Here is a 56,886-nt window from a genome sequence, read left to right as displayed (position 1 = left end):
CCCACGATTTTAAGGGAATTCTAACTGCATGAGCACCAGAGACCTCGTTCTTGTCGCCCTTTTTGCCGCCATCATCGTGGCGCTGGGCCTGATCCCGCCTGTCAGCCTCGGCTTCATTCCGGTGCCGGTGCATGCGCAGTCGCTCGGCGTCATGTTGGCCGGCGTGGTGCTGGGCGCCAAGCGCGGCACACTGACGGTCGCGCTGTTCATGCTGCTGGCCGCCATTGGCCTGCCGGTGCTGTCCGGTGGTCGTGGTGGTCTCGGCGTGTTCATGGCGCCGCCTTCCGGTTACCTCTATGGTTATCTGGCGGCGGCGTTCGTTACCGGTTACATGTCCGAGCGTTTCGTCAACGCTCGCCAGACCGGCCTTGTGCAGGGCACATATTTCTTTGTCGCAGCGCTGGCTGGTGGTGTGTTCCTCTGCCACCTTCTGGGTGTCTTGTGGCTGGCGTTTGTCACCGGCCTTGGCCTGCCGGCTGCGTTCATGGGCACGCTGGCCTTTGTTCCGGGTGATGCGCTGAAGGCCCTGATCGCCGCCTTTGCCGGCCGCGCCGTGATGGTGGGGTATCCGCTTCTGCCGCAGCGGGCTTGATGGGTTGCCGGAACGATTTAGAGGGCGCGGCAGTCTCCAATTATCTTCTCCCTTGAGGGGGTCCGAAGGACGGGCGAGACCAGTGGCTCGCCCCGGCGGTGGCCCGAAGGGTCGGATGAGGGGGAGCGAAGCCACATCGCAAAGTCTTGCCGTGTCGCCCGCCTCATCGCCTCGCTTTCGCTCCGGCACTTCTCCCCGCTGGGGAGAAGATAGTCGTGGCATCCTTGCCAACCCATTGAATATGCCACCGCTTGCGAGGAGCATCCGAGCGGGTATTTTCCACCGCTTGAAAAGCATTCGACCTGCGCCATTTCGCGATTGCCCATCCGGGCGCCAAGGAGAACGAGGCCCGCCATGACCACGCGCCTTTACGAACACGAGATCTTTCTCGAGCACAACACGCCGCCCGGCCACCCGGAGCGCGCCGACCGGCTGCGCTCGCTGGCGATCGCGCTCGAGCATCCCAACTTCGCCGAACTGGACCGCAAGCCCGCCCCACAGGCGAATGAAGACGCGGTGCTGCTGGCCCACCCGGAAGAGCATCTCTTCTCCGTCATGCGGCAGGTGCCGGAGGAAGACGGCGCCATCCACCAGCTGGAAGCCGACACCTATCTCAGCCCCAAAAGTCTGCAGGCTGCACTCACCGGCATCGGCGGTGCGATGGCGGCGGTGGACGACGTGATGACGGGCAAGGTGGACAACGCCTTTGTCGCCGCCCGCCCGCCCGGCCACCATGCGGAAAAATCAAAGGCCATGGGGTTCTGCCTGTTCAACAACGTGGCGATCGCCGCCCGCCATGCGCAGCAGGTTTACGGTGTCGAACGCGTCGCCATCGTCGATTGGGACGTGCATCACGGCAACGGCACCCAGGACATCTTTTGGGACGATCCGTCCGTGTTGTTCTGCTCGACGCACCAGATGCCGCTTTACCCCTATACGGGCGCGCGCGACGAAACGGGCACCAAGAACAACATCGTCAACGCGCCTCTGGCCACCAATGATGGCAGCGACCATTTTCGCGATGCCTTCAAGAGCCGCGTGCTGCCGGCGCTCGAAAACTTTCGCCCGGACTTCGTTTTGATATCCGCCGGCTTCGATGCGCATCACCGCGATCCGCTGGCGCAGATCAACCTTGTCGGCGACGATTTCGACTGGGCGACCGGGCGGCTGATGGAAATCGCCGGCAAATATGCCGGCAACCGGGTCGTCAGCCTGCTGGAAGGTGGCTATGATCTGGAAGGCCTGGCCGAATCGGCGGGCCTGCATATCTGCAGATTGATGAGAGGCTGAGAATGTCGGAACAGGTCGAACTCAACGAAGTCAGCGCGTATTCGTTCGAGAAGGCTGTCGCCGAACTCGAAAGCATCGTTGCCCGGCTGGAACGCGGCGACGTGGCGCTGGACGAATCCATCGCCATTTACGAACGCGGCGAAGCGTTGAAGAAGCACTGCGAAAAGCTGCTGGCTGCCGCCGAAAACCGCATCGAAAAAATTCGCCTCGACCGCGCCGGCAAGCCGCAGGGTGTGGAGCCGCTGGACGGCGAATAACGGTCTTGTGACCTTTTACCTGACCCGCAAAAGGTCAGACCGCTCAAATGCCATCCATTATCTTGAACGGGTTTTCATCGCCTCCCCCTATCCATTCCCTTGAAAATTGATGGTTTTATGCGCCGGGGGCGTGGCAATTTCATGGGTCAGATACGTGCCTTGGCGGCGGCGGATATTCCGGCAGTGGCCCGGCTTTTTCAAAAAGCATTCAGGCGAACAGATGCCGCCCCTTCGGCTGCCTTTGTCGATTGCCTGCGCAATATTTATATCGATCATCCGCTCGTACATGAAAACCTGCCGAGCCTGGTGCATGAAAGCCGGAGCGGCATTTCCGGCTTTATCGGACGGCACCACCTGGCGATGGGCATCGGCCACAGGCAGGTCAGCGGTGCGCTGTTCGGCACGATCATGGCCGACAACCGCGCCGGACACTCGCTGATCGGCCCCAAACTGCTCAAAGCCGCACTGGCCGGACCACAGGACTTTTCCTTCGCCGACACGACCAGCGACATTTCCCGCACGCTCGGCCAGCGGCTGGGCTGCACGCCGCTTCCGACCCACAGCCTCAACTGGCTGCGCATCATCCGCCCGACACAGTGGCTGATGGATCAGGTGGCGCAGCGTTTCCGTCCACTCGGCCTTTTGGCGCCCGTTGCCGGCGCCGCCGACGACATGCTGCGCAAGCGCATTCGCCCCAACCGGCAGCGCTGGTTTGTGCATGGCGCCGGCAGCACGGCCAAGGGCGCGACCGCAGAGCATATCGATGCCGACAGGTTTGCCGCGCTTTTCACCGAACTTTCCGGCCGCTTTGCGCTGCGCCCGCGCTGGCACCTTCAGGATGTTGCCGCGCTTTCCCGGCAGGCTATCGAAAAGCAGCAGTTCGGTTCACCATTTTTCGGCGCGGTGACCGATCACCACGGAAAGCCGGTCGGCTGTTTTCTCTACCACCTGAAAAAGAGATCCACGGCGCGGGTGCTGCAGGTCGTGGCCGCTGCGGGCGCCGAGGGCGCCGTCATCGACGCGCTGATTGCGCATGCGGCGGACAATGGTGCGAGCGCCGTGATCGGCCGCACCGAAGCCTATCTGATGGAAGCCATGCTGGGCCGCCGCATCGGCTTCACCAATACCGCCTCCAGCATGATCCATAGCCGCGACCCCGAAATTCTTGGCGCCATCACACGTGGCGATGTGCTTTTGAACGGGCTGGTGGGCGAACAGTGGAGCCCGATGATCGGCAACCGGTTCGCGTGATATGAAGCGGTGCGCTTCGGGGAACAGTGTGTTGCGTGAGGTGGGACTGTTGGTGAACTAAGGTGCGCGCTAGGTTGTGTATATCATCAGATCAGAGCGATCGCTTTGGAGAAAGTCCCCCTCTGGCCTGCCGGCCATCTCCCCCACAAGGGGGGAGAAAACTTGTGGCAACCCGCTGTCTCAATCAAGCAGCAGCGGATCGGCTGGGTTAAGCCCCTCCCCCTTGTGGGGAGGGGTTTGGGGCGGGGCCTTTTTTCAGGCAACAGATCACAACAAGGAGACCGGCCCCATGTCCTTTTTCCCCGGCACCGATCCCGCCCCCGGCGATGCCTTTGCCTGTGATGCGATCGAGAACCTGATCATTCCGCGCTCCAGCGATATCGGCGGTTTTGCCGTGCGCCGCGCTCTGCCCACCCGCCAGCGCCGCCTTGTCGGGCCCTTCATCTTTTTCGACCGCATGGGACCGGCGGTTCTGCGCGCCGACGAAGCGCTCGATGTCAAGCCGCACCCGCATATCGGGCTTTCCACCGTCACCTATCTGTTCGATGGCGAAATCAAACACCGCGACAGCCTCGGCACCGAACTCGTCATCAAGCCCGGCGACATCAACCTGATGACGGCAGGGCGCGGCATCGTGCATTCCGAACGCACGCCCGAAAATCTGCGCGGCCACCCGCTCGCCATGTCCGGCCTGCAGACTTGGCTGGCGCTGCCGGACAACATGGAGGAAATCGATCCCGCCTTTGCCCACACGGCGCGGGAAATGATGCCGATCATCGACTGGCAGGGTGCTTCCGGACGCGTGGTGATCGGCGCGTTGGACGGGTTGTCTTCGCCAGTCCCGACCTTTTCCGATACGCTCTATGTCGACCTGACACTGGAGCCGGGCAGAAAATTCCCCTTCTCCGCCGCCCATGAAGAGCGAGCGATCTACATTCTCTCCGGCGAACTCGTCATTTCCGGCGACCGTTTTGCCGCCGACCAGCTGCTGGCCTTTCGCCCCGGCGACGAGATCACGCTGGAGGCAGGCGCGATGGGCTGTCACATCATGCTGTTCGGCGGTGCGGCGATGACATCGCGCCGCTACGTCTGGTGGAATTTTGTGTCCTCCTCCAAGGAGCGCATCGAACAGGCCAAGGAAGAGTGGCGTACCGGCCGTTTCGACATCGTACCGGGGGATGAGGACGAGTTTGTGCCTTTGCCGTGAGCGCGAATTCCGATAGAAGCTTCAGGCAATCGACTTGAAAAAGGCGAATGCCAGCGCATCTTTGCTGGATTGCACAACCGACAGACTGCGTGAAAGAAGGCCGGATTCCTTGACAGCAAAACCAGAGACACCCTTGCTCGACAAGATCAATCTGCCGGCCGACCTGCGCTCTGTCGAGGATCGCGACCTGCCGCAGGTGGCGCGCGAGTTGCGCGACGAGATGATCGATGCCGTGTCGAAGACCGGTGGTCATCTGGGCGCCGGCCTCGGCGTCGTGGAACTGACGATCGCCATCCACAAGGTGTTCAACACGCCCGACGACCGGCTGATCTTCGATGTCGGCCACCAGTGTTACCCGCACAAGATTTTGACCGGCCGCCGCGACCGCATCCGCACCCTGCGCCAGGAAGACGGGCTTTCCGGCTTTACCCGCCGGGCAGAGAGCGAATACGATCCGTTTGGCGCCGCCCATTCCTCCACCTCGATTTCCGCCGGCCTCGGCATGGCCGTCGCCTCCGAGCTGGCCGGCTCGAAGCGCAATGTCATCTCGATCATCGGCGATGGCTCGATGTCGGCAGGCATGGCCTATGAGGCGCTCAACAATGCCGGCGCGCTGGATGCCCGCCTGATCGTCATCCTCAACGACAACGACATGTCGATCGCGCCGCCGACCGGCGCGATGAGTGCCTATCTCGCCCGCCTCGCCTCCGGCCGCACCTATATGGGCATGCGCGAAGTGGGCAAGAAGCTGACCAGCTATCTCGGCAAATCGATCGACCGGGCGATTACCCGCGCCGTCGAACATGCACGCGGTTACGTGACCGGCGGCACCATGTTCGAGGAACTCGGTTTCTACCATATCGGCCCGATCGACGGCCATTCCTTCGAACACCTGCTGCCGGTGCTGCGCAATGTGCGCGACAACGCGCACGGCCCGGTGCTGATCCATGTGGTGACGCAGAAGGGCAAGGGTTATCCGCCGGCAGAAGCGGCCGCCGACAAATATCACGGTGTAGCCAAATTCGACGTCATCACCGGCGCGCAGGCCAAGGCCAAGCCGAATGCGCCGAGCTATACGAGCGTGTTCGGTGAAGCGCTGGTTCAGGAAGCCGGTTTCGACGACAAGATTGTCGGCATCACCGCCGCCATGCCTGACGGCACGGGGCTGGGCAAGATGCTGGAAGCTTATCCCACCCGCACATTCGATGTCGGCATTGCCGAACAGCATGCGGTGACGTTCGCGGCCGGTCTTGCCACGGAAGGGTTCAAGCCTTTCTGCGCGATCTATTCGACCTTCCTGCAGCGCGGTTACGACCAGGTCGTGCATGACGTGGCGATCCAGGGACTGCCGGTGCGTTTCCCGATCGACCGCGCCGGTTTTGTCGGTGCCGATGGGCCGACCCATGCCGGTTCGTTCGACACGACATTCCTTGCCACTCTGCCGGGCATGGTGGTGATGGCCGCTTCCGACGAGGCGGAACTGAAGCACATGGTGCGCACCGCCGCCGCCTATGACGACGGCCCGATTTCCTTCCGTTACCCGCGCGGCGAAGGCGTGGGCGTGGAAATGCCGGCACGCGGCGAAATCCTGCAGATCGGCAAGGGCCGCATCGTCAAGGAAGGTGCGAAAGTCGCCCTCCTCTCCTTCGGAACGCGTCTGAAAGACTGTCTGCTGGCGGCAGAAGACCTCGATGCGAGCGGCCTTTCGACGACGGTTGCCGACGCCCGTTTCGCAAAGCCTCTGGACCACGACCTGATCCGCCAGCTGGCCCGCCACCACGAGGTGCTGATCACCATCGAGGAAGGCGCCGTCGGCGGTTTCGGCAGCCATGTGCTGCAGTTCCTCTCCGGCGAAGGCCTGCTCGACAACGGCCTGAAAATCCGCTCGCTGGTTCTGCCGGACATCTGGATGGAACAGGCAAGCCCGGATGCGATGTATGCCAAGGCGGGACTGGACCGTGCGGGGATCGTCGGCACGGTGTTTCGGGCGCTGGGCAAGACGGTTGTGGGGGTTGGCGCTGCGGGGTGAGGTTTACCTCACTCCCCCGCCACCAAAAACAGCACATCCATCTTCCGCTCCGGCTATCTCGGCAAAAAATACCCAATCACCCTGCGCGGGTTCACCACGGCGATCTGGGTGTGGGTCTTGCGGAAAAAGCCGCCACCGGGATAAGCCGGTTCACCTTCAGTAAACAGGCCGCGCACCGTGTCGAAACGCTCGACAGGTGAGGACGTGCCCATCCTTTCGATCTGCATATCGACCACCGCATGAAGGTGCCGGATGACCGCGCAATCGAGAAAACGCAACAACTTGTCCTTGTTCCTGTCGATGCCGATATCCTGGTTTTCGGGAATGGGCAGACCGGCCATTGTCTGAGTTTCACAGAAAGTCTCATAGGCAACCCGCAGGATGTCGAGATTTTCTCTCATCAGCAGATCGAGGCAATTGCCGAGATCGATCACTGCACCGAGCACGAATGCCTCGCGGTATCGACCACGCGCAACCTTCCACTCGGCCCATTCCCGCGCGCGTTTGGGATCGTTTTCCCAGAAATAGATACCTGGGCCGAGCCAGTCGAAATCCTCGGTGCTTGGATGAAGCTCGTCATCACCTCGCAAAACCCGCATCCCGACCTCTCTATCACAACCGTGATAGCCAAGGACGAAAGAGGTCGCCAGCCGGGTCAATCAGGTCAGCGAAGGTTGAGCGCCCTCGGCGGTCTTGCCGCCGAATTCAGGCGCCAGTTCGCCATCCTGCGTATAGATGCCTTCATCGATCAACGATTGGCGAGCGGTTTCGCGATCCACGGCGCTGCGGCGCGCATGATCGCGCAGAAGCAGCTTCAACGCCTCTCTCTGCTTGTCGGTCATGACGCTTTCTCCTTGGACAGGTCGGGACGATATCCCGCTCTTCATAAATACATTGCGACCCGCACAAGTTCAACAGACCGTTGGAATGCAGAACGTGGTTCGCGCTCTTGGCCATTGCCCCGCGCAGCACGCTCCCACCATTGCCCCCTCTCCTCCGTCATTCCTGTGCTTGTCACAGGAATCCAGCGACCGTGCGTCCGCACGGTCAGAGGACTCTTTCGCCGCGCAGACTCGCGTCGGCTGGATCCCGGCTCAGGGCCGGGATGACGGAAGTGGGGGTGCATGCTCACCCCGCTCAACACCCCCAAACACAAAAAAGGGCGGAACCCACCGGCCCCGCCCTCTCATCATCTCATCAACCCAACCGCCTCAGAATTCTTCCCAATTGTCCTTCGATGCCGAAGTCACCGGCGCCGGTTCAAACGCCCGCGCCAGCTGGTTGTGCAGGGCCATGGCCGGTGAGCGGCGCGGTTTCTCCTCGGCCGCCACGCGCACCATCGGTGCCTTGGCCGGACGGCTTATCGGTGCGAATTGCGGGGCGGCAGCGGTCGGCACCGGCGGGATGACAAAACCTGAGCGTCTGGGCGCGGCATAACCGGCGTCCTTGCCGAGGTTGAACTGTTTCAGGAGTTCGTTCAGCGTGTTGGCTTCGCTGGCCAGCGTGTGGCTGGTTTTCGTCTGCTGATCCACCATGGCGGCGTTCTGCTGGGTGTTGCGGTCCATCGTGCCGACCGCGTTGTTGATTTCCTGCAGGCCGGTCGCCTGTTCACGGGTGGAGACCACGATGGCGCGGACATGCTCGTTGATCTCGCGCACCTCTTCCACGATCGCTTCCAGCGCCTTGCCGGTTTCGCCCACCAGGGCCACGCCGGCATCCACCTGGGTGGTGGAGGTGGTGATCAGCGTCTTGATGTCCTTGGCCGCATTGGCGGAACGCTGCGCCAGTTCGCGCACTTCCTGCGCCACCACCGCAAACCCCTTGCCTGCCTCGCCGGCGCGGGCCGCTTCGACACCTGCGTTCAGCGCCAGAAGATTGGTCTGGAAGGCGATCTCGTCGATCACGCCGATGATGTTGCTGATCTCGTGGCTGGAATGCGAAATGCCTTCCATGGCCGACACGGCGCGGCGCACCACCTCGCCGGATTTTTCGGCGCCGGCGCGGGTGCGCTCGACGCGCTGGCCGACATCTTCGGCACGGGCGGCAGCGTCCTTGACGGTGGTCGTCACCTGCTCGACGGCAGCGGCGGTCTGTTCGACGGCGGCGGCCTGCTGTTCGGTGCGCTTGGCCAGATCGTCGGTGGCGGCGCGGATCTCATCGGCATTGGCGTGGATGGCCGACGCATTGTCACCGACCGAGGTCAGTGTCGACTGCAGCGTGGCGACGGCACTGTTGAAATCGGTGCGCAACCGGTCGAGACGGCCGGCAAAGGCGTGGTTCAGGCGATGGGCGACATCACCTTCGGCCAGCTTCGACAGACCTGTCGCAAGGCCATCGATGGCGAATTCGAGATCGGCGGCATCATGCGCCTTCTGCTCATCGTTCACCCGGCGTTCGGTTTCCGCGCGGGCGCGGGTCAGATCGCTGTCGCGTTCCAGGCGGGCCTTTTCGATCGCCGCATGCTTGAACACGGCAACGGCCTGCGCCATGCGGCCGACTTCGTCGCCACGGTCGAGTGCGGGCACTTCGATATCATTGTTGCCGCCGGCCAGCGCCGTCATGGTGCGCGTCATGCCGACGATCGGGTTGACGATGGCGTTGCACAGCGCCCAGATCAGGCCGAGCGCCAGCACGCCGGCAATGCCGCCGGCAATCACCAGCGTCCAGAGAATGGCGGCGCTGGCGTCATGCTGCGCGGCCGTCAGGCTGGCCGACAGCGTCATTGCCTGCTGCTTGAGCGTGGTGGCGGCTGCGCGAAAACCGTCGAGCGATTTTTCGCCCTCGCCGCGCGCGAATGGCTGGCCAGCCTTGGCGGCAGCCAGTTGCGGGTCGATGAGCTGGCGGTTAACAGTGCTTGCCGCCGCCGAAAGCGTGTCGATGGAGGCGAGAAGATCGGCGCGACCTCTGGCGGCGCTGCGGGCATCGTCGAGCGCCTTGGTCACCTCGGCGCGATTGGCGAGCACAGCTGCGGCAGATGCTTCCGCACCACCGAGCAGATAATCCCGCTGGTAGACGACCTGTTCGAGCATGGCTTCGACGGCGCTATCGAGACCGACGACGATCGCCTGCGCGGAAACCTGCTCGTCAGCCGCGGCATTCGACTTCAGCACCTGCCAGTAAACCCCGGCGGTGGCGAAAAAACAGGCGGACATCACCGCCATGAAAGTGACGATGATCTTCTTGCTGATGGACAGGTTTTTCAACATGGGGTCGCGCTCGTAAAAAGTGCACAAAAAAGAATCTCTATGGCCACTGAGAAAGCACATCCTTGTTTAAGATAGTGTTTCACATTGCCAGATCGTCGCGGTTAGAGCTGATCATTGTTAAATGGAAGCGGTTCTGCCGGAGCAGGTTTTCGTCGGGGCAGTGGCGATTGGCGAAGTGCATACCACCGGGTACGTGCGAGCCGATCGCCGCTGATCCTGGCGGAAAGATGCCCGGCCCTTACGGGTTGGCTGAAACGGGCCGTCTGATCGCATGGCCGGCTTGGCCGTATGCTTTGGCTACGACACGCGCCAGCCATGCGACCATCCGGAACCGTTTGAGCCAACAGAACCGATTCCATTTAACAATGAGCAGCTCTGAACATTTGTCATGGCCGTGTTGCTATCTATGACTTGCGCAAATGCCCGACAAACGTCATTGACAGGCGATGTCCAAATCCACCGAACCCCAACGTCTCGACCAGCTTCTGGTCTCGCTCAACCTCGTGGCCAGCCGCGCCCGCGCGCGCGATGCGATCAGCCGTGGCACCGTGACCGTCAACGGCCGCACCGTCACCAAGCCGAGCCTGACCTTCAAGCCCGACGTCACCGTCACCATCAATGACCCGGCGCAGGATTACGTGTCCCGCGCGGCGCTGAAACTTGTGGCGGCACTCGATCATTTCCAGCTCGATCCGACCGGCCATGACTGCCTCGATATCGGCGCCTCCACCGGCGGCTTTACCGAAGTGCTGGTGATGCGCGGCGCAGAACATGTGACCTCCATCGATGTCGGCCACGGGCAGATGCACCAGCGTCTTCTGGATGACGAGCGCGTCACCAATATCGAAGGCCTCAACGCCCGTTATCTCGAGCCGGACGATTACGAAGACCGGCCGATCACCTTCATCGTGTCCGATGTCTCGTTCATCTCGCTGAAACTGGCTTTGGCGCCGGCGCTGGAACAGGCCGAACCCGGTGCGCTCTGCGTGCTGCTGGTCAAGCCGCAGTTCGAGGCGGGCCGCGAGGCGATCAGCAAGGCGGGCCTTTTGAAGGAGCCGGAAACGGCACCGGATGTGGCCGCCGAACTGCAGCGCTGGCTGGTGGAAGACATGGGTTGGGAAAGCCTCGGCCTCATCCCCTCGCCCATCGATGGCGGCGACGGCAACAAGGAATTTCTGCTGGCCGGCAAGAAGCCCGAAGATGCCGAGCCGTATCAGCGTAGCGAAAAGGACGACGAAGACCGCGACGCCGACGATATGGATGATGAGGACAGTGACGAATGAGCACGGTCACCGTCACCATCAATCGCCTCGGCGCTCAAGGCCACGGCATCGCCAATGGCGAGGACGGTCCGGTCTATGTGCCCTATGCGCTGCCGGGTGAGACGCTGGCGATCGCCCGCAATGGCGACCACGGCACCGTCATGTCCACCGGCGCGCCCTCGCCGGACCGTATCGAGCCGGTCTGCCGCCATTTCGGCCCGGACAGCGATGCCTGCGGCGGCTGTTCGCTGCAGCATCTGGCGGAAACGCCCTATCTCGCCTTCAAGCGCCAGCTGGTGGTCGATGCGCTGAAATCCAAGGGCTTGACGCCCGAGGTGGCGGATACCATTCCGGCCAAGCCCGGTGAGCGTCGCCGCACGGTGTTTTCCGCCCGCAATACGGAAAAGGAATTTCTGCTCGGCTTCAACCGCGAAGAGACGCATCACATCGTCTCGATTGTCGAATGTCCCATCGCCGCGCCCGGCATCGTGGCGCGGCTGGAGACGATCCGCACAATCGGCCGCGCGCTTGCCATCGGCGCCGAGACGTTTCGCATCTCCGTTCTCGAAACCCTGATGGGGCTGGATATCGCCGCCGAGGGTTTGAAGAAGATGGAAGACAAGCAGCGCCGCGCGGTGATCGAAACCGTGCTGACGCTGAAGGGCATTGCCCGCGTTTCCGTCAATGGCGAAATCCTCATCGAGCCGATCAAGCCGATCATCGAATTTGCCGGCGTGCGCGTTTCACCGCCGCCGGGCGCTTTCGTGCAGGCCACCAAGACCGCCGAAGAGGTGATGTCGGAGATCGTTGCCAAACATGTCGGCAAGTCGAAAAAGGTGCTCGACCTGTTTGCCGGGGCCGGCACGTTTACCTTCCGGATCGCAAAGACCACCAAGGTGCATGCGGTCGAAGGTGACGAAAAGGCGGTCAAGGCGCTGGATCTGGCAGCGCGGCAGACTCAAGGGCTGAAGCCGGTGACGGTGGAACGGCGCGACCTGTTCCGCCGGCCGATGATCCCGTTCGAACTGAAGCATTATGATGCCGTCGTGTTCGACCCGCCGCGCGCGGGGGCGGAAGCCCAGATGAAGGAACTGGTGCGCGCCAATGTAAAGACGATTGCCGCCGTCAGCTGCAATCCGCTGACACTGGCCCGTGATCTGCGCATTCTGGTGGATGCCGGTTACCGCATCAAGTCGGTGACGCCGATCGACCAGTTTTTGTGGTCGACGCATGTGGAGACGGTGGCGCTGCTGGTGAAGTAACGCTGGCTGTTGCATTTTGGCGACGAGACGGCGCGGCTTGCTCCCTTCGATCTCCCCCCTTGTGGGGGAGATGTCACCGAAGGTGACAGAGGGGGGTGTACAACGGTTCGGAAAATGGATCGAAAGCGGTATTTGCGGCAGATACCCCCCTCTGTCCTGCCGGACATCTCCCCCACATGGGGGGAGATCGGCTGGGCGCGCCGTCTTATAATCCTTATGCGACAATCTCACCGCTTCATGAAAGCCTCAAACGCCGCGCGCGCCTCGGGGCTTTTCAATTGCGCGGTGAAATGCACGAGCTCCTCGTCGATCCTTGCCAGCACCTCGTCACGCGGCCCACGCACCAGCTCGCGGGCAATTTTCAGCGCCTGCGGTGGTTTTGCGGCCAGCGATGTGGCGAGCTTCAACGTTTCGGCCTCCACCGCACCCGGCACGACCACTTTCCACACCAGACCGGCGGCAAGCGCGGCATCGGCACCAAAACCTTCACCGGCGGCGAGCATGGCAAAGGCGCGTTGATGGCCCATGATTTTGGGCGCCAGCAGACTGGAAGCGGCTTCCGGCACCAGCGCCAGATCGACGAACGGCGTCTTGAACAGGCTGCGATCGGAGGCGATGGTCAGGTCGCAATGCAGGTTGAGCGTGGTGCCGATGCCGATCGCCAGGCCATCGACGCCCGAGACCATCGGCTTTTCGCAAAGTGCGAGCGCCTTGATGAAAATGGCGGCGGCCGGTGGCTCCCTGGAGCAGGACATGGCGTAGCTGAGAAAATCACCCATGTCGTTGCCGGCGGAAAAACAATTTTCGCTACCGAGAAAGGCGATGGCACGGATATTGGGGTCGGCGTTTGCTTCGGTGAGCGCCGCCGTCATCGTCTGGTACATGGCTGAGGTGATGGCGTTTTTCTTGTCCGGCCGGTTGAAGCGGATGACGAGGACACCGGGAGCCGTTTGCGGCCGTTCGATCAGGATATGGTCTGTCATGGGCGGTTCCTCCTCCGGGTTGTTTTGTGTTGTGGCATGAATGGAGCAGCTGGCTCCCACTATCTTCTCCCCTCGGGGAGAAGGTGGCCCGAAGGGTCGGATGAGGGGGAGCGAAGCCAGATTGCAAAGCCTTGCCGTGTCGCCCCCTCATCGCCTCGCTGACGCTCCGGCACTTCTCCCCGCTGGGGAGAAGATGATGTGGCAAGCCCCCTACCCCAGAACCACCCTCGCCGCCTGCAAGCTCGCTGCCCCCGACACCACGGCATCCTTTAACGCCGCCGTCTCGGCCAAAAGGTTTTCCGCCGCAAACCGGCAAAGCGCCACACGTTTTTCCCCGTCGCCATCACCGGCCACCGCCAGCGCGCCGGTGGCGAGATAGGCGCCGGTCAATGTCAGGCCAAACAGCCGCTGATAGGGTGTCGCACCGGCCAGCGCCTCGGCCTGCTGACCACCGGCCAGCGCCTCCAGCAGCCAGTCGGTCGCGGCCTCGAGATCGGCGATCGCCGCCGACAGACGATCCGCTGACGTGCCGAAAGCCGCATCATTGGACGCCGCCAGTTTGTCTGCCACCGCTTTCAGTTCCGCGATCAACCTGCGCACCGCACCACCTTCGGACAAGGGCAGTTTGCGGGTGACGAGGTCGATCGCCTGAATGCCGTTGGTGCCCTCGTAGATCGGCGCAATGCGGGCATCGCGCAGGTAACGGGCCGCCCCCGTCTCCTCGATGAAACCCATGCCGCCATGCACCTGAATGCCCATCGAGGCGACATCGACACCGGCATCGGTGGAGAAGGATTTGGCGATCGGCGTCAGAAGTGCTGCGCGTTCCGCCCAGTGTTTCGCTTCCTCACCCTCGGTTGCGTGCGAAAAATCGATGGCGTGGGCGCAGGCGTAACATATGGCGCGCGACCCTTGGGTCAGCGCCTTCATGGTCAGCAGCGTGCGGGCGATATCGGGATGTTCGATGATGGGCGACATGCCCGAACCCGTCCAGCCCGGCGCTTTCCCTTGGCCGCGCTCCTTCGCATAGGCCACCGCCTTCTGGGTGGCGGCTTCGGCGATCGCCACGCCCTGGATGCCGACGGCAAGGCGGGCATTGTTCATCATCGTGAACATGCAGGCCAGGCCCTTGTTCTCCTCGCCGACCAGATAACCGAGCGCGCCCTTTTCGGCGCCAAACTTGCCATCGCCAAAAATCATCGTGCAGGTGGGCGAGCCGTGAATGCCGAGCTTGTGCTCAATCGAATGGCAGAACACATCATTACGTTCACCCGGCGCACCATCCGCACCCACCAGAAATTTTGGCACCAGAAACAGCGAGATGCCACGCGTGCCGGCCGGCGCATCCGGCAGGCGGGCGAGCACGAGATGAATGATATTGTCGGCGGCGTCGTGTTCGCCCCAGGTGATAAAGATCTTCTGGCCAAAAATACGGTAAGCACCGTCACCCGCCCGCTCCGCCCGGCTTTTGAGCACGCCGAGGTCTGAGCCGGCATGCGGCTCGGTGAGGTTCATCGTGCCGGTCCACTCGCCTGACACCATCTTTTCCAGAAATTTTTGCTTCAGCTCATCGCTGCCATGTTTCGACACGGCCTCGATGGCGCCCATGGTGAGCGTCGGCGCGAGCGCAAACGCCATGGAAGCGGCGTTCCACATTTCGAGTGCGGCGACATTGAGCATATGCGGCAGCGCCTGTCCGCCAAACGCTTCCGGCCCGGTCAGGCCGTTCCAGCCGCCTTCGCACCAGGCCTTGTAAAGCGCCGGCCAGCCTTTGGGCGTGATGACGGCGCCATCGACAAACCGCGCGCCTTCGCGGTCACCACTCTCGCCCAGCGGTGCGATCTCCTCACCGGCAAAACGGCCTGCCTCGGAAAGGATCGCCTCGACGAGATCGCCGCTCAGATCTCCCAGCCTGCCCTCTTCCACGGCGGCCCCAAGGCCGGCGACATGATTGAGCGTGAAGGCGATCTCTTCGACCGGTGCCTTGTACATGCAAATATCTCCTCTGTCGGACACGCCCGCAGCCGAAGCCGTCGCGCATCCACTCCCGACATGCATTTTACGTAAACGTCAAAGCGGATGTCAATGTGGGGATGGTGCGGAAAACCGGCGGAAGGTTAGCTTGTGGAAGAGATGTGGCGGCGCATTGCGGCATTAGGCAATTCTCCTGCCCCGTGACTAATGCACCTCGGCAAGTGGTACGCTTATCCGGCAGCCTCTGGAGAGGGCGATTTTGGCGCTGCTTTTCTAAACACGGACAACTTCAATATAAAAGCGGCAAAATAGACGGAGACCAACTTTTTCGCCTCGGCGACGAGGAAGCAGACGACGACCGTAATGATGACGATCGGAAAAAATGACCATACATTGAGCATGCCCAATTTCGCGAAGTAATAGGCCGCGATGATGATGATCGTCTGGTGCATGACGTAATAGGTCATGATTGACTTGTTGAGATAGGTCACAATGCGGTTGGGGCCGCGAACCATTCTGCCGGTGAATGCCAGCAAGGCAAGAATGGCAGTCCATTGCATGATCGACCTGACGACACGGGCAGCAACGACAAGCAGTTCCGGCCATTGTCCTCGCGGCAAGGTCATGGCGAGGATTGCGATGGCCAGAAAAGAGATGACGGAAAGCCAGAGGCTGACCCACCGTCTCCGATCGATCTCCTGCCAGAAGCGCGATTCGTTGCAAAGGAGCACACCGGCCATGAACATCGAGAAATACATGACATGCGCGTAAACATCGCTGGTGATGACCAGGGTCTCTCCAAAGACGGGGTAGAGAAAAACCCTGAGAGCCGAAAGGAATGCGACCGGTACGAGAAACAGCTTTGCGCCTGTCAGTGAAGAGACGAAAGCCGAGGATATTTTTCCCCAATGGCGTTCAAATCGTGAAAATGTGATCGACCAGACAAACACATAGATCCAGAGATACGCCAGAAACCACATGTGTTCGAGTGTTAGTCCGGACTGCATGTAGCTTTTTAGAAACTGCCAGTAGGACAAGTCGGGGTTAGCATACCGATTGGCGAAATAAATCTGTGGCGGTACAATCATGACGACGCCAAACAGAAACGGCGGCAACAATTGTCGCGTGCGCGATCTGCGGATTTCTTCGACAGACTTTTTGGTGAGAAGTGACGCTGTCACCAGGCCGGAAATAAAAAACAGTAGGCTCATCCGCCAGGGATGAGATCCTATGGCAATAAGATCCATCAACCGGCCAAGTTGGTCGGAGGGCTGGCCTATGCCCTTGCTGCCGAACAGCAGGCTCGTATGGTAAATGATGACAGTTCCGAAGCTGAAAACGCGCAACGCATCGATATCGTACCGTCGCCCGGCCGGCCTGTTCGCCATCGTGAACCCCACTCCCAATCCGGTAAAAATACAACCATACCGTCAGTTAAGGATGTATTGAAGCAATCAGGAGGAATAGAGCAATCGATGCAAATCGCCATTTATTGAATTGTGAAAGCGATGCGCGAATAGCGTTTTCGCAAATCTGATCCTGAACAATAAATTCAGGTCGGTGTCTTTGCTTCACCTCTGTCCTTGAGATAGCGGGAAACAGCCATACGAAGCATCTCGGCATCTTCGGGAGAAATACCCACAGGTCTGAAGGTAACGTCCAAAACGTCGCCCCCGGAAAAGTAGGCATAGAACATCAGCGCCGAAAGATAGCTGCCATGGATCGAGGGGTGGTTGCAGTCGTCGTAAAGGGGAAAGCCTATGGGCTGGCTTTGAAGCGCCTCCCAGACCAGACCGACATTGACCAGATCCACGCCGGTCAGGGCGGCAAGCCGGGCGTGCTGCTGCTGGATATTGAGGTGCATACCGGGATAACCGGCTGGTGACAGGCCCGCGGCCGATGGCGGCATGCCCGCATTGGCGGTGCATTGGTCTGTGTAACGCCAGGTCACGAACATGGCCGGTCTGGCGCCATTGGCCTTGATGTCCCGGACAAGGCCGGCGGCGACCTCCCATGCGTCACCGGCGGTCTGCGCACTGTATTGCTCGCTGCTGAGAACCTGTAACACGACGTCATCCCAGCGCTGGGCGATCAGGGCGCGGGTCTGCGGATTTTTCAGATGATCACCCAGACTGATGCCGGGCTTTGCCTCCATTTCGATATGCAGATTTTTCGGATAACCGGCTGATTCGGCAATCAGGCGCACCATATGCGGCATGTCGTGATAAAAGGTCCGGCTGTTGCCGAGAAAAAGCACGGTCTGCTCAGGCCTGTCATCGAACAGGTCGACCAGAAACTCCTTGCCCTTGCCCGGCCATCCGTTGAATGGCGGCAAAAAGAAGAGAGAACCGACCAGAATTGCGGCCAGAACGCCCGCCCGTTTGACTTGAAACAACCTGTTACCTCATAAAATTTATCGGCCTGCAATTTGTAAAAGCCAATATGTGAAGGATAGGTTGCCCAAACGGCACGGATTTGTTTCGAGGCCATCTGGCGAACATGGATCATCGGCGGATTTTTTGGCAACGGGCGCTTTCGATGAAACCATATGCGGGCGGTTCGCATCACAAAAGGGGTCGAGGGCAGGCTGGTAACACGACCTGCCCTGAGGCTGGAAAAGTCCCGGCGAACTCGCTCACACGGCTATTTCAACCTCGCCTGCCGGCGTACCTCGCCAGATAGAAGAACTGCGTGACAAGGCCCAGAACAAACATCGCAGCCACTGTTCCCAGAGCAAGTTTCAAAATGGCTGAATCCGGATTGGCTGCAATCGGGTGGCCATCAGGCACGCGTCGCAGGGTTTCCGAAACAGAGGGAACCATGAGCAGAAAGACGGTGAGGCTGAGAAGCAAAGTCTCGATATACTTTTGCAGGCGCCCGAGAAACGTGAACCGATGCACTGTATATCCACCGATGAGACACAGAAGGGTGACAACCGCTATGGCAGGACTGACCGGTGCCTTGGCAACGAGAAAAATCGTGAGGCTGCCGATCAGCATGCAGATGAAATAGATACGACCGGCAAAACTGTCCGGTTTGATGCGTCCGAACCGGAAAATCATGTAGGCCGCAGCAGGTATTGCAGGAAGGCTGCCCAGCGTGTGGAGCCAGCCGAGCGTTGTTATTCCAAACATGTCAGTTCCTTTCGATCTGATTTCGGGGTCTGCGCCATGGCAATTCCGCTGACGTGAATATGTTCGTGCATGTGTCACCATCAGTCACCCACCCTTCTAGTTGGTAGGCTTTTATGGCGCAGTCGTTTTAACTCAGGCCTATTCGCCATGAAGGCCGGTGGTGGCCTGTGGCAGGCCTCAGTGTTTCACTTTCATCTGGTCAAATGCGGCAGAGGTGATCATCGAAAATTTGCTCGCATCTCCATAAGCGCGTGCCGACAGCATGGCTCCGTGGACGGTGGCCATGAACAGTTCCGCCTCGACCTCGGGCGAGCGCGAAAGATGGATGGCACCTTGTCTTGCGGCACTGTCAAATGCTCGCGTCAGCCACGCAGAGAGAAGCTGGAAATACGCCTTGACCTCGAGGCCTATTTCGGGCGGCAAGAGCGGCAGCTCGCTTGCCAACAGTGCGCAGACGCAAAAGGGCCGGCTGCCATCGGTGATGCATTGCGCCCAATGGTTGGTAAAGGTGTGCAGTTGCTCCAGCGGATCGGCCATATTCTGCTCGATGCCGGCAATGCCGGTTTCGGCATTCTGGCGGTATCGGCTGACCAGTGTCTGAACCAGATCGACCTTGCTCGGAAAATGGTGGTGAATGCTCGCTTTGCGGATGCCGACGATATCGGAAATATCCGCATAGCTGAAACCGTTATAACCGCCGGACACGATAAGCTTTTGCGCGCAGGCGAGGATATGATCGTAGGTCGACACAAGATTGCTCATACCCAACACCTACCTTCTGGTAGGTAGATTGTCAATATACAGAACTCATGGGTTGGCAGACGCTGGTGTCATGTCATGCTATTGGACCGATTCATGATCATCATGGGCGCAATGCCGATACGCATCCTCCCCCGTCACCAAACCTTCCAGAACGGCTTTTTCTTCGCCTCCCCCGGCACATCGACGCCCTTGGCCCGCGTGGACAGAAACGCCAGATATTTTGGGTCTTCCTCGGCAAAAATCTCCGCACCCTCGGCCATATAGGCGCGCATCAGCTCATCGGCAGCGCGGTCAAGATTGTCGAGTTCGAACTGGCATTGGCCGAGCCGCAGATGCAGGAACGGGTTGCCGATCGCATCCGGGTAATGCATGGCCATGGAGAGGTTTTCGCGGCCGGCAGCGAAATCGCCCTGGAAGAAATTGGCCTCGCCGATCGCCGATAAAAGCCATGTGCCCTGCTGCCACTGTGTTTTCGGCTCGGGCAGAAGTTCGAACGCATCCCAGTATTTGTCGAGTGCGGCCTCGAAATCCTCGGTTTCGGCCAACGCATCAGCCTCGGCCGCCAGCGCTTCGATGCGGGCGTTGATGTCGTCATCGAGCTCTTCGGCCATCTGTCTTCCTTCGGCATGACTGCGTTGCGGGGCGCAAATTATAAACTTTTGGCCTCACCGCCAAGCCTTCGCCTCAGCGCGCGCCTTCCGTCTTTGCCACCGGCTACGCCTGTACCTGTTCCTGGCCATGCGTCATGCGTTTCGGCACGAACAGGCAGACCGGAATGATGATGGCGGTGATGGCGAACATCGTTAGGAAGGTCATGTGCAGCGCCGATTGCAGCGACATGCGCACCGCATCACTGCTGGCCATCGCCGCACCCGTGCCGTCCAGCAGGCCGCGCAGCTCCTCCTGGGTGATGACGCCGCCGCCGGCCGTGTGGGCAAGGCCGTAGCTCAGCACCGCGCCGAGAATGGAGGCGCCGAGCGTGCTGCCGAGATTGCGCGAAAACACGTTGGATGCGGTGGCGCTGCCGCGCTGCGACCAGCCGACGCTTTCCTGAGTAATCACGAGCGCACAAATGTTCAGAAGGCCCATGCCGATACCCATCAGCAGCGAACCGATGCCGGCCTGAATGGCCGTGCTTGCCGGTGTCAGCAGCACCAGAAGGAAGGCGCCGACCGGGATCAGCAGGCTGGCGACCAGCATGATCGGCCGCAGGCCAAAGCGTGGAAACATGCGCGACGCAAACGTGGCGCCGCAGGGCCAGCCGACCAGCAGCATGGTGAGCGCAAAACCGGCCACCAGCGGCGAACGGTTGAGCACCGTCTGCACATACATGGGCAGGAACGTGGTCAGGCCCATGATGGCCATGGCCGCGAAGAACACGGCGAGATTGGAAATGGCGATCGGCCGCTGCAGCCACAGGTCGGGCGCCACCATCGGTGCCTGCGCGCGCTTTTCCTGCCAGAGGAAGGCGACAAGGCTGACGACGAAGACGATGACGGCGATGATTGTATAGGCCGGTGTCGTGCCTTCCATTTCGGTCAGCGCCAGCATCAGCGCCGAGATCGATATGGCAAACAGCACGGCACCCAGCACATCGACGGACACCCGCTGCGTCTGCTTTTCCTCATGCAGGAAGAAAACGAAACCGGCGATCGCGATGATGCCGACCGGAATGTTGATCCAGAACACCCAGGCCCATGGCAGGTTATGGATGATGACGCTGCCGAGCAGCGGACCCACCACGGCCGAAATTGCCCAGACGCTGGCCAGATAGCCCTGCACCTTGCCGCGCTGTTTGCCCGGAAACAGATCGCCGACAATCGTCATTGCCACCGGCTGCACCGCGCCGGCGCCGATGCCCTGCAGCAGGCGAAAGGCGATCATCGACGGCATCGACCATGCGAGACCGCACAGGATGGACGACAGCAGGAACACCACGATGCCGAACAGCAGCACCGGCTTGCGGCCATAGATATCGGAGAGTTTTCCGAACACGACGGTGGTGGCGGTCTGGGTCAGCAGGAAGGATGAAAACACCCAGCTGTAGAGATTGAGCTGGCCGAGCTGGGCTGCAATCTGCGGCATGGCTGTGGAGACGATCGTCGCCTCGATCGAAATCATCGCCATGGAGGCCATGACGGCGGCGACGATGAGCCCGCGATGGGAGCTCTTCTGTGTCATTTTCGGGATCCGGAGCGCGGAAAGAGATGGCGCCAATGGAGTAAAATTCGGCGGTCAGCAGGCCGTCAGTGCGACAGCGATCTAGGAACGGGAAAAGGCAAACGTCAAGTCGGGCAAGCCGCTTATCGGCTCTGCCCGGCAGATTATTTGCATGTCATGTATTGGCGGCGCAACCATTTGGCCGCGCCGCCGCTGTTACCGGTTATTTCCCGGTCAGCCACTTGCGGGTTTCGAGCGTGAAGGATGCCGCCAGTTTCTGGGCCAGCGCATTCTGATCCTTCGTGGCAACGGCATTGATGGCCATGGCCACGAAGAAGCCGACATTGCCGCTGCCCTTCACACCATGGTCGGAACCGACGATGCGCGGGTTCTGGGCGATGATCGATCCATCGGCCACGTTTTCCAGCCGCACGGTGCCGGTGATGAAACTGTCACTGCCACGCAGCACGCGGCCCGGCGAAGACGCGAGATCCGCCTCCTGCAGGGTGATGACCAGACGCGCCGCCTTTGGCCCGCCCGGCAGGCCCTTCAGCTTGGCGCTGGCATCCGCTTCCAGTGCGTGCACGATCATGGCTGCCTGCGCTTCCGGCGTGATGCCGTTCAGCATCGGCAGGCCGGTCCGGACATCCGGCGTCGCCTCGACGCGGACGGACGTGACATTTGCGCCGTTCAGCGCCTCAACGAGACGCGGATCACGCGTCTGGCAACCGGCCAGCAGCGTCAGGCCGGCGACAACGATCGCGACCTTCAGAAAGATGTTGGAAATGCTCAATTGATGCCCCACTCGAAATGCAGATATCCGCAAGGCCGGTTTTTGAACCGGTTGCGGCATGCGAACCAAAGTTTTGCGATGCCCTACCCTCATCGCGGTTCGCGTTAAGCATGGATGGAGAGGCGCGGCAACGAGGCCGCTGATCTTGTGGTTATCAGTCCCTGACTGTCGAACTATCGATTGCGCGGGTTTCGATGGCCGCGCGGCCGGCATCGCTGAGCGCATAGACACCCTTTTCCACCTTGTCGAACCAGCCGTAATAATTGTTGCGTAGGATGGCGCCGGCCGTCGTGGCGGTGTCCTTCAGGTCTCGCGGCCGCAACGGCCCTTCGGCAAGGGCTGCGGCGATGGCGAGCGCCTGCTGGCGATAGGCGGTCATGATCGGCACTTTTGTCGAGCCGCCAAGCGCCGGATCGCCCACCCTTTTGCGGTGTTCCTTTACCAGTTTCGTGCGGCGTTTCGGGTTGGTGCGCGGCATAGGCGACACGGAGGAAACCAGCACGCTGACCTCTCCCTTGTCCGACACACCGAGCATGCCGATGCCAAGCCGGCGGCAGAGGTCGCGGTAACGCTTGTCGCTCTCGCGGCCCCTGCCCTTGGCCGAAACGCGGGCGGCGATCCACACTTCATCCGACACTGCTGCGCGATCCACCGCCTGCAGGATGAGTTCGAGATTGAAGGTGAGTTTCAGCTCGCAGATCACCACCACCGTCGGATCACTGTCGCTCAAGCCTACCAGATCGCAGCCGCCGATCTCGCCCTTCACCGTGTAACCGGCGGCTTCGAGAAAGGTTTTGACGGGGAGGTAGAGCGCGGTTTCCATACGGGCCTGACGAGGTTTTGTCGTTTTGCTCCGCATAACATGATTCTGGCGGGTGGTTGATTTTCGTCGCGCAAGTAGGTAGACCGGTCTGGCTACCTAATGAGAGAGGCGGATGGAATTGGGATGGTGCGACAAGCTCCCTTTGATCTCCCCCCTTGTGGGGGAGATGTCACGATAGTGACAGAGGGGGGTGAGCGACGGCGCGGAAAAGACGGAACAAGCGGTATTTGCGCCAGAGACACCCCCCTCTGCCCTGCCGGGCATCTCCCCCTCAAGGGGGGAGATCGGCTGAACGGCACCCTCACCCCACGAGCACCCCACCAATGGAACCGCCATGCCCTACCCTGCCGAAACGGCCCGCGAAAAACTGCTGAAAGCCGCTGCCGTGCTGTTTTATGAAAACGGCATCGCCGGCACCGGCATAGACGCGATCATCGCCCGCGCCGGCGTGGCCAAAAAAAGCCTCTACAACAATTTCGACTCCAAGGCGGATCTGGTGCACGCCTATCTGACCATACGCCATGCCGAACTGCTGGCGTTTTACGAACGCCGCGTCGCCACCGCCGTCACGCCAAAGGACAAGGTGCTGGCGGTGTTCGATGCCTATCAGGACCATGCCGAGTTCGCTTATGAGCACGGATTTCGCGGCTGCGGGCTGCTGAATGCCGCCGCCGAACTGACGGTTGGCGATATCGGCCGCGATGCCGTGCGTCGTCACAAGGAAGAGGTGGAGGGACTTATCGCCAACCATCTCGGCGAACTTCTGAACGGTGATGCGGAGCGAGCCAAGATGCTGGCCCGCCAGCTGGCCTTTCTTCTCGAAGGAGCCATCACCCGCGCCGGGCTGGAGGGCAATAGCGCTCTCGTTCTCGAAGCCCGCACCATGACCTCCGACATGCTGGACAGACTATGACCACCAAGACACAAGAATTCCGCATCGGCGTCGCCGGCGTGCTGTTTGCCTCGCTCGTGTGGGGCACGACCGGCACGGCGGCGGCCTTTGCACCCGGCGTCAGTGCGGCGGCAATCGGGGCAGCGGCCATGGGCATCGGCGGGCTTTTGCAGGCGGCCATCGCGCTGAAATCCATCGGTCGGGCGATGGCGGACCTCAGACGTTACTGGCTGCTGCTTGTGGCCGGCGGCGTGGCGGTGGCGATCTATCCGCTCGCCTTTTACGGCTCGATGCGGCTGGCCGGCGTCACCATCGGCACGGTGGTCACCATCGGCTCGGCACCGCTCCTCTCGGCGCTGATCGAAAAGGTTTTTGATGGCGCGCAACTGTCGAAACGCTGGCTTGCTGGAGCGCTGATCGGGCTTTTGGGCATGGTGCTTTTGTGTGTCGCGGAAGGCTCGCATGCCGAAACCATCGTCACCGGCAATGCCACCATAATCGGCATCGCGCTCGGCCTCATCGGCGGCCTCACCTATGCGCTGTATTCCTACACGGCGCGTGGACTGATGTTGCGCGTCATCCGGTCCTCGGCGGCGATGGGCGCCACTTTTGGCGTCGGCGGGCTGCTGCTGATGCCGGTTCTGCTCGTCACCGGCAGCGCATTCCTCGACAGCTGGAACAATGCGGCCGTCGGCCTCTACATGGCGACCGTGCCGATGTTTCTGGGCTATATCGCGTTCGGCATGGGCCTTGCCCGCATTCCGGCCAGCATGGCGACGACCATTACGCTTTTGGAACCGGTGGTGGCGGCGATGTTGGCGGTGATCATTCTCGGCGAACGCCTGCCGGCGCTGGGCTGGCTGGGCGTGACGCTGATCATTTTCTGCCTTGTGGTGATCACGGCACCGGTGAAGTTTTCGCGGCTCAGATCAAGGGCAGCGGCTTAGCGGCGGGCACCAATTACCTTCTCCCCATCGGGGAGAAGGTGGCCCGAAGGGTCGGATGAGGGGGACCGAAGCCACATCGCAAAGTGTTACCGTGGAAGCCCCCTCATCGCCTCGCTGACGCTCCGGCACTTCTCCCCAGCGGGGAGAAGATGCTCGTAGTACCCTTCGCATCCTCCAGCACTCTCTGAAACAGCCCTCCACAAAAACCTGTTGCAACAGATGTCACGAACAGCGTCTAACAGGCAGTGCGCCTCCCACAGCCCGGACACTGCCCATGACGCTTCTCAACCCCGCCATTCCCGGCCTCGTCTGGGCCTATCGTTTTCATGCCGACAAGGCGCCCTGCACGCGGCTGCCGACCGAGGCGACGCGCGCTGACCTTGGCGTGGAAGACGGCGGTTTCCTGTGGCTGCATCTCAACCTTGCCGACCAGCGCGTGCCGGCCTTTCTCGACGGGTTTCAAAACCTGCCGCAGGATGTGGTGGCCGCACTCACCACCCATGACACGCATGCCTCGATCACGCTGGACGAGCAGATGGTCTACGGCACGCTAGTGGATTTTCAGCGCGAGTTCGACAGCGAAACCCGCGATATCGGCTGGCTGCATTTCGCCGTCACCGAAAAGCTGATCATCACCACCCGGCTGCAGCCGTTGCGCTCGATCGACCGCGTGCGCGCTGCCGTCGAAAAGAACGCGGGGCGTTACCGCCGGCCGATCGACGTTTTTGAAACCATCGTCGCCGAATTCCAGCGCACGCTGATCACGCTGGTGCTGGAACTGACGGAAGAGCTGAACCAGATCGAGGATTTTGTCTACGACAACGCGCCGCGTGACGAGCGCCGCAGGCTTGCTCCCGTTCGCCGCACCGTCGTGCGTCTGCACCGGCATTTGCGCACCGTTCTCGCCCTGATGCGCCGCGCGGCCGCGGCCGACGATGACGACATGCCGCTCGGTTTCGATGATGTCGCGTCACGGCTGACCGGCCGGCTGGAAGCGGTGGATCACGACGTCTACGCGTTGCAGGATCGCGCCCGGCTGCTGCATGAGGAAATCGATTCCAAACAGTCGTCCGAAACCAACCGCCACCTCTACATCCTGTCGCTGATGACGGCGTTTCTGCTGCCACCTTCGCTGGTGACCGGCTTTTTCGGCATGAACACGTCAGGCATGCCGTTCGAACATGGCGAGACCGGCACCACGTTTGCGGTGATCTTTATCGCGCTGTCGATTGCCATTGCGTGGTGGGTGCTGAGGCGGGCGCGGATCTTGTGAGGAGTGCGCGACGGTCTCCCTAAAATCTCCCCCCTTGAGGGGGAGATGTCACGATAGGTCCGAAGGACGAGGGGGGTGGGCAACGGTGCATCAAATCAATTGCAGAAGGAGCGTGCGGAGCCCCCCCTCTGCCCTGCCGGGCATCTCCCCCTCAAGGGGGAGATCGCAAGAGGCACGCTCAAAAATACGGCGAATAGCACTGCTTGCGCGGGCCGTAGTTCGGCTGAAAAGTGTTGGAGTAGATATCGTAGGAACGATAACGCGCCAGGCACCAGTCGTGATGCTGCGGGTTGATATCACCGGCAGGGGCCGCGTAACGGCGCGGCGGCGGCGCAACGTAACGTGGCGCAGGCTCGTAATATTGCGGGACCGGCTCGACGTAACGCGGCTCTTCATAGGTCGGGGCAGCCAGAGCACCGCCGATGATCGCGCCGGCGCCGAAGGCGGCCAGCGGATACCAGTAGCCGTCGTGATACCGGTGACGCGGGCGGTATTCGCGGTAACCGCGATGGCCGCCATACCAACCGTCGCGATAACCGCCACGGTCGCGCCAGTATTGCACCTGCACCACATTGCCGCTCTCGACGGGCGCGGCTTTCACGGCGGGGGCAGCAGGCATGATCGGCATCGCCGCAGCACCCGGCGCAACCGAGGTGGCCAGCATGGCCGCAGCCACACCGAAAATCGAAACAGTCTTCATCAGCATGGTCATGGGATATCTCCACCGACTGATTGATCGAAAATTCATCGCCGCGGAATTTGTACGTTACCGCCTGAACCGCGCATTAACGAAACGCCTGCCGTGGAACTGCCCGTTCAACGAGACGACCCGGCGGAACATCATGCTCCGGCCGGGCCATGTTTTCACGGCATCATGCCATGGTTTCTACTGACCCGAGGGGGTGATCAGTAGGGGGAATTGCACACCGCGCGAACGCCGGCACGCGGCACATAGGTGTTATCCGAAGCGCGGTAGCTGCGATAACGATCAGCACACCAGCGAACATGCGCCGAAGACGAACTTACGCTCGGCCGGCTGATGGCACCGCCGATGATCGCACCGGCACCGAATGCGGCCAGCGGGAACCAGAAACCATTGTGGTAACGATAACCCGAGCGGCGCTCGCGGAAACCACGGTGGCCGTTGTAATAACCATTACGCTCGAAACGGCGTTCGGCACGGCGATCGAAACGACGGTTGTCGCGGCGGTCCCAGCGACGGTCGTTACGCCGCTCCCATGGACGATACTGGACGTCGGTCACCGGAGCAGCGGTGCTGGTCTGGGCGGCAACCGGGGCCGGCATCTGGAAAGCCTGCGCCGGAACAAGACCGGTAAGCGTGACCGTGAAAGCGACGGCAACGGTCGCGAGGCGTTTGCGGATATTCATCATGGATGTTTCCTCAAAATCTTTTTATCGAATTTATCGGCGGGGAAACGCATGATGCCGCCTTGGGGTTCCAAAGGCGGCATCACGAAAGATGAATGTTGGTAAAGGCTTGGTGAGGATGGGGGCGAGCGGCAGCCGGCGCTGCGTTTCGGAGCTCAGTAATGAGCAGGTAGGATATTTATCATTTTTCCGGTTTATCTGGCCTAACGTGCAAGAACACTTGGCTTGTAGGCGATGTGGCGGAGAAGTCTTGATGTTACGGCGAGTATCGATCTTTCTGACAATGCTTGCGGCAACGGGTGCTCTCGCGAACGAGGTGCCGTACTTCGATCGCAAAACTGTTCCTGACTATATTGCTCGTTTCAAGGTGGTCCACACCTACGGGCGCGACAAGACGAATGAGCGCGTGGTCTTGCAGCACGGTGGCTGGACACGGGTAGAAGAAGGAAACGAGGGAAAATCAGTAATTTCCTACGGAAATTTCTCAAAAAACCTTGTCCTCAGAACCGCTAAAAATGATGAGGACAATGCTTGGATGTCGGTGACGCAAGCCGATCCCGCGAAAGATTTTTTTGGATTTACCGACGCTCGGGAATTGAACCATGTTGAGGCCGTCGACAACGAGCATTGTCGCTGGCTTGAACTTATTCGCGGCGAGCTGGAACAATCAAAGTCAGGACCGATCTGGCGCACCTGCCTGACTGGCGATGGGATAGAAGTTGCAACCACCGTCTTGCTCTCGAACGGCCAGCCGATGTCCCAGACACGTTTGGTCGAACTCGATCGAAAACACCTGTCGACAAGTGCCGTCTTGCCGCCTGCTGATTTATTCGATGCAGAGACATGGCTAAAACCGCTCCACGCCGATGTCAAACGCCCTTCAGAGATCGCTGATTTCGAAGTCGAACTGCAAAATCCGACGGCGAAGTTGAGGCTAATGCGGCATTATCCGTGGTGGTATAGAGAACGCACCGGAAAAGATGGCTCGGTCAGTGCGTTGGTTTGGAATGAACTTGCTGACCAAGGGATCTTATATTCCGCTTCTCCTGGAAAACGCCAACTTGATGCACGGCGTTCGCAACTCGATCCGAAACGCCCGTACCCCAAGCTGGCAGGGTGGAGCGGATTGGTCAGGATGAACGAGCGTGGTCAGTTTCTTGGCGAGACGTGCACTTGGTATGACCGGATGCCCAACGTTGCCGATGCCGGCCTGAGGCATTGCCTGACTGGTGACGGCATTCCGCTTAAAGAAATCCGCACGTCTGGCTGGGGTCGTGGAGAGGTTTTCGAAGTCACAAAGATGGTACGCCGCCCGATCGCTATGAATGAAATTCGGCTGGATCCAGTTCTGCTCGATCCCACGACGTGGGGATATATTCCGGAAAATTGAAATCCAGCCAAACCTGCATATTTCTGAATTTCAGAGATGCAGCGGACCGAGTGTTTTGTTCATCTCGATCCCGCTTCAGTCATTGACAGCATTTCCCGACCAAAGCCTAAATTCCGGACTTTCGCCCACGCAATTGACGTGTGCAGCTCGCTCCCTCAGGCCTCCACCGCCACATCGCCCTTCGGCCGCGAGCAGCAGGCGAGAATATAGCCTTCCTCGATCTCGTCATCGAGAATGCCGCCATTGTGGTTCATGTCCACCTCACCCGACACCAGCAGCACGCGGCAGGTGCCGCAGAGGCCGGATTCGCAGGCTGCCCCGATGCGCACGCCATTGGCGCGTGCCGTCATCAGCACGGTCTGGCCCGGCTGGCAGGGGAATTCCTTGCCCGACATGGTGAAGGCGACATTGGCGAGCACTTCGCCTTCGGCCGCCGTCGAGGGCAGTTCCTCGATGGAGGGAAGTGCCGGTGCGAAACTTTCCTGATGGTAGTTATTCATGTCGAAGCCGAGGCTTTCGAGCAGGCCGCGCACCGCCGTCATGAACGGTTCAGGCCCGCAGCAGAACACCGTGCGCTCGGTAAAGTCCGAGGCGAACATGGTGATCTTGGCGCGGTCGATAATGCCCTGCAACCCGACCCAGGCATCATGGCGCGGCGAGTTTTCGACGATCAGCCCGAGCGTCAGTTTTGGCATGTGGCGCGCCAGATCTTCCAGCTCGCGGCGAAAGATGATGTCGGCGGGGGTGCGCGAGCAGTTGATGAAAACGACATCGCTGGATGGCGCGCGGTCGTTCAGATCTCTGGTCATCGACATCATCGGCGTGATGCCGGAGCCGGCCGAGATGAACAGGTATTTTTGCGCCGGATGTTTGACGTAGGAAAAATCACCGAGCGGACCCAGCGCTCGGATTTTCATGCCGGGCTTGAGGTTATCGAACATCCAGCGGGTGCCGATACTGTCCTTCTGCGCCTTCACCGTGACGGCGACGGTGAAGGGACGTGAGGGGCTGGACGACAGCGTGTAGGTGCGCATCGTCGGTTCCTTCACGCCGTTCGGCCCCACCGGCAGTTCCAGCGTCACGAACTGGCCCGGCACATAGCGGAACCAGCCCGGCTTTTCCGGTTTGAAGATGAAGGTCATCACGTCGGCCGTTTCCGGCGTGACGGAGATGCATTCCAGAAGCTGCAGCCTTGCATTCCATGGCTGCATCTCGTCGAGGTGCGGATAAGCTGCCGCCATGTTCATCTCACGAATTGAAGGTTACGCGCTAAGGATTACGTGGTCTCAGGCAACGGCCGAAAGTTTTGCCTGATCGCCCTGAAGACGGTCGACCATGAACTTGGTGTACCACTCGACGAACTGCATGACGCCGCCCTCGTGCAGTTCGGAATACGGACCCGGTTCATAGGCCGGCGAGCGGATACCAAACGCGTTTTCCTCGACGATCTGGCGGTCCTGGTCGTTGGTCATGTTCCAGACGTGGGTGAGCTGTTCGATATCGTAATCGACGCCTTCCACCGCATCCTTGTGGACCAGCCATTTGGTCGTCACCTGGGTTTCCTCGGCACTGATCGGCAGTACGCGGAAGGAGATCGTGTGATCGACCAGCATGTGGTTCCATGTCGTCGGGTAATGGAACAGAAGCATGGTGCCGATATGCGAGATCGTGACGTCATCCGACAGCGCACGGCGCACGGCGCGCTTGCCGTCCATCGTATAGCTTTCGGCATCCTCGATCAGCGGCATGCGGGCGACGCGGAACTGGCCGTCCGGGTGCATGTCGAACGCGCTCGGCAGGCCGGCGGCTTCGCAGCGCGCCCAGTGTTCGGAAATCACCGGGTCATCGGCGGCACCCTGTACACCGGTGGCGGAAGGCGCTTCCGGATAGGTGCGGCAGAGTTCCGGGTGGTTGGCGGCGCAGTGATAGCACTCGCGGTTGTTTTCCCAGACGAGCTTCCAGTTGCCCTTTTCGACAATGGTGTTCTGGTGCGCGACCTTGGCTTCCGACAGGCGATGCGGCGCCATGTAGGGTTGGATCTTCTGGCGTACCGGCGCAAAATCCGGCGCCTCGTTGGCGAGGCAGATGAAGACGTAACCGGCAACGCTTTCGCAATGCACGCTCTTCATCGAAAACTGCGTCTTGTCGAAGTCCTCGGCCATCTGGCGGGCAAACACCAGCGAACCATCGAGATCGTAGGTCCACTGATGGTAGGGACAGACGAGCTTGGCCGATGCGCCGCGTTCCTGCGTGCAGACGCGGTGGCCGCGGTGACGGCAGGTATTGTGGAAGGCGCGGATCAGCTTGTCCTTGCCGCGCACGATGACGATCGGATAATCGCCGATCTGCAGCGTGAAATAATTGCCGGCCTTGGGGATTTCGCAATCATGGCCGACGAACAGCCAGTCGCGGTACCAGATGGTTTCCATATCGAGCTGGAAATAATCCTTGTCGATGTAGAAAGGCTGTTCCAGGCTGAAACCCGGACGATGATTTTTCAGCTGTCGCAGAACGTCATTGCGAATATCCATGTTCCACTCCTCAGATCGTGGGGTTGGACCGGGTGCGCCATCCGCACCCCAAGCCGGCTTTGTCTAAAGCATGTAACCGTTATAACGCGCCTCTGTTTCCTCGGCAGAGCGACATTGCGACATGATATGCGGCATTGACGACAAAACGAATGAGTGACGCAAAAGCGACATGTTTGTTTTTGCCTTTAGATATCAGTCGCCTACGGCATCATGCGCGGCGCGCCGTAACGGGAATTTGGCGCAAACAGGCTATCAACGGCATGAAAACCACGGAAAGAACCCGTTAACAAACAATTGCTAATCTGCGCGTCGACCAACGGAGTGGCACCGTCGTGGAAGCACAACCGAAGCTGAGATATTACGATGCCAGCGCCTGGCGCCCGATAGCGCCGCGGATGAAACCGGCCGCGCATTCGGAATTTTTGCGCACCGGCAAGATTTCGCGCCATCGTGACGACTGGTTTCCGGCCGAGCGCCGTTACCTCACCTATGAGGAAGTGGCGGAGCGCACCGGTGCCAAGCTGGAAAAGGCCGGCGAAACCACCCATGAGCGGCTGAACGCCTTTCACCACGACATCAATTTCCCCAAAGTGCTGTTTCACCGCACGTTTCCGGAACGTCCACATCTGGGTTATTGCCATGTGACGGCGGCCAGCACGTTTATCGCCCGGCGTTCGGTGAGCTGGTCCTTCTATATCTGCAATTTTTTCGCCCAGATCGGCGAGGAAGCGCAGTTCTTCGAACATATCAATGCCGAACGGCGCCGCATGTACTTTGCCGTCGCCATCGAGGGCGAACCGGGGGCTGAGCGCATGCGCATCAACCGTGGCATCCGCGGCAATGGCGTGCTGTTCCAGACCTCAAATCCGCATGAGGCACTGCGCAACGTGCTGATGCTGGGCGCGCCCGATGATGCGTTTCGGGCGATATTGCAGAAGATGTAAGGCCAAAACGCCACACCTTGCTTGATCGCGACCATCGTCAAAACTGGGCAAGATCGGCCGTCAGATACCGTTTCGAGAGCTTCTTGCCATCGCGCTCGAGATAGTAGTTCGGCACGCCATCCTTGAAATGCCAGATGATGTCGCGGATAACTCCATGGCCTCCAGAAAATTTGACCCTGTCACTAACATGAAGCTGCATCGGTTCGATGAAGGTCAGGCACTCCTCCTTGATGGCAAATTCTTCGTCGCCGAAACGGATACGTGCCCACCCATCGTTACGGGTAACAACGCGGACCACGCGGTGATGCAGGTTAGAATTTGAAAGGCGCGGTGCACCGGCTGGGGCGGCGAAAGCTGGATCGGTTTCGCTGGTCCAGAACAGAATGGCTGATGGTTCTCGGGATTGGATCATGGCGCGCAGCTTGAATCAAACAGCTGGCGCCGACAATGCCTCGGTGCTTTTGTGCAGGCCGCAAAACGCAAAAAATATTGCCCCTCCTCCTGCCGCACGCTACAGCACTGGCATGACAGCTGAGATCATCGACGGCATCGGGCAGAAACAGGCGGCAATCCATGCGGCCGTGACCGTTCTGAAAGACGGCCAGCCGGTCGTCATTCCCACCGAAACCGTTTACGGCCTTGCCGCCGATGCCACCAATCCGACAGCGATCACCCGCATCTACGAGACCAAGGGCCGGCCGCGTTTCAACCCGCTGATCTGCCATATGGCCGATCTTGCCATGGCAGAACGCCATGCCGAATTCGATCCGATCTCGAAAAAGCTGGCGGAAAAATTCTGGCCGGGACCACTGACGCTGATCCTGCCCTTGAAGGAAGAAGGCCGCCAAATCCATCCGCTGGCAACCGCCGGTCTGGATAGCGTCGGTATCCGTGTGCCCAAGGGTTTCACATCCGATCTCATCCGCGCATTCGACCGGCCGCTGGCCGCCCCGAGCGCCAACACATCGGGAAAGATCAGCCCCACCAGCGCGCGCCATGTGGCAGACGATCTGGGTGAAAAACTTGCGTTGATCATCGATGGCGGTTCGGCTCCGGTCGGGGTCGAATCCACCATTCTGCGTGTCGAGGACGGGAAAATCCGGCTGTTGCGGCCGGGCGGGTTGTCCGTCGAGGATATCGAAGCGGCAACGGGCCTGACGGTCGAGCGTCGCGAGGGACCGGCGGCGATCATTGAGGCGCCGGGCATGCTGGCCTCGCATTATGCACCGGGCGCTGCCGTTCGGCTGGACGCAACCCATGTCGAGGCTGGTGAAGTGCTGATCCGGTTTGGCGGCGTTGTGGTCGAGGGCATCGAGCAGGCGAAAGCCGTGTTCGACCTCAGCCCGAGCGGCGATCTGGCTGAGGCCGCCGCCAACCTCTTCGACTATCTGAAAAGAGCCGACGCCACCGGTGCGGAACGCATTGCCGTCACCGCCATTCCGCAGCATGGGTTGGGCGAAGCGATCAACGACCGGCTGGTGCGCGCCGCCGCCCCTCGCGAATAGTTTTTTTCTGGAGATTGCCGATGGATGCGACCGTGATCGATACCGCCCTGCTCGACCGTTTTGCCGCCATTGTCGGCACCGACAATGCGCTGCGCGATGCAGCCGATCTCGCCCCGCGCCTGACGGAAGATCGTGGCCTTTATCGCGGCACCTCGCCGATGCTGCTGAAACCCGGCTCGACGCAGGAAGTTTCGGCGATCATGAAGCTCGCCAGCGAAACCGGCACGGCGATCGTGCCACAGACCGGTAATACCGGCCTGGTCGGCGGACAGACGCCGCGGGCGGGCAAGGCCGATATCATCCTGTCGCTGGAGCGCATGAACCGCATTCGCGATATCGATCCGGTGGCGAACGTGCTGGTCTGCGATGCCGGCGTCATTTTGGCCGAGGTGCAGCGCGCCGCCGAAGAGGTCAACCGGCTGTTTCCGCTGTCGCTCGGGTCGGAAGGCTCGTGCCGCATCGGCGGCAATCTGTCCACCAATGCCGGCGGCACCGCGGTGCTCGCCTATGGCAATATGCGCCAGCTCTGCCTTGGCCTGGAAGTGGTGCTGCCGACCGGCGAAATCTGGGACGGCCTTCGTCGCCTGAAAAAGGACAATACCGGCTACGACCTGCGCGGTCTGTTCATCGGCGCGGAAGGCACGCTCGGCGTCATCACCGGGGCAGTGCTCAAACTGTTTCCGCGTCCGGTCGGCCATCAGGTGGCTTTTGCGGGCCTGAATTCCACGCAGGATGCGCTAAAACTGTTCGAGAAGGCATCGAGCCTGTGCGGACCGGCGCTGACCGGTTTCGAACTGATGCCGCGCATCGGCGTCGAGTTCACGACAAAACATATCGACGGCGTGCGCGATCCGCTCGAAACGCCGCATGCATGGTACGCGCTGATCGACATTTCCACCTCGGATTCGGCTGAAACCGCCGAGACCATGGTGCAGGCGCTGCTGGAACAGGGGTTTGAGGCGGGTCTTGTGCAGGATGCGGTGATCGCTTCTTCGGGCGCGCAGGCAAAGGCTTTGTGGCACATGCGCGAAAGCATGTCGGGCGCGCAGAAGCCGGAAGGCGGTTCGATCAAGCACGACATTTCCGTGCCGGTGTCGAAAATTCCGGCCTTCATGGCGGAGGCCGAAGCAGCGGTGCTTGCCGCCATTCCCGGAGCGCGTGTCTGTGCCTTCGGGCATCTGGGCGACGGCAATATCCATTACAACATCTCGCAGCCGGTGGGTGCCGACAAGGCGGAGTTTATCGGCCGCTGGCGCGAGGTGAACGAGATCGTGCACGGCATCGTGCTGAAGGCGGGCGGTTCGATTTCCGCCGAACACGGCATCGGCCAGCTGAAGCGCGACGAGCTCGCCCATATCCGCTCCGATATCGAGATGGACCTGATGCGCCGCATCAAGCACGCATTCGATCCGGCCGGCATCATGAACCCCGGCAAGGTGATCGAGGGATAAGGCCAAGTCAATCGCATATGGAATGCGGAGGGCACGCCCAGCCGATCCCCCCCCTTGTGGGGGAGATCGAAGGGAGCAAGCCGCGCCGCCTCAAAGCCATTTGCGATAGCCCTGCCGTCCAAACGGAGCGAAGGGCAGATGATGCGCTGTCGCTACCGCTATCAGCGATACTGGCTCATCGAATAAAGCAGGTCGGCGCTGATGCCGGCGCTGCTGCTGTCGCCGGTCAGAATGCTGAGAGCCGAGGATGAGGAATCACTGTTTTCCAGATCGTAGAGCGCCGTGAACTTGTTGACCATCTTCTGAACCAGATCGGGGTCGGTGAGATCCTCGAGGTTCATGTATTTCTTCACAAGCTCGGCCTGCTTGTCGAGATCCATGTTGGAAAACTCTTCCGGCAGCGAAAAGCTGGTGCGGAAGAATTCCAGAAGGGCCGTATCACCGAGAATGTCGTAGGCGCTAGTGATCGATTTCGACATGCGCTCGAAATAGAGCGCCAGACGCACACCATTATTGTTTTCACCCTGTTCTTCTTCCAGGGTCTGGCGGTTGTAGAGGTTCTCGGTCGCAAGGATCTTGCCCTGCGTCTGGACTGTGGCGCCGTCATCGCGCTTGGCAAGCTTGCCGCTCGTGTCGAAATTGAAGGTGCCGAGGATTTCCGCCCATACCGTGTTGGTCTGCTGGTTGACGAAGCTCTTGGGATCATCGAGATCGGAGGCAAAGACCTGCTTGAGAAAATCCTCGTCGACCGTGTCCGGATCGACGTCGTAAGCCGTCAGCAGAACCTTGACGAGGCGATCGTCGGCGATGAACTCAGACGCGGTCTTGATGCTCAGCATCTTTTCCGAATAATATTTCGTCTCGACCGATGCCTCTTCCTTCGCCTTGCTCTGGGCGGTGATGTTTTCCCTGACCTTCTTGCCGGTGTCGTCCTCGGTTTCCTTAGTGCCGATCTTCTTCTCGTTGTCGATGAACCGGGTCACCTTGACGATATAGTCAGAGGCGACGGACTTGATCGTACCTTCCGTCTGCGCCGAAAGCGCGGTGGTGATGCCGCCATCCTTGGTGAAGTTGAAGGCCTGCGCCAGCGTCAGATACCGTTCGTCATTGAGCTTATAGGCATAGCTCTTCGAATCGGTCAGATCGCTGGTCAGCACCTGCTTGATGGTGGATTTCGACACGGTATCGGGATCGAGACCGACGGCCTTCAGGGCGAAATTGTAGACATCCGCCGTGGACATGAACTCCGCGACGGAATCGACCTCTGCAATTGCCGTCTTGTAGAGGTTGATGGCCTTTTCGTCGGCTTCGTCCTGATCGTCGTTGTAATGGCTGAAATAGCGGTTGGCGACGGACGTCGCCTGTGCCTCGGTCTGCGCTTCACCGGCGGCAACCGTGCCGTCGGTGTTGAAGTTGAACGAATTGGCCAGTTCCAGATACTTCGGATTGGTCTTGCCGTAGATGTTGGCATAACTGCCCGGATCATCCAGATCGCTGGTGAGGATCTGCTCGACCGTGGCGCGCACGACCGTCAGTTCGGTCATGTCGAACGCGGTACGGATGTAGTTATACATGCGGGTGTCGGTGAGGATGTCGTTGACGTCATCCACCGTCGCCATTTTCGCATTGAAATAATCGCGCTCGGCAACCGCCGTGGCCGAAGACAGGCGTTCCTGCCTGCTCAGGTAAAGACTGTTGATGGTCGCCTTCTGCTCGGCCGTCTGGGCGCCTTCCTCCGGCATGGTGCCGTCAGTGCCAAAATTGAACGCATCGGCCATGTCGTAATAGGTCTGGATCTTGTCGAGCGAGGCCTGGTAACCACTGATCTCCGTCTGGATCTTGCTTTTCTCAGCGGTCGTCGTGGCGGCAGAGAGACGGGTTTGTGCATCGGCCTTTTTGGTGTTCAGATCATCGCGCTGCACGCCCATCGTGGTGTTGATATAGCTGTCCGGGTCGCTGATATCGCTGGACAGCACATTCTTGACGGTGGCGCGCGAGTAATATTTTTCGTCGAGACCGTAGGACGTCAGCAGGTAAGACCGCAGACGCTCGTTGTTGAGAAGCGCATCGGCGCTGCCCACCTGATCCATCATGGTGTTGAAATAGGCGGTTTCGGTGGAAACGCTGGCTTCCTTTTCCGCCATCGTCGTCCCGTAGAGATCGGTCAGGTTCTCGATCTGGCCCGCGGACTGCGCCGCCGCTTCGGACGTCGAAAAATTGAAGGCGTTGGCAAAATCGCGGTAACGGTCATCGGCCAGCTTGTTGGCAAAGCTGTCATCGTCGGACAGATCGCTATCCAGGATTTTTTTCATGAACGCCTTGGCGTAGGTCATGTCTTCCAGACCGTAGGCCTTCATGGCGTAGGCATAGAGCCTGTAATCGTCCATGAATTCGTCGACGGTGGTGACCTTGCCGATATTGGCTTCGTAATAATCGGCTTCGCGCTTGACGGCAGACTGGTTCGATACCCGCTTGAGGCTGGCCGACAGATCGCGGTTGACCAGATCGTAGCTGAGATATGTCGATACCATGCGGATGCCCTCTTCATGCCTTCGCGGTGTCGCTGCCTGATGTTTTACACAGGTCCGCTTAAGGAATTCCTTTCGTCATTCTCTCACCCAAGCCTTGTCCGGGCCTGTCCCTGTTTCGCCTTGGCACGCAACGTTTCAGCTCCGCACAGAACCGGCGATATTCATATTCTCGAAACCGTAACAGATTCGGATTTGCTAACCATCTGAACCGGCAGGGATTTCTTAACCGCAATTTTTAAGCGGTTCTGGAAGGGCCGCGCCTATGTTGAGGCCATCAGAGGACAAAAGTCCCGGTGAGATGTCGGAAACGGCTCTCAGGTAAAACAAGGGTGCATTAAATGACACAATCGGTTCTGAAGCCCGAATGGGCCGGATCAGCTCTGCGGCTCGACCCCGCACGTATTCTCCAGCAGATCAGCTACAGCCTGCGCGGCGCCGACGGCGATGTATCCATCACGATAGACGAGCGCGGCGCGGTTCTGCGCAAGATCCTGCCCCAGAGCGGCCTGCCGATGTCCTTTGCCCTGCCGGCCCGCGCCTTCAAGGGTGTTGCAGCGCGTGCCATCGATCATGGCGATGGCGAAGTGACGGTGACGCTCGAACTGCATCACGAAGATGCCAGCCTGTGCGTGCCGCTTTTGGTGGCGCATGACCTGTGCGACATCGCTGCCGACTGGCGCTCGTGGTCCGAAGCCTTCCATATCCCGATGCTGATGGTGGAAGCCGACGGCGTTGCCCGTCCGCTGGAAAACCACCTTGGCGAAGTGCGCCAGAGCGCCCCCACCCAGCGCCGCCGCCATTCCTACTTTGCCGCCCGTCGTCCGCGGTTCCTGGTGCGCCGTACGACCGGCAGCCTAGGTGTGGCGATGAAGATCGAAGGCAAGGAAATCATTGCCCGCCGTTAAGGCGAAATATGTTTCAAAAACGAACAAGGCCCGGTCGCGAGACCGGGCCTTGTTCGTTTCAGCGGTTGAAATCAATCAGGAAAACGAAGCCAGCGATACCATCAGCGCGATAAAGATCACACAGCCGACACGGCCGTTCGACTTGAACAGGCGAAGGCAATGATCCGGATTGTCGATTTCGAGAATGAGGATCTGCCAGGCGAACATGATTGCCGCCACAGCAAGGCCGAGATAGCCGAGGAAGCCGACGCCGGCGGTCGCAAAAGCCAGAATCAGAAACAGCAGCGCCAGACCGTAAAGACCGATCAGCCATGCCTTGGTGTTTTCGGCAAACAGCCGCGCGGTCGAACGTACGCCGACCAGCGCATCGTCCTCCTTGTCCTGATGGGCGTAGATCGTGTCGTAACCGATCGTCCAGGTGACGGCCGCCAGATAGAGCCAGACGGAAGCCCAGGACACTTCGGCAAAAAGCGCCGACCAGCCCATCAGCGCACCCCATGAAAAGGCAAGACCGAGGAAGAACTGCGGCCAGTCGGTAAAGCGCTTGGCGAAAGGATAGATCGCCACCACGACCAGCGACAGGATGCCGAGGAAAATGGAAAACAGGTTGAACTGCAACAGGACCCAAAGGCCGACCAGCGCCTGCGCGCCTAAAAACAGTTTTGCTTCGGTGCGGCTGACCCGGCCCGACGGCAACGGCCTTGAGCGGGTGCGCGCCACTTCCATGTCGATATCGTGATCGATCAGATCGTTATAGGTGCAGCCGGCGCCACGCATGGCGACCGAACCGAGGAAGAACAGGAAGAGATAGATCAGCACCCAGCCGAGTGAAAACCGGCCATCGGCGGCATCATGATTGGCGGCGAGCGCCACCGACCAGAAGCACGGCCACATCAGGAGCTGCCAGCCGATCGGCCGGTCCCAGCGGGCAAGCTGGGCATAGGGCCAGGCGGCACGCGGCAGCACGTGGTAGACCCAGTTGTCGGAAGGCGCATCGGCCACGCGGCCGGTATCATCGGGGGCGTTTGTCATGCCCGGTTTCTGCCCCGCGGCGGAGATTTGGTCAAGCGGGCGTTAATTGCCTGCACCTCACCGACAAGCGTGCACTGCCATCATCAGGCCTTGCGACCGCGCCCCCGATTGGATTGCTGTGATTCCTTCGCTGAATCGGAAAAACCCGGCGGCTTGCCTTTTACCCAGGCCACGAATTTCTGCACGGCAGCGTCTTCAAGAATGGCCTCGATCGTGGAGAACTTCTTGGCGAGTTGGGCATCGGTAAAAATCGAATGTATCTGGTCGTGGCAGATACGGTGCAGGGCGACGGTTTGTTTGCCGCCCTTGCTCTTGGGCACCAGATGATGCGCATCCATCTGCTCGTCCGGGATGACTCGCTCGCAGAGTGGACAAAACACCGGCTCCGGCTGCGCCTCGTCCCATGAAGCGAATTCATCTCTATTCTTGCGGGCCATCGGTCGATCTTTCCTGATGCGGTGCCCCGTAGAATGTTTTTCGGGGGCGACTGCTGTCATGATTATGCGTTTGGCAATAGCACGAATTCATCCGAATGGCTTGGGCGCTTTCGACCAGAAACGGTGCATGAGGCCGCTTTGCATAGCCGTTTTCGCTTCAAACCACCTTCGGCAACGGCGGCCCTTCAGCACAAATACATTGAAGCCTGCAGCTCGACCCCATACACCCATCTCACGCAAGGTCATGGCCATAGCCGGCCCCTTACCCGGGACGCGTGTGCCGGCATGAATGCAAGCTGACAAAGGAACCCGATGTCGATCACTGTACAGAAAACAATCCCCGCCGCGCGTATGCGTCAGTTCCATCAAATGGTTGATCGCTGGCTTGCGGAAGGTCCGATCAAGCTCGCGACGAATGCCACGATTACCGCATTGGACAATGCCGGGATCCCGAAGGCTGAACAGACAGCGATCATCGAGGACCGGGACATCATCATGAAGCACAATATGCGCCTCGGGGTCATCAGCGAAGTATTCGCAGCAGCCATCGAGAAATCGGTGAATTCGTCTCGGTCGGAAAACGATGCGCGCGATGAGATCGCCCGATTGATTGTGACCGCAATTGGCATCCGTCAAGGCGACGACAGTGAACTGGTCACATTCACCTTCGCCACTCAAAGTGAGGCAGATGCATTCGATGCAGCCATCTGACGTTCTGCCCGTTCGTTTTTTCTCGGATTGATTGGATCAATGCGGAGCACTGTCGCAAGGATATTCCTGGCTGTGGCTTTTATCGCCCTTATCGGAAGCCTTGTCGCTTTCACGATCGCGCTATTTCCCTGGAGCTTGCTCATGCTCGGCATACTCCTCTTCATTGCGGCCTGCATATCGGTTGCTCATCTTCGTTGAGAAGATCGTCAATCAACGCCCACCACATCCGCATCCGCCATCTCCCCCACACCGAGGGAGATGGCGGATGCGCTTATCGTTTCTTCATCGCTTCCGCCAGCGCCGCGCCAAAAGCGCCCTGGCTTGCCGGCTTTTCGGTATTCATCAGTTTCGGATTGACCGGTTTGCCGCGATCGCCACCACGCGGACCGGGCGGCGGCGTATCGCCACCATCCTTGCGCATGGTGAGCGCGATGCGCTTGCGCTTCACATCCACTTCGACGACGCGCACCTTCACGACATCGCCGGCCTTCACCACTTCATGCGGATCCTTGACGAACTTGTCGGCCAGTTGCGAAACGTGCACGAGCCCATCCTGATGCACGCCGATATCGACGAAGGCGCCAAAGGCGGCGACATTGGTCACCGTGCCTTCCAGCAGCATACCGATCTTGAGGTCGGTAATCTCGTCGATGCCGTCCGCAAAGGTCGCGGTCTTGAAGCTGGGGCGCGGGTCGCGGCCGGGTTTTTCCAGCTCGGCGATGATGTCCTTGACGGTCGGCAGACCAAATTGTTCGTCGATGAACTGGCGCGGATCGACGGCTTTGAGCGCCGCGCTGTCACCCATCAGCGTGCGCAGGTCACGGCCGCAGGCGGCAACGATCTTTTTGGCTACACCATAAGCTTCCGGGTGGACGGAGGACGCATCGAGCGGCTCCTTGCCGTTCGGGATACGCAGGAAGCCGGCCGCCTGTTCGAATGTGCGATTGCCGAGGCGTGCGACTTTCAGCAGGTCCTTGCGGCTGGCGAATGCGCCATTGGCATCGCGGTGGGACACAATGGCTTCGGCGATCGATTTGCTGAGGCCCGAGACGCGGGCAAGCAGTGGTGCGGAGGCCATATTGAGATCGACGCCGACCGCGTTCACGGCATCTTCGACCACCGCATCCAGCGAGCGGGCAAGCTTGCCCTGATCGACATCGTGCTGGTACTGGCCGACGCCGATTGCCTTGGGTTCGATCTTCACCAGTTCCGCCAGCGGATCCTGCAGGCGCCGCGCGATAGAGACGGCACCGCGCAAGGAGACGTCGAGGCCGGGGAATTCCAGCGCTGCGGTTTCCGATGCCGAATAGACCGAGGCGCCGGCTTCCGAGACGATGACTTTTGTCGGCTTCGCGCCCGGAAGGTTGGTGAGCAGGTCAGCGACCAGCTTTTCAGTTTCGCGGCTGCCGGTACCGTTGCCGATCGAGATCAGTTCGACATTGTGTTTGCGGATGAGTGCCGCAAGCTCGGTCTGCGCGCCGCGCACGTCATTACGCGGCTGGAACGGATAGACCGTGGAGGTGTCGATGAGCTTGCCGGTGGCATCGACGATCGCCACCTTGACGCCGGTGCGGATGCCCGGATCGAGGCCCATCGTGGCCCGTGAACCGGCGGGAGCCGCCAGCAACAGGTCTTTGAGATTGCGGGCGAAAACCTGGATCGCCTCGGCTTCGGCGCGCTCACGCATCTCGCGCATCAGGTCGAGAGACAGCGACATCGACAGTTTCACACGCCATGTCCAGCCGGCGACTTCCATCAGCCAGCGGTCGCTTGCCCCCTTGTCGCGGATATCGAAGGCCATGGCGATGATGCGCTGCGCCGGTTTGACCGGTGACGTGTCATCGGCATCGACCTCGATGGTGAGCGTCAGAAACTCCTCGTTCCAGCCGCGCAACATGGCGAGCGCGCGGTGGCCGGGGGCTGTCGCCCAGCGTTCGGTATGGTCGAAATAATCGGCGAATTTTGCACCCGCCTCCTGCTTGCCATCGACCACCCGTGCCTTCAGCTGCGCGCCGTCGCGCATGTGATTGCGCAGGCGTCCAAGCAGGTCGGCATTTTCGGAAATGGTTTCGGCAACGATATCGCGGGCACCTTCCAGCGCCACTTTCAGGTCGGTCACTTCGCCGGTGATATAGGCTTGCGCCAGCGCGGCCGGATCGGAGGAACGGTCGGCCCAGATCGCTTCGGCCAGCGGGCCTAGGCCGCGCTCGCGGGCGATTTCGGCGCGGGTGCGGCGCTTGGGCTTGTAGGGAAGATAAAGATCTTCCAGTTCCGCCTTGGTGACGGCCTTGGCGAGTTTCACCGCCAGATCGTCGGTCATTTTCCCTTGGCCGTTGATGCTGTCGACGATCGACGAGCGCCGGGCTTCCAGTTCGCGCAGATAGACGAGGCGTTCGGCGAGGTTGCGCAGCTGCGTATCATCCAGACCGCCGGTCACTTCCTTGCGGTAACGGGCGATGAAGGGAACGGTCGCGCCCTCGTCGAGAAGTCCGATGGCGGCGACGGCCTGATCGGGCCGCGAATTGATCTCGGCGGCAATGGTGACGGCGAGGGAGCGGATGTCAGCGGCCATGGGGTTCTCACGTACAAATTCGGAGTGGCGACCATAGTCGAACTTTGTGGCATGACAACGCAGGCATTCAGGCCTCCACAGCTTTGCCTTCGACCTGCACCGTTCCGGCACAAATGGTTACCGGATCGTAACCATGTCGACAGCCATGCGAAATGACAGGTTCTCATATTGGGGCGCCTTCCTATACTTCCCCCTGTCGCATGATGCGACATTCAGAGTGGAGATGTTCATGCCAAAGAAGGTTGCCAGGATTCTTGCAGCCGACGATGCAGTCGGCACCGAAGAACTGGAGGCAGTTATCCATTACCTCAACAATAAGTTGTACTTAGCAAAAATAAACAATGAGCCCGTTCCCTTCCTCACCTATCGCAACAGACGGATTTTCGAAGCGACGTTGATGATACGGACGGACCCGTTCGCCCCCTGACCATGCCTCTCCGGCCGCTCCCACGGCCGGGGAATTCCTAAGGTGAAACATGGTTGGAAAACACCAAGTTTACCCTCAGCCCTTGACCTTTCCGCCCCCCCCGATTAACCGCCCCTTAGCCACATTTACGGGCTAAACCTATGGCGAGACAAAGAGGCGGAATATGAAAGTTCTTCTGATCGGTTCCGGTGGCCGCGAGCATGCGCTGGCCTGGAAATTGGCCCAGTCGCCCCGCCTCACCAAACTTTTCGTGGCCCCCGGCAATCCCGGTATGGCCGACAGCGCCACGCTGGTCGATATCGGCATCGATGATCACGCCGCCATTCTCGACTTCTGCAAGAGCAAGGCGATCGATTTCGTGGTCGTCGGCCCGGAAGGCCCGCTGGTCGCCGGTATCGCCGATTTCCTGCGCGCCGAAGGATTTGTCGTGTTCGGCCCCTCCATGGCAGCCGCCCAGCTGGAAGGCTCCAAGGGTTTCACCAAGGATATCTGCGCCCGCTACGACATCCCGACCGGCGCCTACAAGCGTTTCACCAATGGTGACGCTGCAAAAGCCTATGTCATCGAACAGGGCGCACCGATCGTCGTGAAGGCCGATGGCCTTGCCGCCGGCAAGGGCGTCACCGTCGCCATGACCATCGAGGAGGCACTCGCCGCCATCAGCGACTGTTTTGACGGCGCGTTCGGCGCGGCCGGCGCCGAAGTGGTGGTGGAAGCCTATCTCGACGGCGAGGAAGCGAGCTTCTTCTGCCTTTCCGACGGCAAGACGGCCCTGGCGCTGGCAACGGCGCAGGATCACAAGCGCGTCGGCGATGCCGATACCGGCCCCAATACCGGCGGCATGGGCGCCTATTCGCCTGCCCCGGTTATGACACCCGACATGGTGGAACGCACCATGAAGGAAATCATCGAGCCGACCATTCGCGGCATGGCGGAAAGCGGTTATCCGTTTACCGGCGTCTTCTTTGCCGGCCTGATGATCACCCAGAAGGGCCCGGAACTGATCGAATACAATGTGCGCTTCGGTGACCCGGAAACCCAGGTCCTGCTGATGCGGCTGAAGAGCGACCTTCTGGAGCTGCTGTATGCGGCCTCCACCGGCACGCTCGATCAGGTCTCCGCCGAATGGAGCGACGATGTGGCGCTGACCGTGGTGATGGCCTCGAAAGGTTATCCTGCCAACTACGACAAGAACACGCCGATCACCGCGCTTCCCCAGACCACCGATGGCGAAAAGGTCTTTCATGCCGGCACGGCACTGAAGGATGGCCAGCTGGTTGCAACCGGCGGCCGCGTGCTGAACGTGACGGCGACCGGCCCGACCGTTGCCGAGGCGCAGGCCCGCGCCTATGCGCTGGTCGAAGGCGTGGAATGGGAAAACGGTTTTTGCCGCCGCGACATCGGCTGGCGTGCCGTGGCGCGCGAACAGGGCTGATCGCCAGAGTTCGCAGCGCGTTATCGCATAGGAAGCAAGTCCCCCTCTGCCCTGCCGGGCATCTCCCCCACAAGGGGGGAGAAAACTAGCCGCAAACACCTGCCCCAATTGAGCTACCGCGGAACGGCTGGGTTAAGCCCTCCCCCTTGTGGGGGTCCAAAGGACGGGTGAGACCCGTGGCTCTCCCCGGTTGGTTGGGAGGGGTTTTCTTTCATACGCGGCTGCCCTGCCCTCAAGGGGGAGATCAAAGAGAGCAAGCCGCTGCCTTCTCCCAATCCATAAACGACTGCCACCCACGCGACCTGACCAATCCCCACCACCTGTGCCAACTCGGCATTCGTTCAAAATTTACCAAGTATCGTGACCGGATGGCAAGGAAACCGGGGGTAAGCTTGCGGACAGCAAAATTGCGTCCGGCCGCGAATGCGCGGCAGCAAACCCGGAGACTTGTCATGCGTGCTCTTGTTCTGACTGCGGCGATCCTTTCGATCGGCAGCCCGGTACTGGCCTCATCGATCACGCAACTGGTCGAGACCGGCCACACCACCAGCATCGTTACAAAGATGTGCACCACATGCGACAAGGTTGCACCTGCAAAGCCGGATGAAGGCGCCGGCATCTACAAGGTGCCCGCGCTTGGCCCCGATATTCAGAAAACCGAAATCCGCGACATCAACGGCCAGCAGAAGCTTGTGCGCACCGAAGGATGGTGGGGCGGTTCGCCGGTGACCTTCATCAGCAAGATGCCGGAATGGCTGTCTACGCCGGAACAGAAAGCGGACGCCACGCTTCCGGTGCGCAGCGGCCCGATCGACACCGCCCGCGCCGTGCTGCCGTCAACGCCGGATGGTATCGATGCCGATGCCACGACAGCCGCTGTCGGCGAGCAACCGAGCGAACGTGCCGGCGACGCCGCTGCCGAGCAGGACGATTTTCGCGGCTTCGAACTGCGCCAACAATAAAGTCCGCTGACGAGCTTAACATCAGCTCATGTCTTACGAAGGCGTCACCCATGTGGCGCCTTCTTTCGTTTTGCAGCCACAACCATCAGCGACGCATCTCTACTGTCTTATTCAAATAGAAATATGGACGATCTCATGGATTTATTTGGATAAACGTCTAAAAACAACCTATGGATTTAAAAAATCCAAGCAACCAAAACTGAACATTGCTTTCGAAGCGAGAAACACTCCTGATTAAAGTTTTATTTAATCATCCCGTATAAATGCAGGGGTGTGCGATGCAGCATATCTCCGGCGCAGGATGCGCTTTTCTTACCGATACAGAAACGCGTTGAGGCTGCATCGATTGCGGCCCGATCCACCTTGAGGGCTCCATGAAGAACCTGAAGATTTCCCATCAGCTTGTGCTGCTAGTACTGACCCTGATGGTTGGATTTGCGATCGGCACATATTTCATACTCCAGGCCTCGACCACGGCCATCTATGCCGAACGCTATGCCATGCTGCGCACGCAGGTGGAATCCGGCATCGGCATCATGAAATCCTTCCAGGCCCGTGAGGCCAAGGGCGAGATGACCCGCGAGGAAGCCCAGAAACAGGCTTTTGCCGCGATCTCCGCCATGACCTTCCAGCCGGACGGTTACCTTTACGCCTATGACTATGACATCACGATGCGTCTGCATCCGGACCCGAAGCGGCTCGGGCAGAACTTCAAGGGCAAGCCTGACGTCACCGGCTTCATGTATCGCGACGAGCTGGTGAAGATCGGCCGCAATGGTGGCGGCACCGCCGATTTCCTCGGCCCGAAGCCGGGCCAGCAGGGCGACGGTTTCCGCAAGAGCTCCTATGCGCTTTCCTTCGAGCCGTGGCAGCTGGTTCTGGTGACGGGCGTTTATGTGGATGACCTCGAAGCCCAGATCCGCGGCGATGTCTTCAAGGCCGTTGGTATCGGCGCCGTCATTCTGGTGCTCGGCTCCATCCTTGCCTTCATTGTCATCCGCAACATTTCCAAGCCGCTCGGCGATATCCGTTCGGCTCTCAATGCGGTGGCCGACGAGAATGTCGACCTTTCCATTCCGCATACCGGCATGAAGAACGAGGTGGGCCTGATGGCCCGCGCCACGCAGGCCCTGCAGCAGAAGGTGCGCGAGCGCCATGCGATGGAAGAACGCCAGCAGCGCCAACAGGAAGAGCTTGACGGCGAACGCCAGCAGAACCTCGACAACCAACGCGGCGAGGCCGAATTGCAGGCCCGCGTCGTGTCCACCATCGGCAAGTCGCTGGCGGCACTGGCACAGGGTGACCTGACCGTGCGTTGCGACGATCTTGGGTCTCGCTATGCCGACCTGCGCGACAATTTCAACGAGGCGCTGTCGCATCTCGAAGCCGCCATGGCCAAGGTCAATTCCAAGGGCGTCGATATCGGCGGCTCCAAGGAAGAGATCCGCCGCGCTTCCAACGAGTTGTCGCAGCGCACCGAGCGTCAGGCGGCCAATCTGGAAGAAACTTCGGCGGCTCTGGACGAACTGGCTGTTGCCGTGCGCCAGACCGCTTCGGGTGCCAAGGAAGCCGCACAACGCGTCACCTCGGTCAGCAATGAAGCCACCCGCAGCGATGCGGTCGTTGCCCAGGCGATCGGTGCTATGAGCGGCATCGAACAGTCTTCGGACGAGATCACCAAGATCATTTCCGTGATCGACGAGATCGCCTTCCAGACCAACCTTCTGGCACTCAACGCGGGTGTCGAGGCCGCACGCGCCGGCGAAAGCGGCAAGGGTTTTGCCGTCGTCGCCCAGGAAGTGCGCGAACTGGCACAGCGTTCCGCTGCCGCCGCCAAGGAGATCAAGGAGCAGATTTCCCGCTCTTCCGGCCAGGTGCAGAACGGCGTTCGTCTTGTCGGCGAGGCGGGCGAGGCGCTGAAGCGGATTTCCGATCAGGTGAAGGCAGCCAGCGACGAAGTGAGCAAGATCGCCCATTCGGCAGCCGAGCAGGACACGACACTGCGCTCGATCACATCCTCGCTGAACCAGCTGGATGCGGCGACCCAGCGCAATGCCGCAATGGCCGAGGAAACCACGGCATCGGCCGAAACACTGGCGGCCGATACCGACGAACTTCTGGGGCTGATCCGTGGCTTCAAGATCGGCAATGGCGGAAACGCGAGCGCCGGCCTGCATCAGATGGCCGGGCAGATGCGCCGGGCAAGCTGATACACTTTTAAAGAGCTACGCGGGGGACGCGGGGTGGGAAAGCCGTCAGTGCCGAAAGGTGCTAGCGGTTTTCTCGCTTTCAGGCGCCGAGCACTGCGGCCAGTTCCTCGATCTGACGATCGGAATAAACGGCGATACCGGCGCGCGCCATCAATGCCGCGGTGACGCCATTGCCGACGAGCTTTTTACCCGCAAACGAACCGTCATAGATAAAACCTGAGCCGCAGGACGGGCTGCCATCAATCAGCAGCGCGTGGGTGCAGCCATTGGCTTGAGCAAAAGCCACGGCCTTCTCCGCCCCCGCAATAAATTCCGCCGAAACATCCCCACCGGTGATTTCCATCACCCTTGCTCGACCGCAGAGCACATCCTCACCCGACAAACCGTTTTCGATTTCCGCCGCCGGCCGCGGCACGGGCATGCCTACCGCCATTTCCGGGCATATCGTCACCACCCTGCCCTCTTCTTTCCAGCGTTCCAGAAGCGGATGCGCAAGCGGTTTTCCCTTGCCGTCATAACGAACGGCATGGCCGAGAAGACAGGCGCTGACGAGGATTCTTTTTGGGGAAGTCATTCAGTCAAAACCGAGATGGTGGAGGGCATCGCTCTTTTCGTGGAGGATGCGGATAATTTCAACCGAGCCATCTGAATTGGTCGCATAGAATATGAGATGCACGCCCGCACGACGACGGCGATAGCCAGACTTGATGCCCCTCACCGTTTGTCCCGACAAGGGTCGTTCGCCGATCTGGCTGATGATGTGGAGGATCTGGCTCAGATAAGTCTCGGCCTGTATCGCAGACCACTGCTCGCGCGTGTAATAACCGATATCGATGAAATCCCTTTCCGCGCGCGGACTGAGATGAACATCAACCACGCTTCCTCCATGACTCGCGCACGGAAGCCATGAGCGCCTCCGGGTCAAAGGGAATTGGCTCACCGCTCTGCTCGCCTTCGATCAGCGCCTCACGGAGCTTGGCATATTTGGCCTGCTCGGCCTCCAGAAGCCGCAAACCGGCTTCAACGACGGCTTCGGGCGTATCGAAACCACCATGCTCCATTTCGCCTCGAACGAAACTGGCGAGCGGTTCGCCGATTGTCACTTGCACAGGCTTGTTCATGACGGCTCCAGAGTGAGGTGGAAGCGGCAGACTAGCATGGGTCGGCAACGCTGTCAGGTGAGCGCAACGCCCACCACCGTCATGCTCGGGCCTGTCCCGAGCATCTGCTGCGGCCCATTTTTCAGGCGTGGTGAGATCCTCGGGTCAAGCCCGAGGATGACGTCGAGAGGGTGGCGTCAGCCCCTCACCCACTGATCTTGGAAAAGTCCGCAACCGTGCCGGTCGCCTCGCGGATGGCCTTCAGCAGGGCCAGGCGGTTGGCGCGGATGGCATTGTCCTCGTCGTTGACCAGAACGTCCTCGAAGAATTTGTCGACCGGCGCACGAAGCTTGGAGAGCGCTTCCATGGCGGCGATAAAGTCTTCCTTGGCGACAGCCTCGGATGCTTCCTTCGAAGCGACGGTGATGGCGGCCCAGAGCGCCTTTTCGGCATCGAGCGTCAGGAGCGTTTCCGAAACGCTTGTCGCAACCGCAGTGCCCTTCTTTTCTTCGGCGGCAAGCAGCTGGGTGGCGCGCTTGGTACCGGCCAGCAGATTCTTGCCGTCTTCAGAGGTGACGAAAGCGGTCAGCGCCTCGGCGCGGCGGGCAACCAGCAGCAGATCATCGGCTTCAGGTGTCAGCACGGCGTCGATGACATCGTGGCGCGCACCCATATCGCGCAGATACACTTTCAGGCGGTCGTGGAAGAAGGAGAGAAGATCGATGGCAATTTCATCGGCTTTGATTTGTATTTTGGTCTTCGGCATATTGGCAAACTCAGCATCCGAAAAACCCAAATCTTCATCAAGATTTAGCTTAGAAAGCGTTTCTGCATCCCAAGCCCCTTTTCGAGCTGAATGATCAAACTCCAAGGCATATGCTTCGTCTTTTGAAGTACCAGCTCGCCGCTCATCAAAGAACTTCAGATAACGAAGAGTTCCGGAGGCAATTTCTGCAGTGAGTGGCAGCCGCACCTTCCGCTCCAGAATGATGCGCACCACGCCCAGTGCCGCACGGCGCAGCGCATAGGGGTCCTTCGAGCCGGTCGGCTTTTCGTCGATCGCCCAGAAACCAGTCAGCGTATCGAGCTTGTCGGCCAGCGCCACCGTGAGGCCGACCTTGTCTTCCGGCAGACGGTCGGAAGGGCCGTTCGGCTTCCAGTGGTCTTCGATGGCCGCGGCAACGGACGCATCCTCGCCCTGCAACAGCGCGTAACGACGGCCCATCAGGCCCTGCAGTTCGGGGAATTCGCCAACGGCTTCGGTGCGCAGGTCGGCTTTTGCCAGAACCACGGCGCGGTCCACCAGAGCGGCATCGGCACCGGTGATCAGAGCGAGTTGCTTTGCCAGTACGCGGATACGGGCAACCCGTTCACCCTGGCTGCCGAGCTTGGCGTGGAATGTGACGTTGAGCGCATCGAGTTTTGCCATGCGCTGGTCGAGCGGCTTTTTCAGGTCCAGACCGAACTTTTCGGCCGAAACCTTCAGCGTTTCCAGATCCGGCAGGTCGCCCTGGTCGCGGGTCCAGAAATGTTTGGCGTCGGACAGGCGGGCGCGCACAACCTTGCCATTGCCATGCATGATTTCCTTGCCGCCATCCTTGGCGTCGATATTGGAAATCAGGATGAAACGGTTCGACAGGCCTTCTTCCGACCCTTGAGGCCGCGTCACAAAACATTTCTGGTTGGTCTTGATGGTCAGGCGGATGATTTCCGCCGGGATCTGGAGGTAATCCTCCTCGAACGTGCCCATCAGAACATGCGGCCACTCGACAAGACCCGAGACTTCTTCCAGCAGGCCTTCGTCCTCGACCAGTTCCAGGCCGTTGGCAAAAGCGATGTCGCGGGCATCGTGCAGGATCATGTCCTTGCGGCGCTCGCCATCGAGCATGACCTTGGCCTTTTCCAGGCTCGACACGTAATCATCGAAGCGGCGCACGGTGATGGGATCAGGCGCATGAAAACGGTGGCCATAAGTGACATTGCCGGCGACGATGCCGTCGATTTCGAACGGGATGACCTGCGTTTCTTCGATTTCTGTGCCGAACAGGCAGACGATCGACTGCAGCGGGCGCACCCAGCGCAGGCTTTCAGAGCCCTTGCCGTCGATGCCGCCATACACCATGCCCTTGGGCATGGAGGCGTAACCCGAGCGCATGGATTTCGGCCAGGGAAAGGTGCGGATGATGCCGGGCATCACGTCGGAAATAATCTCTTCTGCCGCACGGCCGGGCTTGGAGACGATGGCGACATAAAAATCGCCCTTCTTGGGATCGGACACGATTTTGGCTTCCGACACATCGGCAAGACCCGCCTTGCGCAGGAAACCGGCGATCGCCTGTTCCGGCGCCTTGGTGGATGGGCCCTTGATCTCTTCGCGCTGATCGGCGGAACGGGCGGTGAGGCCGCGAATATCCAGCGTCAGGCGGCGCGGCGTCCAGTATTCGCGCGCACCCTCATAGGTGAGACCCGCATCCACCAGCGCGTCGGTAACGAGCTTTTTCAGATCGCCCGCCGCCTTGCGCTGCATGCGTGCGGGAATTTCCTCGGAGCGAAGTTCAAGCAGGAGATCGGGCATAATCAGTTTTCCTCACCCTCCCGTCATCGGGAGGGACGGACCGTGGTCCGGCATGGGGGTGAAAAATCGTGTGCTTCTGCTAGCAAAGATAGACGCCGCTGCACAATGGCAAATATCGTTTCGAATGTGCGACAATGCCCGGTCATCGCCTCAGACAACGTGAAAAAACACCGCAAGCGCACGCGTCACCTGCAGCATGGTCTCGTCGTTGATGCGACCGAAGACCGGGCCGAGCTTCTCACGTTTCACCGACATCGCCTTATCGATCATCACCTGCGATGTCTTGTGCAGACCGTTTTCAGGCGTGGGTTCGACTGTCAGGCGGATCGACGAGGCTTCCACCAGTTCCGACGATATCAACAATAGAGTGACCGTACCGGTACCTTCGAACCGATCTGACTGGATGACGAGCGCCGGGCGCGGTTTGCCGAAATCGCCCGCCAAGGCAACGGAGACGAGATCGCCGCGTTTCATGCGTCGTGATCAAGATCGGCAAGGGCCGCATCGAGAAAAATATCGAGATCAGGATCGCTTGCATCGGAAGCGGCAACGACTGCGGCTTGTCTGCGGCACTCTTCAGCGAAGCCTGCGACACGCGTATCGGGCATCCACAACTGCACAGGGCGCAGGCCGGAAGCCCTCAAAGCATCCCGATGTTTTTGAACTCTTTTGCTGGTGGAAGAAGGCATCATCACCTCCGCAGTTCGTTACATGTAACGTAAGGGCAATTGGCCTGAAATTCAATAGAGGTTGGCGGTGGTGTCCGCTTACCAGCCGCCACCACCACCGCCACCTCCCCCGCCGCCGGAAAAGCCGCCGCCTCCCGAAAACCCGCCGCCACCGCCGGAACTGGCTTTTGGCGCCGGGATGGAGGAGGAAATGGTCGAGGCCATGGAAGAGGAAAAGTCGCTGATGCGGCCGGAGAAATCCCCCATCGATCCGCCGTGATACCAGCCGGGACTATAGGCGGCGGCAGCGCCTGCCGCGGCACCGACGCCGGCTGCCGCAAGCCAGGTTTCAAACGCCTTCGACCATGGTTTTTCCACGCCGAGCGCCACCGCATAGGGCAGCAGCTTTTCAAAATGCTGCGGCGACATGGTGGGTGCGCCCGCCATGTTCATGCGGTCCTGTTCTGCCACCGTCAGGTAAAGCCGCAGGCCCTCGATGCCATCGCTCAGTTTTCGCCCGAGCGGGGTGGGCGCCCCCATCAGGAAGAAGAACAGAAGATTGATCAGCACGATGGCAGCAACGCAGACCGGGCCGCCGATATCGCCGCCATGCAGAAGTTCGCTCAGCATCAGCAGGGCGCCTGACGCCAGCGCGGTGATGACGACAAAGCCGATCACGGCCAAAATGATGATGGAAAAGATGCGCTGGCCTAGCCGCGCGCCACGGCGCAGGCCCTTGGCCGCACCGGCGGCGAATATGCCGATGAAGACCGTGAAGAACACCGGCGCGATCATCATGCCGATCGTGTCTTCCGAAAAATTGCCAAAGATGAACAGCGGCACCAGCAGGACCAGACTGAGAGCAATGCCGCCGACGATATAACCGGTATTGGCCTTGTAATATTTGCCGCGATGTTCCTTCTCGATGGCGCTGCGGAAGCGCATGCCGAGCTGTTCGACGGCCGGGCCATTGTCCTTGGATATAGTGAGTTCTTCACCCGGCTTGCCGACTGCGGCGAGAATGGCTTTCTGGCCGGACGGCAGATCGGCGGGAAGCGGTTTTTCCGTACGGCGCACCACGATGTCGCTGGAAAGATCGTCGAGTTCGACATAACCGCCGACCGCCAGATGCAGCAGCGTCGCGGAAAACGCCGTCCAGCCACCACCGGAAAAACCCTTGTTCTCCACGTAGTTCACAAGCGCCGGCGACAGGTTTTCAGGCGCATCCCAGCGCGGCACCACCACGCCTTTTTCGGGATCGCGGCCAACCGCATTCCACGCCCACCAGTAATAGAGGCCGACAATGACGACGCCGAACCCGCCGATGACCCAGCCGGCGCTGTCAGCCACGAACTGCCAGAATTTTTGCGCAGCCGTCGGTTCCGGCAGCACGCCCTTGGGGAAACCGACCAACACGGTGAGGTTTTCTTGCGGGCCGAATGGCCGTGTGGTTTCGAAAAAGGCGGTATTGCCGGAAACCCTGACGCGGGCATCCTTGCCTTCGCCGCCATAACCGCCGGTGAAATAATCGGTGGCGATGGGGGCGGTCGCGCCGGGCAGATGGATGGCGGCTGTGACCTTGCGGATCGGGAACTGCCAGCCGGAGCCGTTGACGTTCCAGTAGACCTCGTCCTGATCGTCGTAGCGCAGGATCCAGCGGTCGGTGTGGTAACGAAAGGTGTAACTGTAGATGCCGGGTGACAGGCGAGTGTCTGCATTCCCCGCATAGATGCGGATGCCGCCGGAAATGTTTTCCGTATGCGAGGATTCCGGGCGGCCATCCCGCGTCACCGACAGGAGTTCGAAACCGGCGGTGATCAGCCTGTCCGACTGGGTGCGGGTGCGCAACGGAAAATCGCGAAAGATGCCGCGCCGGATATCCACGCCTTCGGCATTGACGCGAATGGTTTCCGTCACCGTGAAGGCGCCATCCGGCTCCACCACCACATCGGAATGGTAGGAGAGGATTTCTTCACGCGCCCATGCGGCGAGCGGCAAAGCGAAGATGAGGAGAAGAGCAAGACAAAAGCCGGAAATCCGTCGCATCAACACTCTTCCCCCCGTTTTAAAAAATCAATCCTCGATGGAAACGCCGAGCGAGGACAGCACATCCCAATATTCCGGGAAGGTTTTGCCCACGCAATCGGGATCCAGAATGGTGATGCCGCCGATCTTCAACCCCGCCAGCGCAAAGCTCATGGCGATGCGGTGGTCGGCAAACGTGTCGATTTTTGCCGACAGCGTCTGGCCGGAAAGCGACGGATCGGAGGCGACGATCAGGTCATCGCCCTCTTCGGTGGCCAGCCCCTCGCGGATGTTGTTGAGCCCGGTGGAGACGGCGCGGATGCGGTCGCATTCCTTGACGCGCAGGTTGGCTATGCCGACAAAACGCACCGGCGTTTCATTGAAGGCGGCCAGCACGGCGATGGTCGGCACCGCATCCTGCATCTGCGAACCGTCGATTTCAGCCGGCAGGTGCGGAAACTGGCGGATGACGTCAAAAGCCTTGGCGTCCGGCTGGGTGAATTCCTCGTTTTTGACGCCGAGATCAATCTGCCCTTGGGTCAGCACTTCGGCGGCCCAGAGATAGGTGGCGGCGGATGCATCCGGCTCGACGACGAAATCGGTCGCTGTATAACCGGTCGGCTCGATCACCCAGGAAGACGGCGTCGGCTGCGAGACTTTTGCGCCGAAAGCGCGCATGGCCGCCAGCGTCAGGTCGATATACCCGCGCGCGCCGATATCGGCACCGGCAAGCTCGATGGTGAAGGGTTCGGAACCGCAGGCGGCGGCCATCTGCAGGGCAGACACATACTGGCTCGACAGGCCGGCATCGATGACGACCTTGTTGCTGGCGAATGTGCCATTGGCATCGATGGTGACCGGCGGGCAGCCGGTCGGGGCCTCGATCGCCACGCCCAGCGATTTCAGCGCATCGACCAGCGGCTTGATGGGACGTTTGCGCATGTGCTCGTCGCCATCGACCACGTAACGGCCGTGGCCAAGCGCCAGGGCGGCGGTCAAAAAGCGGGTGGCGGTTCCGGCATTGCCGAGGAAAAGCGGACCGGCCGGGGCCTTCAGTTCACCATTGCCGGTGACGACGAAGGTCGTTGCATCCGGTTCGTCCACCACAACGCCCATGGCGCGCAGAGCTTCCGCCATATAACGCGTGTCATCGCTTTTCAGCGCGCCGGTCAGCCGGCTGGTGCCTTTTGCCAGGCCGGCCAGAAGCAGCGCGCGGTTGGTGATCGACTTGGAACCGGGCGGCACGGCACGGCCGGACAGCGGCGCCGGATGGGGGACGATGGTCAGCTTTTCCTTGGGCATTTTTCAAGTCTCTCGCCAGCCTTCCGCCGGATGACCGGCGAGGCTTTCAGGCCAATAAAATCATGTCGGCAGCGTCTTAAACCGTCGCTGCACAAAGGGGAAGCACAGGAACTGTGGCAGATCAGAACTTGACGCTTGGAACGGCGCGATCAGCTTCGTTGGTGATCTCGAAAAACGGCTTTTTGGCAAAACCGAACTGGCCGGCCACGATGTTGGACGGAAAACTTTCGACCTTGACGTTGAGATCACGCGCCGCGCCATTGTAATAGCGCCGCGACATCTGGATCTCGCTTTCCAGCGTTTCCAGCGATGCCTGCAGTTCGGAAAAATTCTGGTTGGCCTTCAGATCGGGATAGGCTTCGGCAAGCGCGAACAGTTTTCCGAGCGCCTGGGAGAGCATGCCTTCGGCGACCGCCCTGCCCTCGACATCACCCGCCGGCACCGCCTGCGCCTGATTGCGAAGCCGCACGACCTCCTCGAACGTGCCCTTTTCGTGGGCGGCATACCCTTTGACGGTTTCGATGAGATTGGGAATGAGATCGGCGCGGCGCTTCAGCTGCACATCGATGCCCGACCACGCCTCCTCGGCCATCTGCCGGGATTTGACGAGGCCGTTATAGAGCATCACGAGATAGAGTGCTGCGACGGCGATGATGCCGAGAATGATGAAGAGCATGCGGAGATCCC

General features: G+C 60.3%; 54 protein-coding genes and 1 pseudogene (1 of these 55 running past the window's edge). 23 read left to right on the top strand and 32 right to left on the bottom strand.

All coding sequences use genetic code 11. From position 1 onward, the window contains the following. The first annotated feature begins 28 nt into the window (after positions 1-28). The 6 genes from EDF70_RS08295 (at position 29) to dxs (ending at position 6,626) form a co-directional block, all read left to right on the top strand. Positions 29-592, top strand: coding sequence for a biotin transporter BioY (locus EDF70_RS08295; protein WP_132272886.1), 564 nt, complete (start codon positions 29-31; stop codon positions 590-592). Between the two features lie 354 nt (positions 593-946). Beyond that, positions 947-1,882, top strand: a complete 936-nt coding sequence (locus EDF70_RS08290; protein WP_132272885.1) for a histone deacetylase family protein — start codon at positions 947-949, stop codon at positions 1,880-1,882. A 2-nt stretch (positions 1,883-1,884) separates the two neighbouring features. Then, positions 1,885-2,139 carry an exodeoxyribonuclease VII small subunit gene (locus EDF70_RS08285; RefSeq protein WP_132272884.1) on the top strand — a complete coding sequence of 85 codons (255 nt, stop codon included), beginning with the start codon at positions 1,885-1,887 and terminating at the stop codon, positions 2,137-2,139. A gap of 141 nt (positions 2,140-2,280) precedes the next feature. Beyond that, entirely contained in the window at positions 2,281-3,390 is a 1,110-nt protein-coding gene (locus EDF70_RS08280; protein WP_132272883.1) for a hypothetical protein, read from the top strand. A 289-nt stretch (positions 3,391-3,679) separates the two neighbouring features. After that, positions 3,680-4,597, top strand: coding sequence for a pirin family protein (locus EDF70_RS08275; RefSeq protein WP_132272882.1), 918 nt, complete (start codon positions 3,680-3,682; stop codon positions 4,595-4,597). A 109-nt stretch (positions 4,598-4,706) separates the two neighbouring features. Then, complete coding sequence (dxs, locus tag EDF70_RS08270) at positions 4,707-6,626, top strand: 1-deoxy-D-xylulose-5-phosphate synthase (protein WP_132272881.1); 1,920 nt, start codon at positions 4,707-4,709, stop codon at positions 6,624-6,626. Positions 6,627-6,679: 53 nt separating this feature from the next. Here the strand turns inward: dxs and EDF70_RS08265 are convergent, their stop codons facing one another. The 4 genes and pseudogenes from EDF70_RS08265 to EDF70_RS30300 all read right to left on the bottom strand — a co-directional run bounded on the left by EDF70_RS08265 (position 6,680) and on the right by EDF70_RS30300 (position 10,157). Next, positions 6,680-7,225, bottom strand: a complete 546-nt coding sequence (locus EDF70_RS08265; RefSeq protein WP_207908238.1) for a hypothetical protein — start codon at positions 7,223-7,225, stop codon at positions 6,680-6,682. A gap of 60 nt (positions 7,226-7,285) precedes the next feature. Continuing rightward, positions 7,286-7,468: a hypothetical protein gene (locus EDF70_RS08260; RefSeq protein WP_132272879.1), complete on the bottom strand. Its 183-nt coding sequence runs from the start codon at positions 7,466-7,468 to the stop codon at positions 7,286-7,288. A 369-nt stretch (positions 7,469-7,837) separates the two neighbouring features. Then, positions 7,838-9,832: a methyl-accepting chemotaxis protein gene (locus tag EDF70_RS08250; protein ID WP_132272878.1), complete on the bottom strand. Its 1,995-nt coding sequence runs from the start codon at positions 9,830-9,832 to the stop codon at positions 7,838-7,840. Between the two features lie 79 nt (positions 9,833-9,911). Then, positions 9,912-10,157: pseudogene (locus tag EDF70_RS30300) on the bottom strand (hypothetical protein). Between the two features lie 121 nt (positions 10,158-10,278). Here EDF70_RS30300 and EDF70_RS08240 point away from each other — a divergent pair. Then, positions 10,279-11,115, top strand: coding sequence for a TlyA family RNA methyltransferase (locus EDF70_RS08240; RefSeq protein WP_132272877.1), 837 nt, complete (start codon positions 10,279-10,281; stop codon positions 11,113-11,115). Next, a complete protein-coding gene (locus EDF70_RS08235) occupies positions 11,112-12,356 on the top strand; it encodes a class I SAM-dependent RNA methyltransferase (RefSeq protein WP_132272876.1) in 1,245 nt (414 codons plus the stop codon). Before EDF70_RS08240 ends, EDF70_RS08235 begins: the two co-directional genes overlap by 4 nt. A gap of 227 nt (positions 12,357-12,583) precedes the next feature. On the opposite strand, the gene EDF70_RS08230 is transcribed toward EDF70_RS08235, so the two are convergent. The 10 genes from EDF70_RS08230 to EDF70_RS08185 form a co-directional block, all read right to left on the bottom strand. Beyond that, complete coding sequence (locus EDF70_RS08230) at positions 12,584-13,339, bottom strand: crotonase/enoyl-CoA hydratase family protein (protein ID WP_132272875.1); 756 nt, start codon at positions 13,337-13,339, stop codon at positions 12,584-12,586. A gap of 210 nt (positions 13,340-13,549) precedes the next feature. Further along, the gene (locus EDF70_RS08225; protein ID WP_132272874.1) at positions 13,550-15,331 is read right to left on the bottom strand and encodes an acyl-CoA dehydrogenase; all 1,782 of its coding nucleotides are present in this window, start codon (positions 15,329-15,331) and stop codon (positions 13,550-13,552) included. Between the two features lie 212 nt (positions 15,332-15,543). Further along, on the bottom strand, positions 15,544-16,701 hold the full coding sequence (locus EDF70_RS08220) for an acyltransferase (protein WP_132272873.1): 1,158 nt from the start codon (positions 16,699-16,701) through the stop codon (positions 15,544-15,546). Between the two features lie 164 nt (positions 16,702-16,865). Further along, complete coding sequence (locus EDF70_RS08215; protein ID WP_132272872.1) at positions 16,866-17,708, bottom strand: hypothetical protein; 843 nt, start codon at positions 17,706-17,708, stop codon at positions 16,866-16,868. A gap of 253 nt (positions 17,709-17,961) precedes the next feature. Continuing rightward, positions 17,962-18,447, bottom strand: a complete 486-nt coding sequence (locus EDF70_RS08210; RefSeq protein ID WP_132273681.1) for a hypothetical protein — start codon at positions 18,445-18,447, stop codon at positions 17,962-17,964. Positions 18,448-18,624: 177 nt separating this feature from the next. Then, the gene (locus EDF70_RS08205) at positions 18,625-19,209 is read right to left on the bottom strand and encodes a TetR/AcrR family transcriptional regulator (protein ID WP_132272871.1); all 585 of its coding nucleotides are present in this window, start codon (positions 19,207-19,209) and stop codon (positions 18,625-18,627) included. 134 nt (positions 19,210-19,343) lie between these two features. Continuing rightward, positions 19,344-19,820 (bottom strand): hypothetical protein, encoded by a 477-nt coding sequence (locus EDF70_RS08200; RefSeq protein WP_132272870.1) that lies wholly within the window; start codon positions 19,818-19,820, stop codon positions 19,344-19,346. Positions 19,821-19,923: 103 nt separating this feature from the next. Further along, positions 19,924-21,390, bottom strand: a complete 1,467-nt coding sequence (locus EDF70_RS08195) for an MDR family MFS transporter (RefSeq protein WP_132272869.1) — start codon at positions 21,388-21,390, stop codon at positions 19,924-19,926. A 202-nt stretch (positions 21,391-21,592) separates the two neighbouring features. Next, complete coding sequence (locus EDF70_RS08190; protein ID WP_132272868.1) at positions 21,593-22,162, bottom strand: hypothetical protein; 570 nt, start codon at positions 22,160-22,162, stop codon at positions 21,593-21,595. Between the two features lie 154 nt (positions 22,163-22,316). Continuing rightward, a complete protein-coding gene (locus tag EDF70_RS08185; RefSeq protein WP_132273680.1) occupies positions 22,317-22,985 on the bottom strand; it encodes a DUF2161 family putative PD-(D/E)XK-type phosphodiesterase in 669 nt (222 codons plus the stop codon). A gap of 334 nt (positions 22,986-23,319) precedes the next feature. On the opposite strand from EDF70_RS08185, the gene EDF70_RS08180 reads away from it, so the two are divergent. The 3 genes from EDF70_RS08180 to EDF70_RS08170 all read left to right on the top strand — a co-directional run bounded on the left by EDF70_RS08180 (position 23,320) and on the right by EDF70_RS08170 (position 26,097). Then, positions 23,320-23,898, top strand: a complete 579-nt coding sequence (locus tag EDF70_RS08180; protein WP_132272867.1) for a TetR/AcrR family transcriptional regulator — start codon at positions 23,320-23,322, stop codon at positions 23,896-23,898. Further along, positions 23,895-24,824: an EamA family transporter gene (locus EDF70_RS08175; RefSeq protein WP_132272866.1), complete on the top strand. Its 930-nt coding sequence runs from the start codon at positions 23,895-23,897 to the stop codon at positions 24,822-24,824. Before EDF70_RS08180 ends, EDF70_RS08175 begins: the two co-directional genes overlap by 4 nt. A 274-nt stretch (positions 24,825-25,098) precedes the next feature. Then, positions 25,099-26,097 carry a transporter gene (locus EDF70_RS08170; RefSeq protein ID WP_132272865.1) on the top strand — a complete coding sequence of 333 codons (999 nt, stop codon included), beginning with the start codon at positions 25,099-25,101 and terminating at the stop codon, positions 26,095-26,097. Between the two features lie 178 nt (positions 26,098-26,275). On the opposite strand, the gene EDF70_RS08165 is transcribed toward EDF70_RS08170, so the two are convergent. Continuing rightward, a complete protein-coding gene (locus EDF70_RS08165) occupies positions 26,276-26,716 on the bottom strand; it encodes a BA14K family protein (protein ID WP_245519097.1) in 441 nt (146 codons plus the stop codon). Here EDF70_RS08165 and EDF70_RS29935 point away from each other — a divergent pair. Next, positions 26,715-26,990, top strand: coding sequence for a hypothetical protein (locus EDF70_RS29935; protein WP_165931955.1), 276 nt, complete (start codon positions 26,715-26,717; stop codon positions 26,988-26,990). The two genes, EDF70_RS08165 and EDF70_RS29935, sit on opposite strands and share 2 nt — an antisense overlap. A 13-nt stretch (positions 26,991-27,003) precedes the next feature. On the opposite strand, the gene EDF70_RS08160 is transcribed toward EDF70_RS29935, so the two are convergent. After that, complete coding sequence (locus EDF70_RS08160; RefSeq protein WP_132272864.1) at positions 27,004-27,489, bottom strand: BA14K family protein; 486 nt, start codon at positions 27,487-27,489, stop codon at positions 27,004-27,006. 250 nt (positions 27,490-27,739) lie between these two features. Here EDF70_RS08160 and EDF70_RS08155 point away from each other — a divergent pair, with 250 nt between their 5' ends. Next, positions 27,740-28,876, top strand: a complete 1,137-nt coding sequence (locus EDF70_RS08155) for a hypothetical protein (protein WP_132272863.1) — start codon at positions 27,740-27,742, stop codon at positions 28,874-28,876. A gap of 155 nt (positions 28,877-29,031) precedes the next feature. Here EDF70_RS08155 and EDF70_RS08150 read toward each other — a convergent pair whose 3' ends face one another. Continuing rightward, entirely contained in the window at positions 29,032-30,123 is a 1,092-nt protein-coding gene (locus EDF70_RS08150) for a hybrid-cluster NAD(P)-dependent oxidoreductase (protein WP_132272862.1), read from the bottom strand. Between the two features lie 39 nt (positions 30,124-30,162). Next, positions 30,163-31,407: an aromatic ring-hydroxylating dioxygenase subunit alpha gene (locus tag EDF70_RS08145; RefSeq protein WP_132272861.1), complete on the bottom strand. Its 1,245-nt coding sequence runs from the start codon at positions 31,405-31,407 to the stop codon at positions 30,163-30,165. A gap of 395 nt (positions 31,408-31,802) precedes the next feature. On the opposite strand from EDF70_RS08145, the gene EDF70_RS08140 reads away from it, so the two are divergent. Continuing rightward, positions 31,803-32,351 carry a DUF6656 family protein gene (locus tag EDF70_RS08140; protein ID WP_132273678.1) on the top strand — a complete coding sequence of 183 codons (549 nt, stop codon included), beginning with the start codon at positions 31,803-31,805 and terminating at the stop codon, positions 32,349-32,351. A 37-nt stretch (positions 32,352-32,388) separates the two neighbouring features. Here EDF70_RS08140 and EDF70_RS08135 read toward each other — a convergent pair whose 3' ends face one another. Next, entirely contained in the window at positions 32,389-32,763 is a 375-nt protein-coding gene (locus EDF70_RS08135; protein ID WP_132272860.1) for a hypothetical protein, read from the bottom strand. 112 nt (positions 32,764-32,875) lie between these two features. Here EDF70_RS08135 and EDF70_RS08130 point away from each other — a divergent pair, with 112 nt between their 5' ends. Together EDF70_RS08130 and EDF70_RS08125 are read left to right on the top strand one after the other, a co-directional pair. Beyond that, the gene (locus EDF70_RS08130) at positions 32,876-33,856 is read left to right on the top strand and encodes an L-threonylcarbamoyladenylate synthase (protein WP_132272859.1); all 981 of its coding nucleotides are present in this window, start codon (positions 32,876-32,878) and stop codon (positions 33,854-33,856) included. A gap of 20 nt (positions 33,857-33,876) precedes the next feature. Beyond that, positions 33,877-35,307 (top strand): FAD-binding oxidoreductase, encoded by a 1,431-nt coding sequence (locus EDF70_RS08125; RefSeq protein WP_132272858.1) that lies wholly within the window; start codon positions 33,877-33,879, stop codon positions 35,305-35,307. Positions 35,308-35,468: 161 nt separating this feature from the next. Here EDF70_RS08125 and EDF70_RS08120 read toward each other — a convergent pair whose 3' ends face one another. Next, entirely contained in the window at positions 35,469-37,838 is a 2,370-nt protein-coding gene (locus tag EDF70_RS08120; protein WP_132272857.1) for a DUF1217 domain-containing protein, read from the bottom strand. Between the two features lie 338 nt (positions 37,839-38,176). Between EDF70_RS08120 and EDF70_RS08115 the strand changes: the two genes are divergently transcribed. Next, complete coding sequence (locus EDF70_RS08115; protein ID WP_132272856.1) at positions 38,177-38,743, top strand: DUF6101 family protein; 567 nt, start codon at positions 38,177-38,179, stop codon at positions 38,741-38,743. Positions 38,744-38,818: 75 nt separating this feature from the next. Here EDF70_RS08115 and ubiA read toward each other — a convergent pair whose 3' ends face one another. Both ubiA and EDF70_RS08105 read right to left on the bottom strand, forming a co-directional pair. Further along, a complete protein-coding gene (gene ubiA / locus EDF70_RS08110; protein ID WP_132272855.1) occupies positions 38,819-39,775 on the bottom strand; it encodes a 4-hydroxybenzoate octaprenyltransferase in 957 nt (318 codons plus the stop codon). Positions 39,776-39,858: 83 nt separating this feature from the next. Continuing rightward, positions 39,859-40,212 carry an HNH endonuclease signature motif containing protein gene (locus tag EDF70_RS08105; RefSeq protein ID WP_132272854.1) on the bottom strand — a complete coding sequence of 118 codons (354 nt, stop codon included), beginning with the start codon at positions 40,210-40,212 and terminating at the stop codon, positions 39,859-39,861. 312 nt (positions 40,213-40,524) lie between these two features. Here EDF70_RS08105 and EDF70_RS08100 point away from each other — a divergent pair, with 312 nt between their 5' ends. Further along, entirely contained in the window at positions 40,525-40,923 is a 399-nt protein-coding gene (locus EDF70_RS08100; RefSeq protein ID WP_132272853.1) for a hypothetical protein, read from the top strand. Between the two features lie 271 nt (positions 40,924-41,194). Here EDF70_RS08100 and EDF70_RS08095 read toward each other — a convergent pair whose 3' ends face one another. Then, complete coding sequence (locus EDF70_RS08095; RefSeq protein ID WP_132272852.1) at positions 41,195-43,495, bottom strand: Tex family protein; 2,301 nt, start codon at positions 43,493-43,495, stop codon at positions 41,195-41,197. Between the two features lie 229 nt (positions 43,496-43,724). Between EDF70_RS08095 and EDF70_RS08090 the strand changes: the two genes are divergently transcribed. The 4 genes from EDF70_RS08090 to EDF70_RS08075 all read left to right on the top strand — a co-directional run bounded on the left by EDF70_RS08090 (position 43,725) and on the right by EDF70_RS08075 (position 48,529). Beyond that, complete coding sequence (locus EDF70_RS08090) at positions 43,725-43,922, top strand: hypothetical protein (protein WP_132272851.1); 198 nt, start codon at positions 43,725-43,727, stop codon at positions 43,920-43,922. Between the two features lie 163 nt (positions 43,923-44,085). Continuing rightward, a complete protein-coding gene (gene purD / locus EDF70_RS08085) occupies positions 44,086-45,357 on the top strand; it encodes a phosphoribosylamine--glycine ligase (RefSeq protein WP_132272850.1) in 1,272 nt (423 codons plus the stop codon). A 452-nt stretch (positions 45,358-45,809) separates the two neighbouring features. Further along, entirely contained in the window at positions 45,810-46,319 is a 510-nt protein-coding gene (locus EDF70_RS08080; protein ID WP_132272849.1) for a plant virulence effector HPE1-like domain-containing protein, read from the top strand. A 374-nt stretch (positions 46,320-46,693) separates the two neighbouring features. Next, the gene (locus EDF70_RS08075; RefSeq protein ID WP_132272848.1) at positions 46,694-48,529 is read left to right on the top strand and encodes a methyl-accepting chemotaxis protein; all 1,836 of its coding nucleotides are present in this window, start codon (positions 46,694-46,696) and stop codon (positions 48,527-48,529) included. A gap of 79 nt (positions 48,530-48,608) precedes the next feature. Here the strand turns inward: EDF70_RS08075 and EDF70_RS08070 are convergent, their stop codons facing one another. From EDF70_RS08070 to EDF70_RS08030, 9 genes are all read right to left on the bottom strand, one after another. Beyond that, positions 48,609-49,103 (bottom strand): DUF523 domain-containing protein, encoded by a 495-nt coding sequence (locus tag EDF70_RS08070; protein WP_132272847.1) that lies wholly within the window; start codon positions 49,101-49,103, stop codon positions 48,609-48,611. Then, positions 49,104-49,406, bottom strand: a complete 303-nt coding sequence (locus tag EDF70_RS08065) for a type II toxin-antitoxin system RelE/ParE family toxin (protein WP_165931964.1) — start codon at positions 49,404-49,406, stop codon at positions 49,104-49,106. Then, on the bottom strand, positions 49,399-49,650 hold the full coding sequence (locus EDF70_RS08060; protein ID WP_132272845.1) for a type II toxin-antitoxin system ParD family antitoxin: 252 nt from the start codon (positions 49,648-49,650) through the stop codon (positions 49,399-49,401). The genes EDF70_RS08065 and EDF70_RS08060 overlap by 8 nt, the downstream gene beginning before the upstream one ends. A gap of 184 nt (positions 49,651-49,834) precedes the next feature. Continuing rightward, positions 49,835-52,204 carry a glycine--tRNA ligase subunit beta gene (glyS, locus tag EDF70_RS08055; protein WP_132272844.1) on the bottom strand — a complete coding sequence of 790 codons (2,370 nt, stop codon included), beginning with the start codon at positions 52,202-52,204 and terminating at the stop codon, positions 49,835-49,837. Positions 52,205-52,354: 150 nt separating this feature from the next. Then, a complete protein-coding gene (locus EDF70_RS08050; RefSeq protein WP_132272843.1) occupies positions 52,355-52,678 on the bottom strand; it encodes a type II toxin-antitoxin system PemK/MazF family toxin in 324 nt (107 codons plus the stop codon). Then, positions 52,675-52,893 (bottom strand): antitoxin MazE family protein, encoded by a 219-nt coding sequence (locus EDF70_RS08045; protein ID WP_132272842.1) that lies wholly within the window; start codon positions 52,891-52,893, stop codon positions 52,675-52,677. Before EDF70_RS08045 ends, EDF70_RS08050 begins: the two co-directional genes overlap by 4 nt. 78 nt (positions 52,894-52,971) lie before the next feature. Further along, positions 52,972-54,918, bottom strand: coding sequence for a DUF2207 domain-containing protein (locus EDF70_RS08040; protein WP_132272841.1), 1,947 nt, complete (start codon positions 54,916-54,918; stop codon positions 52,972-52,974). Between the two features lie 27 nt (positions 54,919-54,945). Continuing rightward, positions 54,946-56,199: a 3-phosphoshikimate 1-carboxyvinyltransferase gene (gene aroA, locus EDF70_RS08035; RefSeq protein ID WP_132272840.1), complete on the bottom strand. Its 1,254-nt coding sequence runs from the start codon at positions 56,197-56,199 to the stop codon at positions 54,946-54,948. A gap of 121 nt (positions 56,200-56,320) precedes the next feature. Then, positions 56,321-56,875: a LemA family protein gene (locus EDF70_RS08030; protein WP_132272839.1), complete on the bottom strand. Its 555-nt coding sequence runs from the start codon at positions 56,873-56,875 to the stop codon at positions 56,321-56,323. Between EDF70_RS08030 and EDF70_RS08025 the strand changes: the two genes are divergently transcribed. Then, positions 56,862-56,886: the start of a hypothetical protein gene (locus EDF70_RS08025; RefSeq protein WP_132272838.1), read on the top strand. Its footprint extends 311 nt past the window's final position; 25 of the gene's 336 nt are visible here — the first part of the coding sequence; the start codon lies at positions 56,862-56,864; its stop codon lies beyond the right edge, outside the window. The genes EDF70_RS08030 and EDF70_RS08025 overlap by 14 nt on opposite strands.

Origin of the sequence: Neorhizobium sp. JUb45, from assembly GCF_004343585.1 — a bacterium.
Lineage (GTDB): Bacteria > Pseudomonadota > Alphaproteobacteria > Rhizobiales > Rhizobiaceae > Neorhizobium.
The sequence above is the reverse complement of the archived record's forward strand: the minus strand, read 5'-3'. Positions and strand labels throughout refer to the sequence as shown.

Coding starts and splice junctions, on each gene's coding strand:
- EDF70_RS08295 (WP_132272886.1), top strand. CDS start 29: ATGAGCACCAGAGACCTCGTTCTTGTCGCCCTTTTTGCCGCCATCATC.
- EDF70_RS08290 (WP_132272885.1), top strand. CDS start 947: ATGACCACGCGCCTTTACGAACACGAGATCTTTCTCGAGCACAACACG.
- EDF70_RS08285 (WP_132272884.1), top strand. CDS start 1,885: ATGTCGGAACAGGTCGAACTCAACGAAGTCAGCGCGTATTCGTTCGAG.
- EDF70_RS08280 (WP_132272883.1), top strand. CDS start 2,281: ATGGGTCAGATACGTGCCTTGGCGGCGGCGGATATTCCGGCAGTGGCC.
- EDF70_RS08275 (WP_132272882.1), top strand. CDS start 3,680: ATGTCCTTTTTCCCCGGCACCGATCCCGCCCCCGGCGATGCCTTTGCC.
- EDF70_RS08265 (WP_207908238.1), bottom strand. CDS start 7,225: ATGCGGGTTTTGCGAGGTGATGACGAGCTTCATCCAAGCACCGAGGAT.
- EDF70_RS08260 (WP_132272879.1), bottom strand. CDS start 7,468: ATGACCGACAAGCAGAGAGAGGCGTTGAAGCTGCTTCTGCGCGATCAT.
- EDF70_RS08250 (WP_132272878.1), bottom strand. CDS start 9,832: ATGTTGAAAAACCTGTCCATCAGCAAGAAGATCATCGTCACTTTCATG.
- EDF70_RS08240 (WP_132272877.1), top strand. CDS start 10,279: ATGTCCAAATCCACCGAACCCCAACGTCTCGACCAGCTTCTGGTCTCG.
- EDF70_RS08235 (WP_132272876.1), top strand. CDS start 11,112: ATGAGCACGGTCACCGTCACCATCAATCGCCTCGGCGCTCAAGGCCAC.
- EDF70_RS08230 (WP_132272875.1), bottom strand. CDS start 13,339: ATGACAGACCATATCCTGATCGAACGGCCGCAAACGGCTCCCGGTGTC.
- EDF70_RS08225 (WP_132272874.1), bottom strand. CDS start 15,331: ATGTACAAGGCACCGGTCGAAGAGATCGCCTTCACGCTCAATCATGTC.
- EDF70_RS08220 (WP_132272873.1), bottom strand. CDS start 16,701: ATGGCGAACAGGCCGGCCGGGCGACGGTACGATATCGATGCGTTGCGC.
- EDF70_RS08210 (WP_132273681.1), bottom strand. CDS start 18,447: ATGTTTGGAATAACAACGCTCGGCTGGCTCCACACGCTGGGCAGCCTT.
- EDF70_RS08205 (WP_132272871.1), bottom strand. CDS start 19,209: ATGAGCAATCTTGTGTCGACCTACGATCATATCCTCGCCTGCGCGCAA.
- EDF70_RS08200 (WP_132272870.1), bottom strand. CDS start 19,820: ATGGCCGAAGAGCTCGATGACGACATCAACGCCCGCATCGAAGCGCTG.
- EDF70_RS08195 (WP_132272869.1), bottom strand. CDS start 21,390: ATGACACAGAAGAGCTCCCATCGCGGGCTCATCGTCGCCGCCGTCATG.
- EDF70_RS08185 (WP_132273680.1), bottom strand. CDS start 22,985: ATGGAAACCGCGCTCTACCTCCCCGTCAAAACCTTTCTCGAAGCCGCC.
- EDF70_RS08180 (WP_132272867.1), top strand. CDS start 23,320: ATGCCCTACCCTGCCGAAACGGCCCGCGAAAAACTGCTGAAAGCCGCT.
- EDF70_RS08175 (WP_132272866.1), top strand. CDS start 23,895: ATGACCACCAAGACACAAGAATTCCGCATCGGCGTCGCCGGCGTGCTG.
- EDF70_RS08170 (WP_132272865.1), top strand. CDS start 25,099: ATGACGCTTCTCAACCCCGCCATTCCCGGCCTCGTCTGGGCCTATCGT.
- EDF70_RS29935 (WP_165931955.1), top strand. CDS start 26,715: ATGATCGGCATCGCCGCAGCACCCGGCGCAACCGAGGTGGCCAGCATG.
- EDF70_RS08165 (WP_245519097.1), bottom strand. CDS start 26,716: ATGCCTGCTGCCCCCGCCGTGAAAGCCGCGCCCGTCGAGAGCGGCAAT.
- EDF70_RS08160 (WP_132272864.1), bottom strand. CDS start 27,489: ATGATGAATATCCGCAAACGCCTCGCGACCGTTGCCGTCGCTTTCACG.
- EDF70_RS08155 (WP_132272863.1), top strand. CDS start 27,740: ATGTTACGGCGAGTATCGATCTTTCTGACAATGCTTGCGGCAACGGGT.
- EDF70_RS08150 (WP_132272862.1), bottom strand. CDS start 30,123: ATGAACATGGCGGCAGCTTATCCGCACCTCGACGAGATGCAGCCATGG.
- EDF70_RS08145 (WP_132272861.1), bottom strand. CDS start 31,407: ATGGATATTCGCAATGACGTTCTGCGACAGCTGAAAAATCATCGTCCG.
- EDF70_RS08140 (WP_132273678.1), top strand. CDS start 31,803: ATGAAACCGGCCGCGCATTCGGAATTTTTGCGCACCGGCAAGATTTCG.
- EDF70_RS08135 (WP_132272860.1), bottom strand. CDS start 32,763: ATGATCCAATCCCGAGAACCATCAGCCATTCTGTTCTGGACCAGCGAA.
- EDF70_RS08130 (WP_132272859.1), top strand. CDS start 32,876: ATGACAGCTGAGATCATCGACGGCATCGGGCAGAAACAGGCGGCAATC.
- EDF70_RS08125 (WP_132272858.1), top strand. CDS start 33,877: ATGGATGCGACCGTGATCGATACCGCCCTGCTCGACCGTTTTGCCGCC.
- EDF70_RS08120 (WP_132272857.1), bottom strand. CDS start 37,838: ATGGTATCGACATATCTCAGCTACGATCTGGTCAACCGCGATCTGTCG.
- EDF70_RS08115 (WP_132272856.1), top strand. CDS start 38,177: ATGACACAATCGGTTCTGAAGCCCGAATGGGCCGGATCAGCTCTGCGG.
- ubiA (WP_132272855.1), bottom strand. CDS start 39,775: ATGACAAACGCCCCCGATGATACCGGCCGCGTGGCCGATGCGCCTTCC.
- EDF70_RS08105 (WP_132272854.1), bottom strand. CDS start 40,212: ATGGCCCGCAAGAATAGAGATGAATTCGCTTCATGGGACGAGGCGCAG.
- EDF70_RS08100 (WP_132272853.1), top strand. CDS start 40,525: ATGTCGATCACTGTACAGAAAACAATCCCCGCCGCGCGTATGCGTCAG.
- EDF70_RS08095 (WP_132272852.1), bottom strand. CDS start 43,495: ATGGCCGCTGACATCCGCTCCCTCGCCGTCACCATTGCCGCCGAGATC.
- EDF70_RS08090 (WP_132272851.1), top strand. CDS start 43,725: ATGCCAAAGAAGGTTGCCAGGATTCTTGCAGCCGACGATGCAGTCGGC.
- purD (WP_132272850.1), top strand. CDS start 44,086: ATGAAAGTTCTTCTGATCGGTTCCGGTGGCCGCGAGCATGCGCTGGCC.
- EDF70_RS08080 (WP_132272849.1), top strand. CDS start 45,810: ATGCGTGCTCTTGTTCTGACTGCGGCGATCCTTTCGATCGGCAGCCCG.
- EDF70_RS08075 (WP_132272848.1), top strand. CDS start 46,694: ATGAAGAACCTGAAGATTTCCCATCAGCTTGTGCTGCTAGTACTGACC.
- EDF70_RS08070 (WP_132272847.1), bottom strand. CDS start 49,103: ATGACTTCCCCAAAAAGAATCCTCGTCAGCGCCTGTCTTCTCGGCCAT.
- EDF70_RS08060 (WP_132272845.1), bottom strand. CDS start 49,650: ATGAACAAGCCTGTGCAAGTGACAATCGGCGAACCGCTCGCCAGTTTC.
- glyS (WP_132272844.1), bottom strand. CDS start 52,204: ATGCCCGATCTCCTGCTTGAACTTCGCTCCGAGGAAATTCCCGCACGC.
- EDF70_RS08050 (WP_132272843.1), bottom strand. CDS start 52,678: ATGAAACGCGGCGATCTCGTCTCCGTTGCCTTGGCGGGCGATTTCGGC.
- EDF70_RS08045 (WP_132272842.1), bottom strand. CDS start 52,893: ATGCCTTCTTCCACCAGCAAAAGAGTTCAAAAACATCGGGATGCTTTG.
- EDF70_RS08040 (WP_132272841.1), bottom strand. CDS start 54,918: ATGCGACGGATTTCCGGCTTTTGTCTTGCTCTTCTCCTCATCTTCGCT.
- aroA (WP_132272840.1), bottom strand. CDS start 56,199: ATGCCCAAGGAAAAGCTGACCATCGTCCCCCATCCGGCGCCGCTGTCC.
- EDF70_RS08030 (WP_132272839.1), bottom strand. CDS start 56,875: ATGCTCTTCATCATTCTCGGCATCATCGCCGTCGCAGCACTCTATCTC.